This is a genomic window from Campylobacter helveticus, assembly GCF_002080395.1.
Lineage (GTDB): Bacteria > Campylobacterota > Campylobacteria > Campylobacterales > Campylobacteraceae > Campylobacter_D > Campylobacter_D helveticus.
Genome location: NZ_CP020479.1, coordinates 1 through 54,744, shown reverse-complemented (window position 1 = coordinate 54,744; position 54,744 = coordinate 1). Strand labels below are relative to the sequence as shown.

The 54,744-nt window shown below is 30.3% G+C and carries 68 protein-coding genes (1 of these 68 only partly in view); 9 read left to right on the top strand and 59 right to left on the bottom strand.

Annotated features, from left to right (window positions below; translation table 11 throughout):
• The 25 genes from CHELV3228_RS09600 to CHELV3228_RS09485 all read right to left on the bottom strand — a co-directional run.
• Nucleotides 1-509, bottom strand: the 5' portion of a protein-coding gene (locus CHELV3228_RS09600; RefSeq protein WP_082200851.1) for a hypothetical protein. It extends 439 nt beyond the left edge of the window; the window shows 509 of its 948 coding nt (coding positions 1-509); the start codon lies at nt 507-509; its stop codon lies off the left edge, out of view.
• 72 nt (nt 510-581) lie between these two features.
• Nucleotides 582-1,343, bottom strand: a complete 762-nt coding sequence (locus CHELV3228_RS09595; RefSeq protein WP_082200850.1) for a hypothetical protein — start codon at nt 1,341-1,343, stop codon at nt 582-584.
• Nucleotides 1,344-1,876: 533 nt separating this feature from the next.
• Nucleotides 1,877-4,249 (bottom strand): hypothetical protein, encoded by a 2,373-nt coding sequence (locus tag CHELV3228_RS09585; RefSeq protein WP_131937958.1) that lies wholly within the window; start codon nt 4,247-4,249, stop codon nt 1,877-1,879.
• A 27-nt stretch (nt 4,250-4,276) separates the two neighbouring features.
• A complete protein-coding gene (locus tag CHELV3228_RS09580; protein WP_082200847.1) occupies nt 4,277-4,873 on the bottom strand; it encodes a hypothetical protein in 597 nt (198 codons plus the stop codon).
• 10 nt (nt 4,874-4,883) lie between these two features.
• A complete protein-coding gene (locus CHELV3228_RS09575; protein ID WP_082200846.1) occupies nt 4,884-6,206 on the bottom strand; it encodes a hypothetical protein in 1,323 nt (440 codons plus the stop codon).
• Nucleotide 6,207: 1 nt separating this feature from the next.
• Entirely contained in the window at nt 6,208-8,379 is a 2,172-nt protein-coding gene (locus tag CHELV3228_RS09570; RefSeq protein WP_082200845.1) for a DNA topoisomerase, read from the bottom strand.
• Nucleotides 8,376-9,152 (bottom strand): hypothetical protein, encoded by a 777-nt coding sequence (locus CHELV3228_RS09565; protein ID WP_082200844.1) that lies wholly within the window; start codon nt 9,150-9,152, stop codon nt 8,376-8,378. The genes CHELV3228_RS09570 and CHELV3228_RS09565 overlap by 4 nt, the downstream gene beginning before the upstream one ends.
• A gap of 84 nt (nt 9,153-9,236) precedes the next feature.
• Nucleotides 9,237-9,386, bottom strand: a complete 150-nt coding sequence (locus CHELV3228_RS10160) for a hypothetical protein (RefSeq protein WP_156890201.1) — start codon at nt 9,384-9,386, stop codon at nt 9,237-9,239.
• A gap of 66 nt (nt 9,387-9,452) precedes the next feature.
• Nucleotides 9,453-9,791 (bottom strand): hypothetical protein, encoded by a 339-nt coding sequence (locus tag CHELV3228_RS09560; protein WP_082200843.1) that lies wholly within the window; start codon nt 9,789-9,791, stop codon nt 9,453-9,455.
• Nucleotides 9,788-10,528 carry a hypothetical protein gene (locus CHELV3228_RS09555; protein ID WP_082200842.1) on the bottom strand — a complete coding sequence of 247 codons (741 nt, stop codon included), beginning with the start codon at nt 10,526-10,528 and terminating at the stop codon, nt 9,788-9,790. The genes CHELV3228_RS09560 and CHELV3228_RS09555 overlap by 4 nt, the downstream gene beginning before the upstream one ends.
• A 10-nt stretch (nt 10,529-10,538) precedes the next feature.
• The gene (locus CHELV3228_RS09550) at nt 10,539-11,630 is read right to left on the bottom strand and encodes a hypothetical protein (RefSeq protein WP_082200841.1); all 1,092 of its coding nucleotides are present in this window, start codon (nt 11,628-11,630) and stop codon (nt 10,539-10,541) included.
• A gap of 140 nt (nt 11,631-11,770) precedes the next feature.
• A complete protein-coding gene (locus CHELV3228_RS09545) occupies nt 11,771-11,986 on the bottom strand; it encodes a hypothetical protein (RefSeq protein ID WP_082200840.1) in 216 nt (71 codons plus the stop codon).
• Nucleotides 11,979-12,623, bottom strand: coding sequence for a hypothetical protein (locus tag CHELV3228_RS09540; protein ID WP_082200839.1), 645 nt, complete (start codon nt 12,621-12,623; stop codon nt 11,979-11,981). Before CHELV3228_RS09540 ends, CHELV3228_RS09545 begins: the two co-directional genes overlap by 8 nt.
• Before the next feature lie 140 nt (nt 12,624-12,763).
• Nucleotides 12,764-12,886, bottom strand: a complete 123-nt coding sequence (locus tag CHELV3228_RS10715; RefSeq protein ID WP_256594218.1) for a hypothetical protein — start codon at nt 12,884-12,886, stop codon at nt 12,764-12,766.
• 1 nt (nt 12,887) lies between these two features.
• A complete protein-coding gene (locus tag CHELV3228_RS09530) occupies nt 12,888-13,265 on the bottom strand; it encodes a YopX family protein (RefSeq protein WP_082200838.1) in 378 nt (125 codons plus the stop codon).
• 11 nt (nt 13,266-13,276) lie between these two features.
• Nucleotides 13,277-14,509 carry an AAA family ATPase gene (locus CHELV3228_RS09525; RefSeq protein WP_082200837.1) on the bottom strand — a complete coding sequence of 411 codons (1,233 nt, stop codon included), beginning with the start codon at nt 14,507-14,509 and terminating at the stop codon, nt 13,277-13,279.
• Nucleotides 14,506-14,886, bottom strand: a complete 381-nt coding sequence (locus CHELV3228_RS09520; protein ID WP_082200836.1) for a hypothetical protein — start codon at nt 14,884-14,886, stop codon at nt 14,506-14,508. The genes CHELV3228_RS09525 and CHELV3228_RS09520 overlap by 4 nt, the downstream gene beginning before the upstream one ends.
• 1 nt (nt 14,887) lies before the next feature.
• Complete coding sequence (locus CHELV3228_RS09515; protein WP_082200835.1) at nt 14,888-15,307, bottom strand: hypothetical protein; 420 nt, start codon at nt 15,305-15,307, stop codon at nt 14,888-14,890.
• A 456-nt stretch (nt 15,308-15,763) separates the two neighbouring features.
• Nucleotides 15,764-16,558, bottom strand: a complete 795-nt coding sequence (locus CHELV3228_RS09510; RefSeq protein WP_141081307.1) for a hypothetical protein — start codon at nt 16,556-16,558, stop codon at nt 15,764-15,766.
• 151 nt (nt 16,559-16,709) lie between these two features.
• Nucleotides 16,710-19,046 carry an ATP-binding protein gene (locus CHELV3228_RS09505; protein WP_084112183.1) on the bottom strand — a complete coding sequence of 779 codons (2,337 nt, stop codon included), beginning with the start codon at nt 19,044-19,046 and terminating at the stop codon, nt 16,710-16,712.
• Nucleotides 19,047-19,137: 91 nt separating this feature from the next.
• A complete protein-coding gene (locus CHELV3228_RS09500; protein WP_234981020.1) occupies nt 19,138-19,788 on the bottom strand; it encodes a hypothetical protein in 651 nt (216 codons plus the stop codon).
• Nucleotides 19,788-20,318 (bottom strand): hypothetical protein, encoded by a 531-nt coding sequence (locus CHELV3228_RS09495; RefSeq protein ID WP_082200832.1) that lies wholly within the window; start codon nt 20,316-20,318, stop codon nt 19,788-19,790. Before CHELV3228_RS09495 ends, CHELV3228_RS09500 begins: the two co-directional genes overlap by 1 nt.
• The gene (locus CHELV3228_RS10155; RefSeq protein WP_156890200.1) at nt 20,311-20,466 is read right to left on the bottom strand and encodes a hypothetical protein; all 156 of its coding nucleotides are present in this window, start codon (nt 20,464-20,466) and stop codon (nt 20,311-20,313) included. Before CHELV3228_RS10155 ends, CHELV3228_RS09495 begins: the two co-directional genes overlap by 8 nt.
• Nucleotides 20,466-20,702, bottom strand: a complete 237-nt coding sequence (locus CHELV3228_RS09490) for a hypothetical protein (protein ID WP_084112182.1) — start codon at nt 20,700-20,702, stop codon at nt 20,466-20,468. Before CHELV3228_RS09490 ends, CHELV3228_RS10155 begins: the two co-directional genes overlap by 1 nt.
• 41 nt (nt 20,703-20,743) lie before the next feature.
• Nucleotides 20,744-21,307, bottom strand: a complete 564-nt coding sequence (locus CHELV3228_RS09485) for a transglycosylase SLT domain-containing protein (RefSeq protein WP_082200830.1) — start codon at nt 21,305-21,307, stop codon at nt 20,744-20,746.
• A 42-nt stretch (nt 21,308-21,349) separates the two neighbouring features.
• On the opposite strand from CHELV3228_RS09485, the gene CHELV3228_RS09480 reads away from it, so the two are divergent.
• Entirely contained in the window at nt 21,350-21,568 is a 219-nt protein-coding gene (locus CHELV3228_RS09480; RefSeq protein WP_082200829.1) for a hypothetical protein, read from the top strand.
• Nucleotides 21,569-21,671: 103 nt separating this feature from the next.
• On the opposite strand, the gene CHELV3228_RS09475 is transcribed toward CHELV3228_RS09480, so the two are convergent.
• The 11 genes from CHELV3228_RS09475 to CHELV3228_RS09445 all read right to left on the bottom strand — a co-directional run bounded on the left by CHELV3228_RS09475 (nt 21,672) and on the right by CHELV3228_RS09445 (nt 26,781).
• Nucleotides 21,672-22,340: a hypothetical protein gene (locus tag CHELV3228_RS09475; protein WP_082200828.1), complete on the bottom strand. Its 669-nt coding sequence runs from the start codon at nt 22,338-22,340 to the stop codon at nt 21,672-21,674.
• On the bottom strand, nt 22,333-22,497 hold the full coding sequence (locus CHELV3228_RS10150) for a hypothetical protein (RefSeq protein ID WP_156890199.1): 165 nt from the start codon (nt 22,495-22,497) through the stop codon (nt 22,333-22,335). Before CHELV3228_RS10150 ends, CHELV3228_RS09475 begins: the two co-directional genes overlap by 8 nt.
• Nucleotides 22,497-22,637, bottom strand: coding sequence for a hypothetical protein (locus CHELV3228_RS10145; protein ID WP_156890198.1), 141 nt, complete (start codon nt 22,635-22,637; stop codon nt 22,497-22,499). The genes CHELV3228_RS10150 and CHELV3228_RS10145 overlap by 1 nt, the downstream gene beginning before the upstream one ends.
• Nucleotides 22,637-22,801 carry a hypothetical protein gene (locus CHELV3228_RS10140; RefSeq protein WP_156890197.1) on the bottom strand — a complete coding sequence of 55 codons (165 nt, stop codon included), beginning with the start codon at nt 22,799-22,801 and terminating at the stop codon, nt 22,637-22,639. Before CHELV3228_RS10140 ends, CHELV3228_RS10145 begins: the two co-directional genes overlap by 1 nt.
• Nucleotides 22,801-23,034: a hypothetical protein gene (locus CHELV3228_RS09470; RefSeq protein WP_131937986.1), complete on the bottom strand. Its 234-nt coding sequence runs from the start codon at nt 23,032-23,034 to the stop codon at nt 22,801-22,803. The genes CHELV3228_RS10140 and CHELV3228_RS09470 overlap by 1 nt, the downstream gene beginning before the upstream one ends.
• A 63-nt stretch (nt 23,035-23,097) precedes the next feature.
• Nucleotides 23,098-23,592, bottom strand: a complete 495-nt coding sequence (locus CHELV3228_RS09465) for a hypothetical protein (RefSeq protein WP_082200826.1) — start codon at nt 23,590-23,592, stop codon at nt 23,098-23,100.
• 1 nt (nt 23,593) lies between these two features.
• Complete coding sequence (locus tag CHELV3228_RS09460; RefSeq protein ID WP_082200825.1) at nt 23,594-24,505, bottom strand: hypothetical protein; 912 nt, start codon at nt 24,503-24,505, stop codon at nt 23,594-23,596.
• Between the two features lie 43 nt (nt 24,506-24,548).
• On the bottom strand, nt 24,549-24,707 hold the full coding sequence (locus CHELV3228_RS10135) for a hypothetical protein (protein WP_156890196.1): 159 nt from the start codon (nt 24,705-24,707) through the stop codon (nt 24,549-24,551).
• Nucleotides 24,686-24,991 (bottom strand): hypothetical protein, encoded by a 306-nt coding sequence (locus CHELV3228_RS09455; RefSeq protein WP_082200824.1) that lies wholly within the window; start codon nt 24,989-24,991, stop codon nt 24,686-24,688. Before CHELV3228_RS09455 ends, CHELV3228_RS10135 begins: the two co-directional genes overlap by 22 nt.
• Nucleotides 24,988-25,650, bottom strand: a complete 663-nt coding sequence (locus tag CHELV3228_RS09450) for a hypothetical protein (protein WP_234981019.1) — start codon at nt 25,648-25,650, stop codon at nt 24,988-24,990. The genes CHELV3228_RS09455 and CHELV3228_RS09450 overlap by 4 nt, the downstream gene beginning before the upstream one ends.
• Before the next feature lie 9 nt (nt 25,651-25,659).
• Nucleotides 25,660-26,781: a hypothetical protein gene (locus CHELV3228_RS09445; RefSeq protein ID WP_082200823.1), complete on the bottom strand. Its 1,122-nt coding sequence runs from the start codon at nt 26,779-26,781 to the stop codon at nt 25,660-25,662.
• 53 nt (nt 26,782-26,834) lie between these two features.
• Here CHELV3228_RS09445 and CHELV3228_RS09440 point away from each other — a divergent pair, with 53 nt between their 5' ends.
• Entirely contained in the window at nt 26,835-27,062 is a 228-nt protein-coding gene (locus tag CHELV3228_RS09440) for a hypothetical protein (protein ID WP_082200822.1), read from the top strand.
• A gap of 84 nt (nt 27,063-27,146) precedes the next feature.
• Here the strand turns inward: CHELV3228_RS09440 and CHELV3228_RS09435 are convergent, their stop codons facing one another.
• From CHELV3228_RS09435 to CHELV3228_RS09370, 15 genes are read right to left on the bottom strand one after another with little or no spacing between them, the layout of a single operon-like run.
• The gene (locus tag CHELV3228_RS09435) at nt 27,147-27,407 is read right to left on the bottom strand and encodes a hypothetical protein (protein WP_141081306.1); all 261 of its coding nucleotides are present in this window, start codon (nt 27,405-27,407) and stop codon (nt 27,147-27,149) included.
• Nucleotides 27,404-28,051, bottom strand: coding sequence for a FliH/SctL family protein (locus tag CHELV3228_RS09430; protein ID WP_082200820.1), 648 nt, complete (start codon nt 28,049-28,051; stop codon nt 27,404-27,406). The genes CHELV3228_RS09435 and CHELV3228_RS09430 overlap by 4 nt, the downstream gene beginning before the upstream one ends.
• Before the next feature lie 34 nt (nt 28,052-28,085).
• Entirely contained in the window at nt 28,086-28,256 is a 171-nt protein-coding gene (locus CHELV3228_RS10130) for a hypothetical protein (RefSeq protein WP_156890195.1), read from the bottom strand.
• Nucleotides 28,256-28,489, bottom strand: coding sequence for a hypothetical protein (locus CHELV3228_RS09425; protein ID WP_139018564.1), 234 nt, complete (start codon nt 28,487-28,489; stop codon nt 28,256-28,258). Before CHELV3228_RS09425 ends, CHELV3228_RS10130 begins: the two co-directional genes overlap by 1 nt.
• A gap of 41 nt (nt 28,490-28,530) precedes the next feature.
• On the bottom strand, nt 28,531-29,157 hold the full coding sequence (locus CHELV3228_RS09420) for a hypothetical protein (protein WP_082200818.1): 627 nt from the start codon (nt 29,155-29,157) through the stop codon (nt 28,531-28,533).
• Nucleotides 29,154-30,311, bottom strand: coding sequence for a hypothetical protein (locus CHELV3228_RS09415; protein ID WP_082200817.1), 1,158 nt, complete (start codon nt 30,309-30,311; stop codon nt 29,154-29,156). Before CHELV3228_RS09415 ends, CHELV3228_RS09420 begins: the two co-directional genes overlap by 4 nt.
• Nucleotides 30,308-30,556 (bottom strand): putative periplasmic lipoprotein, encoded by a 249-nt coding sequence (locus tag CHELV3228_RS09410; RefSeq protein ID WP_082200816.1) that lies wholly within the window; start codon nt 30,554-30,556, stop codon nt 30,308-30,310. The genes CHELV3228_RS09415 and CHELV3228_RS09410 overlap by 4 nt, the downstream gene beginning before the upstream one ends.
• The gene (locus CHELV3228_RS09405) at nt 30,553-31,413 is read right to left on the bottom strand and encodes a hypothetical protein (RefSeq protein ID WP_082200815.1); all 861 of its coding nucleotides are present in this window, start codon (nt 31,411-31,413) and stop codon (nt 30,553-30,555) included. The genes CHELV3228_RS09410 and CHELV3228_RS09405 overlap by 4 nt, the downstream gene beginning before the upstream one ends.
• Nucleotides 31,406-31,621: a hypothetical protein gene (locus CHELV3228_RS09400; RefSeq protein ID WP_082200814.1), complete on the bottom strand. Its 216-nt coding sequence runs from the start codon at nt 31,619-31,621 to the stop codon at nt 31,406-31,408. The genes CHELV3228_RS09405 and CHELV3228_RS09400 overlap by 8 nt, the downstream gene beginning before the upstream one ends.
• Nucleotides 31,614-32,270: a hypothetical protein gene (locus tag CHELV3228_RS09395; RefSeq protein WP_082200813.1), complete on the bottom strand. Its 657-nt coding sequence runs from the start codon at nt 32,268-32,270 to the stop codon at nt 31,614-31,616. Before CHELV3228_RS09395 ends, CHELV3228_RS09400 begins: the two co-directional genes overlap by 8 nt.
• A 12-nt stretch (nt 32,271-32,282) precedes the next feature.
• Nucleotides 32,283-32,819, bottom strand: a complete 537-nt coding sequence (locus CHELV3228_RS09390; protein ID WP_082200812.1) for a hypothetical protein — start codon at nt 32,817-32,819, stop codon at nt 32,283-32,285.
• A 10-nt stretch (nt 32,820-32,829) separates the two neighbouring features.
• A complete protein-coding gene (locus CHELV3228_RS09385) occupies nt 32,830-33,774 on the bottom strand; it encodes a hypothetical protein (RefSeq protein WP_082200811.1) in 945 nt (314 codons plus the stop codon).
• On the bottom strand, nt 33,771-34,298 hold the full coding sequence (locus tag CHELV3228_RS09380) for a hypothetical protein (protein ID WP_082200810.1): 528 nt from the start codon (nt 34,296-34,298) through the stop codon (nt 33,771-33,773). Before CHELV3228_RS09380 ends, CHELV3228_RS09385 begins: the two co-directional genes overlap by 4 nt.
• Nucleotides 34,295-34,624 carry a hypothetical protein gene (locus CHELV3228_RS09375; protein ID WP_131938005.1) on the bottom strand — a complete coding sequence of 110 codons (330 nt, stop codon included), beginning with the start codon at nt 34,622-34,624 and terminating at the stop codon, nt 34,295-34,297. Before CHELV3228_RS09375 ends, CHELV3228_RS09380 begins: the two co-directional genes overlap by 4 nt.
• 4 nt (nt 34,625-34,628) lie before the next feature.
• A complete protein-coding gene (locus CHELV3228_RS09370; protein WP_082200808.1) occupies nt 34,629-35,036 on the bottom strand; it encodes a hypothetical protein in 408 nt (135 codons plus the stop codon).
• Between the two features lie 248 nt (nt 35,037-35,284).
• Here CHELV3228_RS09370 and CHELV3228_RS09365 point away from each other — a divergent pair, with 248 nt between their 5' ends.
• From CHELV3228_RS09365 to CHELV3228_RS09335, 7 genes are all read left to right on the top strand, one after another.
• Complete coding sequence (locus CHELV3228_RS09365) at nt 35,285-35,959, top strand: ParA family protein (RefSeq protein WP_082200807.1); 675 nt, start codon at nt 35,285-35,287, stop codon at nt 35,957-35,959.
• Nucleotides 35,960-35,987: 28 nt separating this feature from the next.
• Complete coding sequence (locus tag CHELV3228_RS09360) at nt 35,988-36,236, top strand: hypothetical protein (RefSeq protein WP_082200806.1); 249 nt, start codon at nt 35,988-35,990, stop codon at nt 36,234-36,236.
• Between the two features lie 153 nt (nt 36,237-36,389).
• Nucleotides 36,390-38,300 (top strand): coiled-coil domain-containing protein, encoded by a 1,911-nt coding sequence (locus tag CHELV3228_RS09355; RefSeq protein ID WP_082200805.1) that lies wholly within the window; start codon nt 36,390-36,392, stop codon nt 38,298-38,300.
• Between the two features lie 57 nt (nt 38,301-38,357).
• On the top strand, nt 38,358-38,789 hold the full coding sequence (locus tag CHELV3228_RS09350; protein ID WP_082200804.1) for a YopX family protein: 432 nt from the start codon (nt 38,358-38,360) through the stop codon (nt 38,787-38,789).
• Nucleotides 38,789-39,700 carry a Fic family protein gene (locus CHELV3228_RS09345; protein ID WP_234981018.1) on the top strand — a complete coding sequence of 304 codons (912 nt, stop codon included), beginning with the start codon at nt 38,789-38,791 and terminating at the stop codon, nt 39,698-39,700. The genes CHELV3228_RS09350 and CHELV3228_RS09345 overlap by 1 nt, the downstream gene beginning before the upstream one ends.
• A gap of 31 nt (nt 39,701-39,731) precedes the next feature.
• A complete protein-coding gene (locus CHELV3228_RS09340) occupies nt 39,732-40,070 on the top strand; it encodes a hypothetical protein (protein ID WP_082200802.1) in 339 nt (112 codons plus the stop codon).
• Complete coding sequence (locus tag CHELV3228_RS09335) at nt 40,067-41,428, top strand: 3'-5' exonuclease (RefSeq protein WP_082200801.1); 1,362 nt, start codon at nt 40,067-40,069, stop codon at nt 41,426-41,428. The genes CHELV3228_RS09340 and CHELV3228_RS09335 overlap by 4 nt, the downstream gene beginning before the upstream one ends.
• A gap of 185 nt (nt 41,429-41,613) precedes the next feature.
• Here CHELV3228_RS09335 and CHELV3228_RS09330 read toward each other — a convergent pair whose 3' ends face one another.
• The 8 genes from CHELV3228_RS09330 to CHELV3228_RS09295 form a co-directional block, all read right to left on the bottom strand.
• Nucleotides 41,614-42,261 (bottom strand): NYN domain-containing protein, encoded by a 648-nt coding sequence (locus tag CHELV3228_RS09330; RefSeq protein ID WP_082200800.1) that lies wholly within the window; start codon nt 42,259-42,261, stop codon nt 41,614-41,616.
• Between the two features lie 300 nt (nt 42,262-42,561).
• Nucleotides 42,562-43,329: a hypothetical protein gene (locus CHELV3228_RS10395; protein ID WP_174900353.1), complete on the bottom strand. Its 768-nt coding sequence runs from the start codon at nt 43,327-43,329 to the stop codon at nt 42,562-42,564.
• Between the two features lie 2 nt (nt 43,330-43,331).
• Nucleotides 43,332-43,598 carry a type II toxin-antitoxin system RelE family toxin gene (locus CHELV3228_RS09320; RefSeq protein ID WP_082200799.1) on the bottom strand — a complete coding sequence of 89 codons (267 nt, stop codon included), beginning with the start codon at nt 43,596-43,598 and terminating at the stop codon, nt 43,332-43,334.
• On the bottom strand, nt 43,595-43,867 hold the full coding sequence (locus tag CHELV3228_RS09315; RefSeq protein ID WP_082200798.1) for a type II toxin-antitoxin system RelB/DinJ family antitoxin: 273 nt from the start codon (nt 43,865-43,867) through the stop codon (nt 43,595-43,597). The genes CHELV3228_RS09320 and CHELV3228_RS09315 overlap by 4 nt, the downstream gene beginning before the upstream one ends.
• 172 nt (nt 43,868-44,039) lie before the next feature.
• Complete coding sequence (locus tag CHELV3228_RS09310; RefSeq protein ID WP_082200797.1) at nt 44,040-44,300, bottom strand: hypothetical protein; 261 nt, start codon at nt 44,298-44,300, stop codon at nt 44,040-44,042.
• Nucleotides 44,301-44,415: 115 nt separating this feature from the next.
• Entirely contained in the window at nt 44,416-45,306 is an 891-nt protein-coding gene (locus CHELV3228_RS09305) for a nucleotidyl transferase AbiEii/AbiGii toxin family protein (RefSeq protein ID WP_159445021.1), read from the bottom strand.
• The gene (gene abiEi / locus CHELV3228_RS09300; RefSeq protein WP_139021722.1) at nt 45,296-45,841 is read right to left on the bottom strand and encodes a type IV toxin-antitoxin system AbiEi family antitoxin; all 546 of its coding nucleotides are present in this window, start codon (nt 45,839-45,841) and stop codon (nt 45,296-45,298) included. The genes CHELV3228_RS09305 and abiEi overlap by 11 nt, the downstream gene beginning before the upstream one ends.
• 84 nt (nt 45,842-45,925) lie before the next feature.
• Complete coding sequence (locus CHELV3228_RS09295; protein WP_082200794.1) at nt 45,926-53,821, bottom strand: Eco57I restriction-modification methylase domain-containing protein; 7,896 nt, start codon at nt 53,819-53,821, stop codon at nt 45,926-45,928.
• Nucleotides 53,822-54,744: the final 923 nt, after the last annotated feature.

Genomic DNA, 54,744 nt, shown 5'->3' with positions numbered 1-54,744 from the left:
AAAGTGGAATTGATTTTTTCTTGTATAGAAAGGAATTTGTTTTCTAATTCTTCGGTAAAAGCTTTTTGTGCTTGAAGAAGCTTGATGATAAACTCTTTTTCTAAATCAGGTTTTATCCGTTCTATCCCTAATTCTTTAAATCTTTTTTCAATTTCATTTTTTATTTTAAGGTTATTTTCTAAATCCTCTGTTTTCTCTTTTAGAAAAGGCACACAATCACTGAAATTAACTTGTCCTTGCTTGAATTTTTCAAATTCTTTGTGGTTGATAATCTTATACATTGCGATTGCGAAATTTTTTTCTTCTTCATTTAAATTATTGGCAAAAGCTCCATTTTTTACATCAAAGAAATTTTCACAAAAATCCATTTCAAAATCATCATTTGGTAAAATACTTTTAAATGGATGTAATTCTCTTTTTGCTTTGTGAAGATAATTTTCTATGACAAATTTGTCCTGATTAGACAATTCATCTTCTTCCCAAATTCTATATCGTAAGGCTGGTAACATTGTTTATCCTTTTTAAATTTATAAAAACTTTCCTTAAAAGCTTTGATAAGTTTATAAGAGCCATAAAGGCTCTTAAGCTTTTTTCATCGCTCTTATTCTAGAAACATCTTCTTCATTGACATAATTTGGTTGCGAAGTGGCGTTTTGAGAAGCTCTAGCTTCTGCTTCTGCTTGATTAGCTTTAGTTTGCTCCATTAACTCATCTAATCTTGCTTTATGAGCTAAGGCATCTTCTTCGCTTCCTTCTTTAATGACATTGCCCTCTTTATCTGTTTTATCATAATAAGAATAGTTCCCACTCTCTAAGATTTGTTCCACTTTTTTGCTTTGTGCTTGGTAATAATCCTGCCAAGCTTTAAGCTCTTCTTTAGAGGCTAGAGCATCTTCTGGTTTATCACGCAAAAATGTTGTGAAAGCTTTTTCTAAAGAAGCCAAGCACTTATTTAAAAAGTTCATTTTTGCTTCAACTAAGTCCGCTCCATTATTTTTAGTGATTTCACCTGTTGCAAAATCAGTTTGATTTTTAAAATAGTGGTCGTTATTGATTCTAGAATCAACCATTAATTCATTTTTCTTAGAAGTAATCCAATTCTCAAAACGAGTTGAAAGTATTGCATCTTTAGGAATAGTTCTTTTTATCATCTCATCGTAAGCTTCAGCTACCACAACAGCAAAAGGATTTTTTTCTAATAGCTTATAAGGATTCCAAGCTATAACACTATCTTTGCCGATTTGATTTTTACTATAATGCTGAGTTACAGAATTTAATTTTTCTTGTGCTCTTAGCATTTTTTGTCCAAGCTCGTTTTGAGCTAACTCTTCATATTTAGTCATTTTTTATCCTTTCAAATAAATTTGAAAAGGATTGTAGAGAAAAAGAGAAAGGGGAAAATAAAAGGGGGCTTAAGAATTTTGAATTATTGTAATAAAACTATTTTATAATTAAAATATAATAATAATATTTTAATTATAAAAATAAATCAATTTTAAAATTATTTTGTTATAATAAAAATTAAATTATATGAGGTCGGTGTAATGCTCTCTGAAATTTGTAGAATTAGAGATTTAATTAATATTGCAAGAATCTTGCTTTGGGTGGGCTTTATTATTTTATTTCTCTATAGTGTTTTTATAGTATTTGTAAGAGATAAGTCTCTTTTTTTTGGAAGTATTCTAAAAGAGCCATTTTCTAATTTTGAATCTATATGTATTCCAATATTTTGCATTTTTTTAATAATTGAAATAAAACCTTTTAGTTCTATTTGGAGGTTTATGGTAGCCTTAATCCCGCTCTTGTTCATTGTAGGATATACATTAGTAATCTGCTATGCTATATTTAAACTTAAGGCTTTTTAATAATAAAAGCCTTAAACTATATTTGCTCTTTTATTTAAAGTATTTTCCATACTTTGAGAAATTGCATCGTCTTGTTTTCCATCAATTCCCACTAAAGATAAAGCCCAACTTGGTCCCGAAATAATAAGTTTCCACATTATTATGGCAGACGCTATAAGTCCAAACATTTTTAAAAGTCCTATAATTGAACCAGCAATAAAGTTAGTATGAAAATTATACCAATTTGTTTCTATACCTGTAAATTGCTCCACTGAAGCAAAAATAAAAAATTCATTAATTAGAGTATGAACAAAAAGAGACAAATAAATAAAAATAATAATTAAAGTAGGTTTTAAAAATATTGCCATCCCGCTGATTAAAAATTCTACTATCTTATCCATCCTTTTTGTTGCCAAAGAAAAAGCTACCACAAAAGGTGAAACATAAAAATATTTAATTAAAGAAATTAAATAAGAAACAAAAGCTATCAAAGAAGCTGTTGTGCAAACCAAAAGAGGAATGTTCTCAAAAGTCCATTGAATTATTAATATCGCAGTAGCATATCCTGCGGTAGAGCTGACAGCCCCAATTATAAATCCTCCTATCCCGCCTAATATAGTTCCAACCACAGGAATGACAGTAGAGCCAGCTATAGCACCTATTACAGAAAGAATTTTTTTAAGATTATCCATAACAAAATCTTTAATCTGACTAGCACCAGGTAGCATCATCCACACCAAATTACCCGCAATCCAGCCCAAATTACTATCTGTAATATCATCATCTTCTTCAACCATTTGAACTTTTCCCTTATTAATAGCTTCTCTCATATTTTCTTTATTTTTCTTTGAGGCTTCTTTAATGTCAGTTTTTGAAATTCTATCATCATTAAACATAAGTGTTTCTGCTAAAAGAGAGCTAGAGGGTGTAAAAATAGAATTAATCCAGCCAAGTTGAAGCTCTCTTTTTGCAAAATAAGCATCTAATCCAGCAATTCTATTATTTAGTTCCGCTTCATTGTTAAATTTTTTAATGCCTTCTAATTTTTCGTTAATAACTTGAATTCTATTATTTGCCCTTAAAATTTCAACTTCCAAAGTAATACAAGCCTCCAGAGATATATCTTTTTTTGTTCCTGAAATATTATTTATATCAAAAGACATTTTCTCTTTAATTTCTTTTTTATCTTCTTCGCTTAAAGAAGATAAAAATCCTTCTCTCATAGAAGATAGTGCTTCAGTATATCTTTTAGAACAAGTATTTTTATAAATTTCATTTCCATTATTTACAATATACTCTTTTTCTTTCTTATCTAAAAGAAGTTGCGTAAGTCCAATCTCGCTTATCCCCCCAACACTCTTATAAATCTTATTCATATATGTTTTTCCACCTATGGCACTAGCCATATCTGCTATTTCAGTGGATTTCATCGCAAAATATCTTATAGTGTTTTGCATTATGGTTGAGTGAGCTAAACCATTTGCTTCAGGGATGGGCATAAAGAAAGTTCCTACCATTATGATAGGGATATAAAATTTATGCAAGTAGGGTTGTTTTCCTGCACTTTCACCTCGATTTTCTAAATATGCTTGAATTTTCTCAGCCCCTATCTTAGAAACAAAAAAGCCTCCTACTAAAATGAAAATGAGAATTTGTAAATGCTGATAAATTTTTTCATTAGCTAAAAATAAGTCTGAAAAATAAGCCATATTGTTTTTGTTGAAGCCATCCGCGGCGGTTGTTTCTTGTAGGCTAATACCTGATGTGCTAAAAGGTTTTTTTTCCGCTTGATATAATCCTCCTGTGATATATTCCGCAAAGTTTTTTGAATAATATTCTGCGTTATTAACTCTTTTAATATTAGATATACTAAAATTCTCAATTCCATCTTTTAGCGTTAATTCGCCCTGTTGATTTGTCTTTTCTCTATCTATAATTTGTGGATTTAAAGTTGCTAAAGCTACTAAAAATTTCGCAAAGGTGATTTTGCTATTATCGGGGTTGCGAGTTATAGAGCTTTGTGTTGATATATTTGGTTTTAAATTACCATATTTTGCAATCTCATCTTTTAATCCTGCTTTTACATTTTTTGAACATTCTAAATTTGTTCTACTTGCGTCAAATTTTAAATCCAACTCCAATTCTTCTTTTTTATATACTCTACAATATGTTGTTCCGTTTTTAAAATCAAATCCTATAATTTGAGTCGCATAACCACTTTTGACATCTCTACACTCCCAAGTGCATTTGCCATTACTTATAACATCATCGTTTAAACTAACAAAAATTTTTTTCTGCTCATCAATAGTTGTGCTTCCAGCAGGATTAGGACTTGTGTTTGCTCCAGTCCCATTAGCAAATACCATTGAATTTAAACACAACAATAAAATTAGTAGTTTTTTCATTTTATTTCTCACTTATTTTAGTTTTATTTACACTTTCATTATGACTTTTCTAACTATATTAACACCCTCAGCTATTGCTTTTTGTGTGTTTTTGTCTTTCATCACATTACTAGCTTTGGCACTTAGGCTTTGTATATCTTTAGCCTTAATGCTTAAATCTTGTTTTTGTAAAGTTTCCGTTATTTGTTTAGCTTCTTTGCCTTTTTCTTTAAGAGTTTCAGCAAATTTGTTAAGCTTTTCAAATTTATTATTTAAAAGCTCACTTGTAAATTCCATAAAATTATCATTATCCAAAAGCTTATTAGCCTTATCATAGTCTAAATTTTCCAAGCCCTTTGCCTTTAAAATATCTTTATCTAGTTTCATATATTCTCTAAGCTGGTCTTTGAGAATAACTTGGAACTTTTCTTTCGTTAGGGCTTCGTTTTCTTGCACTTCTCTTATTAAAATATTTTTTAAATTAGCCTCTTGGTCGTTTCTTAATAAGTCAGCCAAAAATGCAAATATTGTTTTATCCGCATAAGAATCATTTTCATTTATGTCAATTTTATTTTGATTAAGATTAAATCTGGCTCTTTCACATTTTTCCAAAAAGTTTTTATAAAACGATTTAATATTATTCATCTCTCACTCCTTATTGTCCTAGCTTTTTTATCATTTTATTCTTATAATTCATTGCTTTATATTCCTCTCCACTTAAAAATTTCTGTTTTAAATTTTCTTGCATTTCTTTAATGCTTTGCTCCACTTTTACGATTTCCTCACTTTCTTTTTTAACTTCATTTGTTTTACTTAGTAAAGTCCTATAAAGTTCCTCTTTAGTATCTTCGCTTAAATCCACACTCGTATCCGTGCCAATCGCCAACATATAATCATCTAGCATTTTTTGTTTTTGCTCTTGCGTAAGAGTGTCTTTTTGCTTTCGATATTTTTCTTCTATCTTAGAAAAGCTATCTTTAGTTCTAAATTTTTGTGAAAAATTTGCATAGATATTTTTGATTTTGTGGAAATGTTCTAATTCTTTTTGTGATTTAGTTGCAAGGTAGAGTTTTAGTAGAGCCTGCTCATATTCTTTAACAAGCTCTGCGTATTTTAAAAGCTTTTGCGAATTTTTAGCAAAGTCTTCATTAGTTTCTAGGCTGTTTCTTGCAAGAGTTTCGCAAGTTCTTTGATACGCTCTTTCTCTCTCTCTAGCTCTTGCTTCATTTGGTAGCCTATAATCCTTGCTTCTATCAAGGCTAGTTTGCGTTGGTCTTCGCTCATCTCTTCTTGCTTCATCTTCTCTAAATCCATCTCTTGATTTTGTTCCTTTAGTCTCATTATGCAAAGGCTCTGTAAGGCTTCTAGCATCAATGGACTCATCAAGTCCCACTGATATGGGCTTAGATTTAGAAGGTCGTTGTAAGTTCTCTCCACTGCTGTTCTTGTTTGTGGTCTTAATGTCGTTAAGTCTATCATCGTTTTCTCCTTTAAGGTAGTTTTGTAGTTTTAATTGTAAATCTTTTAATTTAATGTTTAAATCATCTTTGTCAATTTTAACACTTTTTAGCTCTTCGCTTGTGCAGTATTCTTGCTTATCTTTTCTTTCATATAAGATATGAAAGTCGTCAAAGCTCTTAATTATATCAATATTATTTTTCTTATCACAAAGAGCGAGTTTAATGCCAAAGTTTTCATCTGTTTTTACGCTTTGCTCTCGTGGATCAAAAAAGAAATCTCCGTGATTTAGGCTTAATTCTAAATCCTTATCTAAATCATAAAATATATGCGAACACGATAAAAATATACTTTTCACACAAGAAGAGACAGGGAAATTTGTATCAAATTCCTCTACCTTTTCTTTGATTTGAGAAAGAAGATTATCGTTTAGCTTTTCTTCTAACTTTTGTGGTTCATCTTGGATAAGATTAGCATTGTTTTTAAGTGCTAAATCATCAAATAAGCTTAATTGTTGCATCTTACCCTACCTTTTCAATTTTAGGCTTACCATTTTCCTCAGGGCAAAGAAAGCGACAGCCGTTTTTAAATTCAGAGCACCCATAAAAAAAGCTTCCCTTTTGATTTTTGCTTTCTCTTCTTACTAAAAAGCCTTTTTGACATTGAGGGCAGCTATACTCACTTGGTTTAATTTTTTGTTTAGGACTTAAATCAGGTTTGCCATTTACGCTTTTAGCTTTAAAATCACAGCCCTCTTTATAAGCAGAGCAAGAGAAAAATTTCCCAAATTTGCCATCAAGCTCTCTTAAATATCCCTCTTTGCATTTAGGACAAGAAATTTTATTATCATTAGTTTGATTAAATTGCATTTTACTTCCTTTGTTTTCATTAATGAGTTCTAGTATAAAACTATCTATTTCTTTTAAAAATTCTTCCTTGCTTAAAGCTCCATTTAATATTTCTTTTTGTTTTTCAAACCATAAAGCCGTCATATCAGGCTGAGTAAGTAAAGGCGGAAGAGCTTTGATTAAGTTAATACCTTTCTCAGTCGCTTTAATCTTTTGTGCTTTATCCTTACTTACTTCGATATATTCTCTATCAATTAAAGTCTTAATATGATTTGACCTTGTTGCAGGTGTGCCTATGCCTCCACTCTCACCCTTTTTATCCTTATCCTTTTCAATTAAAAGCTTTTTAATTCTTTCATCTTTGACATATTTAGAGACCTGATTTAAATCTTTCAGTAAGGTTGTCATTGTATATAAAGGCTTAGGCTTGGTTTGTTCTTTTTTAAGCTCAATACTTTTACAAAGAGCAAAATTTAAAGCAAGTAAGCTTTCATAGTCTTTATGCTCTTTTGTTTCATTATTAGCAAAAAACTCTTTAAAGCCTAGCTTGGTATCTACTCTTTTACTTGTTTCAAATACATAAGTCTCCAAGCTAAAAGTGAAAGTAAAGCTTTCATACTCGCAAGGATTATAAAACTGCATTAAAAAGCGTTTAGAAATGAGTGTATAAACCTTTAGCTCATCAGCACTAAGCTTATTTAAATCAAGCCTCGTTTGAAGTGGCACTATGGCATAATGAGCTGAGAGCTTACTATCATCAAAGGCTTTACTTTTAATACTAGTGTTTGCACTATTTTGCCCTATGTCTTCATTAAAATTTGCTTTTAAAGTTTCTATTAAAGCAGGGGCTTCTTCAAATAAATTCTCAGGCAAATACTGACAATCACTTCTATTATATGAAATTGCTTTATGTGTTTCTCTTAGATTTTGCGTAAGTTTTAGGGTCTTATCAGGACTAAAGCCGTAAAGCTTAGAAGTTTCAGCTTGTAATTCTAAAAGATTAAAAGGTAGAGGCGGATATTCTTTTTTACTTTCCTTAGTGATATGTGCTTTAAATTCTTTATTCTCACAAAGAGTTTTAATTGCTAAAGCTTTATCTTCTTCGGTGATTTTTTCATCTTTATTTAGCTTTAGTGGAGCATTAATAATAATATTATTTAAAGCGAAATTTCCACTTACTGCGTAATAATGTAAAGCCTTATGGCTTTTAAAATCAAGCTCTCTATGAACTATAAGACCAAGTATAGGCGTTTGCACTCTACCCACTGAGATAACGCCATTTCCTCCATTATTTTGATTTAAGAGGGTGTAAAGTCTTGTAAAATTAAGCCCGACTAAAAAATCAGCTTCATTTCTTGCAAAGCCACTTGCACTTAGATTTTTAAATTCATTGTTTGATTTTTTCTCTTTAATCGCTTTAGCAATGGCTTTGGGAGTAAGGTCATTAATGAGACAACGCATTACAGGCTTGGTGTTTTTAGAAAAATCAAGTATCTCATCAATTAAGATTTGTCCCTCTTCATCTGCATCCCCACAATGCACTATCTCTTTAACCCTTGCATCATTAATAAAATTCACAATCACGCTAAGTTGATTTTTTGCTTCAGCTTTTGCTATTCTTTTTAAAGGGCGAGGCAAATTTAAGGGTAAATCATTTAAGTTCCATTTCTCATAAGCTTTATTATAAAGTTCAGGCTTTTTAAGCTCTAAAATATGTCCAAAAGCGTGAGTGATAATGTTTTCACCTTTTATAATATGGCTTCTTTGTTTTTCTTTGATTTCTCCACTAAGTCCTTCAGCAATAGCACGAGCAAGTTCAGGTTTTTCAGCGATAAAGAGGGTCATTGTTTAAGCCTTTTGTTAATGTTTTTCGAGGTATTTGTCATTTCACTTTGTAAAATTTGGGAATTGTCTTTTAAATCCTCTTTATTAAATTCCACATCTTGCATAAGAATATCCTTAGCTCTTATCGTATGGTTTAAATCTTTTCTTGCATTGATAATTGCATCAATTAAAGTATTTGTTTTTGTTTCACATTCCTTGTTTTTGATTTCATCTTCTTGTGGTATAATTTCATTATGGACAGAGCCACGAAAATCGGGGTCATTAAAATAGGTAGCAGAGCTGACCCTGTCTGCTTGCCTCTGTCCCCTTTCTGTCTTTTCTATCTTTCTTTGACCTTTTTCAGTTTCAGAGTTTGTATCTTTTTTATTAACTCCATACTCTTTATTTTGTGTTATAATATTGTCAGCAGAGTTGTGAAAATTGAGGTCGTAAATCTGTCGGTGAGGCTGACCTCGCTCACCCCTCTCTGTTCTTGAATGTGCCGTTAGTAATCTATGTCCCTTTCCATAATCTCTTTCTCCATAGTTTAAAATACTTCCATCATTTGCCTTTACTCTCCAATTGTAACCTTGATATTCTGCATTAAATTCTGCTTTCACACCCTTAGCCACCTTAGGAAAAGAAAGCATTTCTTTAGTGGTAACCATACCTCTTAAGCTTGGATTATCAAGGTGTTTGGTGATTTCTTTTTGACGCAATTCTTCTAATTCTTTAAAATCTTGCTCCAAATCAGTAATTTTTTCTTGCAATTGTAATTTTTCTAAATCACTCATCTTCTTTTTATCCTACGATTTCTTTGCTCTTGATTGATTGTATTAGAATAATCTACTTCTTGTTCTAAATAGATATCTAGCTTTTCAAAAAAGGGCTTTATGTTTTGCTATGAGTTCATTTTTTAAAGGATTATCACTTTCTTTAACTTCCTCTATAAATTTCTCTTTTTCAAATTCTTCTAAGGAAAAATAAAGACCATTAGGTTCAGCCCTAAACTCCACTTCATTTAACACTAAATTAGCTCCATTAATTCTTTTTCATCTATCATTTTTTATCCTTTTTGTTTGATTTTTTTAAGCTCATCTTCTATATGCTTTCTTTGTTTGACAATTTCTATTCTTGTCATCTTCAGCTTTCATATCTTTTATGATTTTAATAAGGAAATTTGGGTCTTCATTCATATAATGTTCAAATAACGCCGACCCCCTCATATCTACCGAAAGTTCTCCTCTATCTGCTAAGGCATCTAAACGATGATTGATAGCTTTTATGATAAAACTTGAAGCTTGTTTTAAATCATTAGCTAAGGCATTGTTTATGATATAGTCAAGTCCTTGTTTTAATATTTGCTCATCAATTTCACAATGACAAGCAAATTTAATCTCGGCTTTTATGCCAATTAATGTTTCTTCATTCATTTAAATCTTCCTCGTTTTCTAAGTTTTGCTTCCATAATCTCATCATAACTTTTTATTTCGATGTTTTGTTTTGAGGGTTTAAGCTCTTCATCACTAAAAAGATTAGGCTCTTTAACTTCGTTTTTAAGATGGGGAAGATACTCAAAACTTATGGCTGAGAGAGGATATTTTGTTAGTATAAAATCAAGCTCTTTTTCGTTTTGAATTTTAAAGAGAGGTAAGGTTTTTTCTAGCTCTTTAATCTTGTCTTCAAAGGAAACAAAAAGCTTTTTATGAAGAGTGTGAAATTTAGCCTCTATTATTAAATCAATATCATTGTGAGAAAAAAGTTCTTTTTCAAACAAAGCCTTATTATATTTATAGAGTCCTTCATAAAAAGAATTAGGTGGATATTCTATATGCATTAAGGCTTTTTCTTTCGTTTTTTCATCTTCTTTAAGTGTATTAAAATTTAAAAAGTCTTTGAAATTAAATGCGTCATAGACATCAAGTAAAAACTTCTTTTCTGCTTCGCTAAAGTTTGCAAAAGCACCATCACTTCTATAATCATCATCAAACCACTCTTGCAATTCTCTTTCAAAATTTTCTCGATATTCTAAGTCGTAAAAAGGCATACAAAAATCAATTTCATTATTTTCATAAAGCCTTGTTCTAAATTCATCAAGCTCTTTGGTCAATTCTTGTGTTTTTTCAAACACAAAATCAGGAAGTGAGCCTAAAAACATATGTCTAATCATCATTTATCCTTCATCTTCTATTTGCCCTACCTACTCTTTGCAAGGTATTTACCTCTTGGGAGTAGTTGCAATCTTCTTCTAATATTCCATAACGAGCAGGGAGGTTATCAGTGCTTTTTTCTCTATCGAATTCATATTTTCCACTCTTTAAGATATGATTAAAAGCCCCTTCTAAATAATCCATACGATTTGCATAAGCAAAGATATATTCATCAAATTCTCCATATCTATTTTCGCTTTTTACCACTTTAAAGACAGCAACTTCATAATTTAAGCTTTCAAGCAATTCCTTAGCCTTATCAATGAAAGGCTCAGTGCAAGGATTATCAAAAATCATACTTTTATCATCATAAGGTTCTTGACTGCCATAAGGAATATGAATACTGCCAAAGACTTCATCTTGTAAAAGATTGTGCATTTCTTCTTTTTTATCTGCCAAATCAATATGATTTTTTGCTAAAGTTTTAGATAAATCCATAGTGTCATAGCTAAAGTGCTGTGTTAAGAAATAAAGTTCATCTAAATTATCAGGCACAAAAAGAGGAAGCTTTTCATTAAGCTCAACAACTTTAGCTTCGAATTTAGTGTAGATTTCATTGTGAAGTTTAAAAAAGAGTTCTTCTACTTTAGTATCAACTTCATTATATTTTAAATCTCTCATTCCTACCATATCAAAGAGATATTGATGATTTTCATATAAATCTTTATGAAAACCTTTTGGAATATGTGAAAGATAATTTAAAGCATTGTTATGCTCACCTGCACTTTTTTTATAATTATCAAAAGAGCAAAAATCCCCAAAAGAAGCATAAGAATAAATCTCTAGCATAAATTCTTTTTTAGCTTTATTAATTTTTCGTCTTTGTATATCACCAAATACTTCATCTAAATCGAAATCATAAGCTTCGCCATATTCAGTGTCAAAAAAGTCTTGAAGTTTAGCTTCATAGCGAGAGCGGTATTCATTAATAATTTCATCTTTATCAAAAGTATTATCATCTTTGTCAAAAGGGTCGCTTAGAAAGTTTTTCAAATAATTTGTTTCTTCACAGACAAATTCACTTAAATCAAATGGGTCAAATGTGTCATATGGATTTCGCATTGCTTATCCTTTCTTTTGTTATTTTTGAAAAGGATTATAGAGAAAAAGAGAAAGAGGAAAATAAAAGGGAGCTTAAGAATTTTGAATTATTGTAATGTAATTGTAACAAAACTATTTTATAATTAAAATATTATTATATTTTATAATTTTTTTAAAAAAATATTATTATTTTTTGTTTTAAAGATTATTTCATTTTTGACTACATCTATTTTTGCCAAAATTACCTTTTGATATTTTCCGCTAATTTTCTTATGTCTAATGGGTAAAAAAGTGTTAAATCTTTTAGAATAGTATTGATTTATCTTAATATTAAAAATAGAACAAAACTCGTCAATAGTAATCTCAATTTCAAGCATTAGTAAATTTCCTTTTTATTATATTTTCATATACCTCAAACAACATCCTAAAATCTCTCATCTTATCCTCCATACTAAGCATTTTAATACAAGTCTCCTCATTTATTTCATTATGCATCATTGCGGAAAAAACACTAAAGATATAATCTTTTCCATAAGCATAGATAGCCTTATAATAGCCCTCATTATCACTTACAAAGCTAGAAAGATTAAGCCTAAATGCCTCATCATAAAAAATAATATTTGTCATATCCTTGATAAAGTCCTTATGGTAAAATCTACTATCGTTTAAATTTTGAAGTTGAAAGCTTTGATTGATTAAAATTCCAAAAGTCGCATAAATGGCTAAATAGTTCTCATATTCATCTATGTTTTCATAAATGCTAGGATACTCTTTTGTCAGCCTTGAGTTAATATGCACATAGTTTGCTCTTTCTCCACTAAAAAAGCTAAGTAGATATTCTTCATTACTTTCATAAAAGGCGTAATTAATCTCATTTATAATCTCTTTTTTGTGTTTTTTAAGAAATCTCACTATGGCAAGTTGCCTGTCTAAAAAAGTAAAGTGCTTTAGATTATGCTCTTTATCTTTTACCATTTCATAAAATTCAAAGCATTGCTTAATTGTTAAACTCATCTTTTATCCTTTTTTTTAGATTAAATCTTTTTTTATTATTTCTTTCATCATCGTTTTTTAATAGAGCTTTTAGAATTTTTATGTCTTAAATAGTTATTAATTTCTCGCATTAAATCTTCTGCCTCATCGTTATCTAAAGTTCAAACAATATTTCTCAACAAATTCTCTCTCTCATCCTGTTGCAATTTCAAATACATATTTAAAATGTCTTCGCTGTCAAACCCTGTTAAATCTCTAGCATTTATTTCAATATTTGCAAACATTTCACTCCCCTAACAAATCCGCATTTTCGTGTATATTACCAATGACACTCATATTTTTATTTGAAACAAGCATTTTTAACAATTCGATACCAGCAGATTCTTTTTCCCTATAAAGGTTATTACTACAATCTTTATCATAGATGATTATTTCAACCAATTTATAAGTATCATTTCTTGTAATATAATAAATTTCATCAAGAGGTTCTTTTTTCAAAATATCATTTTCATAGATTTTATTTCCGTTTTTATCAAAATAACCAGTCCATAGCTCAATTTCGCAAACATCTTCATCTAATCCATTTGCATAGCCTTTAAAATCATTTTGTTTAGTAAATTTATTCCCAGTCCAAATTCTAAAATCAAAATCTTTTATTTTCATTGTTGTTCCTTTCAAATTTCTATAAAAAGTTCTTTTTGAGCCGACATTTTCTCTATACCCTTTCTTGCTGATTTACCTAAGGGGATAATGAGTTCTACACACTCTAAGATATGCTCTTTTCTAAAGTTTTCTTCTGCCTTATTGACAAAGTCTAATCTTTTACAAAAGTTTTCTATTTCAGCAGGGGTATAAGGGAAGCGGTCGCTTATAGGATTATCCCTTTGATAAAGGTGTTCTATTTCTGCAAAGATTTCATCTAAGCTCATTAGCTCTAATACAAAGTCTAGTTTGTATTTTTTAAAATAGATTTCAAACATTTCAGTTGCATATTCGTGAGTAGGTAAAGATATAAAGAAAAGCTCATCCCACCTACCTCTTCTTAAAAACTCAGGATTATTCTCTAAGATAGAACCTAAATCATTAGCTGTTGCAAAAAAGATAGCATTAAAATTATATTCACAAGCGGGAGTGTTTATATCATTAAGGATAGTTAAAAGACGACCAAGCATTTGCTTTTCTTTAGGCGAGGCATTACCTATCATCTTTTCTATCTCATCAATTAAGATGACAAATTTTTCATCAGGGAAATCTATCTTTCTTTGGTGTAAATACTCAAAGATGTGGTTAAGCTTAGTGATAGGCTCATCGCTTTCCATTATTTGAGAAAGATTTAAGGCAATGAGTTTTCTATTTAGCTCTCCTGCAAAGCACTTAGGGAAAAAAGTCTTACCAGTTCCTGGGATTCCTACTAAAAATATGCCTTTAGCCTTATATCCTTTTTCTTCTGCTTTTATAAGTTGTGCGGTATAAGTTTTTAAAGGCTTTGCTCCGCCTATGTCTTTAAGGGTGAAAGGCGAATTTATCACGCTTAATCCTAATTCATATTCTAAAGCCATCTCTTCTGTAATGCCTTGTGCTTTTTGAGTAGAGCTTAAAAGATTGTATAGATTTGGAAGTTTTTTAATGATAAAAAAGCTTTCATACTCTTTTAAGGGAGGCATACTTGCGATGATAATAAGAGCCTTTTCTTCATCTAAGTTACAAAGCTTATGCTTGATTTCATCTTGGCCTGGAAAGAGAAGCAAGATATAGTTTTTAGAGTTTGAAGCATTGTTTAAATGGGTGCTTGGCATTGAATATTCTTTTAAAGTCTCATTGATTTTTTCCTCTAAAAGCTTTTTGTGTGAAAGATAATAAGGCTCTTTAATGATGAAATATAAGTTAAATAAATTATCATTTATCATTGTGATAGTCCTTTTTGTGTATTTAACGAAGTATTGGTGGTGTTTTCATCTCTTTGCCTTTTATACTCTTGATATTCTTTTTCATATTCTTCGTTTTCCTTATTTCGTTGCTCTCGTCTTTGTTCTCTTTCATAGCGTTCTTGAAATGCTTCGTATTTATTTTTTTCTATTTCCTCTGCACTTAGGGGCTGTAAAGGAATGATTACAAAAAAATAATAAGTTAAAGTTATGATTAAAGCACCGATGATATGAAGTGTCGCAATACCTGTTATTTTTCTCTTTTTTATACTTAGTATTATGGCAATAAGTATAAAATAAAACATTCCTGCCCCATAAATAAAACTAGCAAGATATGTTGCAAATAATTTAACTTCCATACTATTCCTTTCCTAGTAGTTTCTCTTCATAATGATTCAGTAATAATTCTTCTAAATGATAAAACTCTTTATTACTTGTAAATCGCTCATTTTTACCTTTTGCGTCAAGGATTTTATCTTTAAGCTCATAGGTCATTAAAAGAGTTTCAAGCTTTTCTAAAACCTTGTCTTTGTTTTCATCTTTTAGTAGAGCTTTGATTTTAAAATAATCTTTATTGATATTGATTTCATCGCCATAAAAATTATAATCCGCACCTAGTAAAAGCTCAGTGAATAAAAAGCCTACTTTCTTTTCATCTTCTTCATCTTCACACGCAAAGACAATATTAGATTTATGATTAAGCTTTACAAGTGCATCTAAAATGAGCATATCCTTTTTAGGCAATTTAATTACATAATCGATTAAGTTTTTATCATTCATTGTTGTTCCTTTTGAATTTCGTTTTTAAAAGCTATGGGGTTTTGTTTGTTATGCTCTTGGGAAATTTCGTTTTTTGAGGAATTGTTTTTAAAATGATTTAGTTCTTTGCAATTAAAAAGCTTAGAACAATTAGCTTTTTCTTCTTGGGCATTAGAGTTTTCTTGTTTAAATGAGAAGTTAGAATTTTTTATTTGATTGTGTTTATGCTTTAATTTAAAGGATTTGTTTTCATTTTTAAAATCAGTTTGGCAAGAATTATTTTTTGTATTAAGATAATCTACTTTGCGTTGGCAATGTTTGCAAAGTTTTAAGTGGGGGTTATTCCCCCCCCCCCCCCCCCCGCACTGAAGTACGGAGCTGATGAGGAAAATATTTTTAATATATTGACAACTTTAAGTTTTTCTTGCATAAGGTTTATTGTTATTGAGGTTTTACTGTAAAAAATCTTTTTTGTTTTCATTCAGATTCGCTTTTCTTTAAAGATAATTCTTCTAGTTTTAATTTAATCTCAAGCTCTTTAATACTAAGTTCCTTTTCTCTATTTTTTGCCTCAAGCTCTTTAATACTAAGTTCCTTTTCTCTATTTTTTGCCTCAAGCTCTTTAATACTAAGTTCCTTTTCTCTATCATTAGAAGAAATTAAAGATTCATCACTTATGTCAACTTCTATATCTTCTATGTTGGCTTCAATAGTTTCATCCTTTGTGCCTTTTGTATCTATAAATACATTGTGCTGTTCTACACCCTTTTCATCAGTATATTGTTCTCTTTTTATGATTTGGATATTTTCTTTATCGGGAATTCCTTCATAGGCTGTTACTGTTTTTATTTCTTTTTCGGCAGTATAATTGATAAAATCATAGTCTATTGTAAATTGTTGTCTTTGTTTTTCTATCGTATTCCACTCGCCCTGTCCAAACAGGTAAGGATTGAGAAAAAAAAGATAGCCTCCCGTTCTTTTTTCTCTTTTTAAAATTTTCTTTTGCACTAACTCGGCTATGCAATTTGCAATAACTTGCCTAGTAGAACCAATTTGTTCTGCCAACTCTGCCCTAAATACGCTATCTAAAACAGCTTCATTTGTTCCAAAAGTAACTTTTTTGGTTAGTATGCGTGCTAAAACTTCTTGACTTCTTTTGGACAAATTAACGATTGCTGCAAAATTTTCAACATACAAAAGCATAAATCTCTCACGCTTTTTTGTGCGAAGCAGAACGCTTTCTTCTTTTTCAATAACCTCACCTGTTTGCATATTAATACTAGAAGTTTTTCGTGTTAAAACCCGAGAATTCCCTATATCCAAAAGAAACCTTTCTATTTAACTTTTAATTATGCTTAATTATAATCTATTTAAATTATAATTAACTTAAATTATAGCAATTCATTTTAAAAATTCACACTTTTCACTCATTCGGATTTGTGCTAAACACTTCCATTTCTTTAGGTGTGATTTCAAATTTCATATGAAAGACACCTTTGCTATACCATACGCACATTTCAAATTGTTCTGTGTTTATAAGACCTATTTCTACATTTTTAGGAATATCTAGTGCCTGTTTGGTTTCTTCTATGGTTTCTAGCTTTTTCTCAGGCGAAAGTAGCATAATTCTTGTATCTAGGTTTTTTAGAGTTGCTTTTGGTATGTCTTCAGCATTTTGAGTGATAAAGCAAAGATGCACATTATATTTTCTAGCTTCTCTTGCTAATTTATCATACATAATTGTAAAATAAGGCACTCTAAAGAAATTCTTTGCTTCTTCTATGGCATAAAATAACTTAGGTCTAACTTTGTTTTCTCTTTTAAGTTTAAGAGCATATTCTCTATCTTTATAATAGGTCTTTTGAAAGATGGATAAAAAGATAGGCACGAAAAGTGAGCTTTCTTTAAAATTATTTAAATCCATAGAGATAAAATCTCTATCCTTTATATCTATCTTATCAAAGTTTGAAAAAAGCTCTAATTTTTCTACTCCGTCTAGTTTTCTAGCTAAAGAAGCGTAGTCTTTTCTATCTTCTTCTTTGATTTGCATATTTTGAGATTCTTTACTTGCCATTTTAACAAGGTCGATGAGTAGGGGAGTTTTTAAGAAATCAAATTCCTCTTCTTTTAAATCCTGCAAAAATGTGCTTTCATTATAGTCTAACAAAAGCTTTTCATAAAGTTCTTTATGTGTATTTTTTAAATCCCTTACCCTGTATCTTTGATATTCTTTACTTTGATAAAGCTTTTTAGTAAGACTTTTAAAAAAGGCTTGTTCGTTTAAATTTAATGCTTCACTATTTTGTGTTTCTAAGATTATAGAAACTAAGTCCATATTAAAGACTAAATCTTCTTCAAAGGTTTGAGGATTAGTTCTATCAAGATTTAAGATATTATAGGAAAAGCTATAAAAATCACTTTCTATATGAGCTATGCTATTGTTTGGATTATTTTTAATAAGCTTTACGAAGTTTTCATCACTAAAGCCTATATCATAGCTTCTTATTCTAAATTGACCTGCTTTTTTACCAAGATTAGAGCATTCGCCATTTTCAAAGTTAAGTCCTATGAGTTGAGCCATAATCTTTTGTTTGCTTACCGACTTACCTGAACCAGATTTAGCAATAATGCAAGAGTGGGGATTAAAGTTTTCATTTGCAAAGCTATAATTAATAAAGCTTCCATTTTTATCCACTCCATAAATATCAGGCTCTTTTGTTGTTTTTTTATGGGTTGTTGCGATGAAATTATGCAAATAATCACTTTTTACTAAGAAATTAAACTCACTATCTTTAAATTTGAGTGGATTTTTTTGCAAGTGTTGGCTCTTAAAAAGTTCTTTGGCGATAAAGCTTGTCTTTAAAGCACTCCCTAAGCTTCCTACGATTTGCTCATCATAATCTTTTAAAAAAGCCGTAATATTAATGAGGGCTAGGTCAAATTCCTTATTTTTATAAGAGTTTTGTAAATCGACAAAAGGCTTTTTATCGCCTACGATTTTAGAATAATTAATGAGCCTTGAAATATGGTTATTAATATGTCTAGTAGAAAGGTCTATGCTTATCCAAATCGAGCCTGTAAAATTGAGTTTAAAAATTCCTGCAATGTTAGCTTCTTTAATGTCTAAGTGTTTAAAGCCTTGAAAGATGCTTATATCTTTATAATTTTTTCTAATTGCCTGTCTAGCAAGTCTTTTAAAACTCATAAAGCAAGGCTCGTCTGTCTTTGTATCTTGCTCTATCTTTAAAGAGGGTTTGATTTGTTTATCTTCTACATAAAAACTATTTTGCAAGTAAAGATTATAAAGCACATTAACAAGCTCCACTCCACTAAGAAGTGAAACTCCATAATTATCCGCTAAGGTTTTAATGATGATAGGATTATGAGAAAAAAGGTATTGCTTTTGAAATTTAGCTTGCTTTAAAAGCACATAGTAAAAAAAGCTATCCTCACTATCTTTATTATCCCTTATGATTTCGCTTAGTTTTTCGCTTCTTAGATAATTTGTAAGATTAGAATTACTACTTAGCTCAATGCCATATAATCTTTCATAAGGTGTATTGCAAATGATACAATCTTCTTCAATACTATCAATTAAAAAGAGTGAGTTGGAGTGATACTCATTAAAAAGCGTATATAAGGGTGTGGCGAGTTTATCAAAGAAACAAGAGCCTATATTCATAGTGGGGTCTTTTTTCTTAAAACCCATATAAGTTCCAGCTAAGGCTAATCCTCCTAAGGTCATTAATGCTAGGTTCATTTTTATTAAATCCTTTCTTTATAAAAATTAAGTATTAAATTAAAACTTACAAATTTAGCTTTAATTTTCATTAAAGCCTTGATTTTTTAATTTAAGACTTAATTTTTGGTTTGTTTTTACTCTCATCTTTTAAATCCTCAAGCTTCATACCAAAGCTTTCTTCTAAATCTTTTTGGAAGTTCTTATTAAAATCTTTAGCTCTTGGCATAGAGCTTATGTTTTCTTGCTCTCGTAACAATTCACTTACTTTTGCTTCTAAATTGTTATTTTTGGCTTGACTTTCTTTAAGGGGCTGTGGTATATTGTTATCAAAGTTTGCTGAATGTGCATTTGCACCAGATAGGTTTTTACCTATTAGCTCCCCTGCCGACTTAGAGCGGTGTGTAGAGGGTGTGGGGGTCTCTACCAGCGAATTTTTTAATTTCTCAAATTCTTTTATTCTCTTTTTATTGACATGAAAAATAATATTTGTCCCATTATCATTTTCTATTACAACATCTCCCATTTTAAGCATATTTTGTAGTCTTTTAGATGCGAGAATTGCTCCCTCTCTTTTAGCTCTCATAATAATTTCAGGATTGCTTACAACTTCTTCAATGGTATTTGACACATCCTCTCTATCTTCAAACATTTCAGGATGATGTTCATAAAGTAACTTTAAATCCGCAATAGCTTCTTTATCTCCTAAAAGCTCGACTAATCTTTCACAAAGTTTAAAGATTTCTAGGACTTTTTCACTCATTATCTTTTCCTTAGTCTGTGAGTTGATTTGTTTTTAGCTTGACTTTCTTTAAGAGGCTGTGGTATATTATTATCAATAGTTGCTGAATGTGCATTTGCACCAGATAATTCTTTATTATCACCGCCCAGCTCGGCAGGTCTCGAGGTGTGAAGGGAGTGGACGGCTTCACCAGCAACTACCACTTCTTTTTTTGCTAACCTTTTAAAATTCCTATTTGCTGAGATATTAGTATGAAAGATAATATTTGTTCCCTCATCGTTTCTTACGCCTATATCGCCTATTTTATCCCTGTCCTTATCTAAATGCTTAATGGCTATATAGTCTTTTTCGCTTTTAGGTCTTGGATTTTTAATAATCATTTCAGGCTCACCGACAACTTCTTCTATCACACTTGCAACCTCTTTTATATCTTTAAACATTTCAGGGTGATTGCTATGTAATTTTTTCAAATCCGCAATAGCTTCTTTATCTCCTAAAAGCTTATGAAGTTCATTGCATAATTCAAAAATTTTTAATTCTTTTTCACCCATTATTTGAATCCTTTTTTGTTTTTTCCAACTCTTTTTTCTTTTGTTTTTTGTCTAAGTAGGTCTCAATCAATGGATAGAATACGATAATGACAAACATAGTAATCATTAAAGAGCTTGACAATATCATCCATAAAGATATGTTTTCCATCACTCATCCTTTCCTGTTTTTTCAAGCTCTTTTAGCTTTTCTTTCATTGATACACCTATGAAGAAAAAGCCAAAAAATAAAAATATTGCTAATACAATTGATGACACAGTCCTTATATTTGGGTCAGGCTCCACATTAATAAAAAAATAAGAAAAAGAACCTATAAATCCTGTTACGCAAAAATTCTGCGTTCGCCTAATATTTGCGATTTCCTCTTTAGCTCTGTCTAGTTTCATTTTTATATCCTTTCTTGTAAAAGGATAAATTCTAGCTAAAATCATCTCACGCCCCCAAAGTCTCTTATAAAATGTCTTGTGAAATTCGCATAATAATCATACCTTACTCCTAAACGATTGCCTTTGTTATAGCACTCTATGCTTTGTTTAAGAGAGTTAAATTTGCTTTTGCAAGTCTTTAAAACCTTAATGGCTTTTTTAATGTTATAGCTTGGATTGAAAAGATAGGGGATTTCTTCTTTGGTAAAATTAATAGAATTAATCTGCATTAAGCCTATATCTATATTAAAGCCTTTATCGAGTAAGTAAAGGGCTATTTTCTCTAAGGTCTTTGCATCACTTCTAATTTGTATGAGAAATTTATCTTTATATTTTAAATGCCTTAGGTCTATGTTATTACCCATAATGTTTATTTTATTTTTGCTAGTAAAGGCTATGATGAGTGGTTCAAAATTGCTCTCTATCTTAGCTAGGGTATAAAGCAATCTTTTATCGATATTTGCATTTAAAGCTTCTTCTTTTAAAGCATTAGCGATGATTTGCTCTTTAGTGGCATTTGCAAAAGAGAAGCTAAAAAGCACTAATATTAAAATAAGAGGCTTCATTGTTTAAACCTTTTTAAGTTATGCTGTGTTAGAATTGTTTGCATGAAGGAAGAAGCAAAAGAAATTTTGGGTTTGCTTAAAAATGCGTTTAACATTGTCGCTACTGCTTTTATGGCTCTTGTAGCGTATTTGTTTGTTAATTTTGAAAGTTTAAGTAAAGTAAAGCTTATCATTGCATATATAGGCATAATCTTTTTGACATTATGTTTTGTCTTTATTTTACTGAGCTTTGCAAAGTATCTTAAACGATTAAGGGAGTAAATATGGCAAGTGTAAGTGCAGGACTTATAGCAACGATTATTGCTATGGCTACCTTTACCATTGTTCTTTGTTGGGGCATTTATAGAATTTCTAAACATTAAAATCATTGTTTTTTAAACCTTACTCTTGATTGATAGGGTTTTTTAGCTTTTTCATTATTTAAACTTTCATCATTATTTGCATTAGAATTTTCATCAAGTTCTTTAATCAAATCATCAACTCTTGGCATTGAGCTTATGCTTTCTTGCATTTTTAGCATTTGTTCCATCATTGCATTTGCTTCTTGACTTTCTTGAGAGGGTTGTGGCATAATAGCATTATCGGGTGTTGAAAGGATTTTTATATCCCTAGATAAATCATTTGATTTGTCAGCGCAATGGTCTGACCATGTGGGTGCTACTTCGGTAGATGGCGTCTCCACCAACACCTGTGCGTCTTTCTTAAATTTGTAAAATCGCGAAATATTCTTTTTGTTTGTATGAAAAACAATATTTGTTCCATTATCATTGCGAATTCCTATATCTACCATTTTTTTATCATCTAAAATCTTAGCAACCATAAAATCCTTGTCGCTTTTAGCTTTTGGATTAATTTTAATCACATCAGGCTCACTCACTACTTTTTCAATAAGTTTTTTAACCTCTTCTTTATTCTCAAACATTTCAGGGTGTCTTTCATAAAGCAGAGTTAAATCTGCTATAGCTTGTTCTTCGCCTAATAATGTTACAAGAGCCTTACAAAGTGTAAAAAGAGCTAATTCTCTATCACTCAATGCCCAAATCCTTTTTAAGTTGTTCTAATCTTTCCTTCTTTTTTCTTCTTTCGTCTAAATAATCAAGCCACAATGGATGAATTCCTACTGCAAAAACGAATAAAAACACAAGAAATAGGCAAAGAAAAAATTGTCCTAAAGTTAAATCTTCTTGCATCACTCGTCCCTTTTCGTCCACTTAGATTTTCTACCAAATGGAAATTCATAATCATCAAATACCATAATCCAAACTACAAACAAAAAAGAAAAAAGAATTACGCCAGCTTGCACAACTGCCCACCAAGTTATATCTTGCATTACTCATCCTTTCCTGTTTTTTCAAGTTCATTTTTCTTTTGCTTTCTATTCCTCAAATATTCCTTTATTCTAGAATGATAATCACCTAGTATGTAGATTATCATCATTATTGTTATTGCAAATATCAAAACTCTTATTAGTTCTCCAAGTTCTGTATCCATCATTATTCGTCCTTTTTGAGTTTTTCTATTTCATCTAACTTTTTCTTCATTTGAGAATTAAATTCTAATAGTGCTATGAATAAAAAAGCAATGAAAAACATTGCTCCAAATCCTATAAGTTCTCCTATACCCTTAACGGTAAGAATATAACCTGCTACAGCTATAAGAATTGTAACAATGATATTCTGCGTTCGCCTAATATTTGCGATTTCTTCCTTTACTCTGTCTAGTTTCATTTTTATATCCTTTCTTGTAAAAGGATAAATTCTAGCTAAAATCATTTTTTAAACCTTTTCCCCCTAAAACAACTGAGAAAAAAGCCTAAATTTCACGCAAATTAGCATTAAAAGAGAAAAACTTGCAAGGCTAAGGGCAAAACTAAATTTGACTAAAAAAGAAGATTTATTTTTAGTTATTTTTGGTTTAGCATTAAATTCTCTTTTTAGTTCTTCTATAACTTCATTTTGTTTTTTGGCAAAGTCTTCAGTGAGTAAGGTATTGATAAAAGCACTATAATTATCTGCATTATTCTTTTCATTTTCTATACCGAGATTTTCTACAAATTCAGTTGTTGCTTTTAAATGTGTATCCATTTCATCATTTAAGGTATTAATGCTTTTCGTATTTAGCTTTTTAAACATATAAAGATGTTGGGCATTAACAAGGGTATCCTCTTTTAAATTCTTTACTTCTTTTTGCAGGGTAAAGACAAGTTTGGAAAGCTCTTCATTGAGCTTAAACATTGTTTTTGCATTTTGTGCTTCTATTTTTTGCTCATTGATTGCTTCACTCATTTTATGCTCCTTGACTAGTTTTTATAATAGGCTCAATCTTAAGGCTTTCTATACGCATACCATAAGGATTAATATCGCTTGATTTAGACAAATCAAAGCTTCCCTTACTTTTAATTTTAAATATGCCCTGTTGGCTGACATATTCATTGCGACTTAGAATATAACTTTGAGCGACAACTTTAATGGATAATTCTATGGTGAATTGATTTGCACTATATTCATATTTATCAACAGAATAATCTTTAATGGCTATGTATTCAGGGAGTTTATCCTGTGCGGTTGCAGCTATTAACCACTGCACATAAGCTCTTAAATCCCCAACAGCGACTTTATTCACCTCTATCTTTTTGCTCTCATCTGCCTTTGAATCCATAAATTCTCTAAGTATCACTCTTAAATTAGGCACATTAGCTAAAAGCTCATCATAGTTTTTAAAATTAACCTTTTGAAAATCATTAGTGAGTTGGCTTCTACTGACGATGAAATTATTGACATAAGTAGAAAGGGCAAATTGCTTAAGATATTCTGCCTTTAAAGGCTCTTTGGTTACCTTAATAGCTCTTCCATCACTTGTGGTTAAAACCACCTTGCCATTGTTTTCCTGCACGATTTGCTCTAAGCTACTCATTCTCTCATTAATGTTTGACATTTCATAAGCCATCACTAAAAGAGCTAAGGCTATAAAAGAAGCGACAAATTTCCAATTTTTTCCAAAGAATTGTTCGCATTTAAAATTTAGACTTTCACTCTTTCTTGGAGAACTTTTCTTTTTCATTTCGCTTGGTTTTGTTTCTTTATTTTCCTTAGTTTCTTTAAGCTCTTGTGTGAGATTTTTTTCTTTAATGCTATCTTCGTTAAGAGTCTTAGATTCTAAATCTTTTTCTTCTAGGTTTTCATTTGTTTCGTTACACATTATCTTTCCTTTCCTTATTTAGTTTTTTTAATTAATTTCGTTCTTATTCAATGCCTAAATCCTTTTTAAGCTGTTCTAATCTTTCTTTCTTTTTGCTTCTTTTATCTAAATAAAGCTCAATAGCAGGAAAAGACACAAAAAGAAGAAAGAAAAAAAGCACAAAAAAATGTGAAAAAAGTTCTAAATAATTATTTTCTTGCATGGTTTATCCTTTTTTGTTGTTGCTTCAAGCTCTTTAAGTTTTTCTTTCATTGCTGAATGCAATATAAGAAACATAAAGCCTAAAATAATAAAAGCTATACAAGCTGACACCGTTCTTATCGTTGGGTCAGGTTGAACCTCAGTAAAGAAATAAGCAAAAACGCTCATAAACGCTACACTGCAAATATTTCGCCATTGTCTGATATTTACAATTTCCTCTTTAACTCTGTCTAGTTTCATTTTTATATCCTTTCTTGCAAAAGGATAAATTCTAGCTAAAATCATTTTCTAAGCCTTAGCTTTGGAGTTTGAAAACTTAAAGACTCATCTTTGTTTAAATTTTTCTCGTTTTGAGTTTGTTTGCTCTCATAATATTCTCTTACTTTAGGATTTTTAAATTCCATTTTTTCGTTAAGATTTCTATCAGAGTAAAAGGTTATAATTTGTTCATCGAGAGGGGAGAGTGGCAGTTGTGGCCCTCCCTCTTGATAAGCTTTAGTGATATTTTCTAGATGCTTATGTCCTATCTTATCCGTGATAGCTCTAAACCTTACACCTTTATCATTTTCCCATTCATAGATTTTAGCATTTTTGTTTTCTTCCATAAAAGGCTCATTAAAAATTTGAAGATAAGTCCTTATAGAATTTCCTAAATTTAATAATTCTTCTAAAGTGATTTGTCCATCACTATTTGGTTCTAAGTGAAGCTTAATGTGTTCTGCACCCAAACCTTTATCTCTATCTGGATTATGATAGCCTTTAACATAATAAAAGCTATAATCTTTAATGTAGTCAATCACAGCATTTTCTATGAATTCTAATTCTGCTTCAATCAATGTTGAGTCTTTCTCATTAAAACTTACATTATAAATGCCTCGTTTTTCCTGTCTATTTTTACGAGCGGTATCTATTTTGTTTTTGAAGCTTTCGAACAAGGGCTTCACTTCTTTCCTTTAAGGCTGACTTGGTTTATTTGAGCCAGAAGCATCGGCAACTATCTTATCTATTTCAGCTTGAGCGGATTTTGAATCAAATTGCTGGGCGAGTATGACTTCTTTATCAGCTAAGAGTTTTGCGATTTCATATTTTTTATTCCATTTTTCTTCTATCCTAGCAATAATGGCAATTTCTTCTGCTTGTTGCTTTCTAATCCCAGCTACTGCTTTAAGTTGCAAATCACTTCTTAGATTTTCCACATATTCTTGAGTGGGGATAGCAAATTTTTTATGTCCTGCAGTTGAAAGTGCTTGTCCTAGCTCTGCACTTTTTGCCAAGTCAAATGCCTTTTTGTTTTCACTGACGATATTTTGAGCGGATTTTGCATCATTATTATTTCCATTTAGCTTACTTCTAACCATTGAACTTATGCTATTTGCACTGGTATCTTTTAAGATTTTTTTATAATTTCTCACGCTTTCATTAATCGCACTTTGATAATTCTCCAAAGTGGCTGGAGCTTTTATATCTTCAACTTTAATGGTCGATGGGTCAGTTTTAGCTCCGCTACTTTTAGCATAATCCATCATTAAAGAAACCACTTCTTGATTACCTTGCAATAAATAAGAACTTGCTAAATTATTAGGACTATTATCTTTAAAAACAGAATTAATATCCCATACCTTAAAATAGCTTTTTAAATCTTGTCCGCTTGGAAGTTTTCCTGCAAACTCACTTGCTTTATTGGCTTCATCAATGTTTAAGGCTTGATATTCTATAAAATCACTGCTTTGTTTGCTAACATAATCTTCAAATTTCTTTGCCTGAGCATTACAAAAACTCTGCACTCCACTAATGCCTACTTGAGTCCCTCCACTTCCACCTATGAGTTTGCACGCATCGAATTTTAAATTATCTAATTTTGAAGCGACTTTACATATATCAAAGTCTGTTTTAATGTCAAAATTTCCATTATAATGACAAGTTTCAATGACAGAAAGAGAAGAAGAAAAAAGATTATTAAATTTCTTGTCTAAACTTCCTATAATATTATCTAAAACATCATCTAAAGAAACAGCATTAGCATTAAGTGCTAAGGCACAGCTTAAAGATAAGGTAAGTAGAGATTTTTTAAACATAATTTATCCTTTGTGTTGAATTGAATTTGTTAAAATGTGGTAGAATACTCTTTATGGAACTTGAGAAAGTAAAAATAAAGATTGAGTTTTTTAAAACTTTTTTATTAGCCTTTTTAACGGCTTTGTTTGGTATGTTTGCATATATTGTTGTTAATTTTAAGCTTTTAGCTCTTTGGCAAATATACTTAACTCTATTTGGCATTGTTACAATACTTTGTATTATTGCCATTTTGCTAAGGCTTTTAAAAAAAGAATTTAAATGCTTAAAGGATTTAAAATGACTTTTACCGCAATTCTTGCAATCATTAGTGCTATTTTGGCGTTGGGCGGAATGCTTTTTAGTATGATTTACCTTGCTAAATCTGCTAGTGAGTAACATTAGCTTCCCCTTCTTCTAACTCATTTAAATACTTTAAAATGAGACGATTAAAGATTTTTTCTTTATCACTTGTGCCGTATTCTTTCTCTAGGCTTGTTGCGTTTGCTTCATTAATGCTTTTTTGAATTGCTACAAAGGCATTAATATGTTCTCTCATTTGATAATAAGCATAAATGCAAAAAATAACAAAAGCGACAAATAAAAATAAAAAGAGTTTTAAAGCTTTTTTAAGTAAATTTTTCATCATTTGCATATCTCAAATTGTGAACAAAAAGCTTCTTTTTCTGCTTTAGTAAAGAAAAGCACATTGTAAAAACTCCCCTCATCACTAAAGACCACATTAGCTTTTTTAAGGATTTCTAAATTCTTTGAGCTTTTGGCTAAAGATAGAGTTTGTTTATTATTTGCCGTATTTGGTTTTTGAGGAAGAGTATTAATGTTTCCATCTCTATATGAAAGAGATACTGAGTTTTTCTCAGCAACACTAAGCTCTAAGTCTTTATTAATTACCGCTTCTCTTGTAGGAATACTTGCAAATTTAGCAAATAACTCATCCACGCTTAATTCTTTTTCTATCTTAGAAGGCAAGACTCTAAGCTTGACTAAGCCACTATCATCAACTTCTTGCCATACTTGAGGGTAGGTAAGGTTTTGATTTTTGATTAGGTATTTGCCTAGCTCATAAGCTTTTAACTCATTTGCATAATTTTTAAGCATAGCTTTTGCTTCTTTAAAAGCTTCTTCTACGCCTTTTTCATAACCTTGAGTATAGCCGTTCTCATAACCTCTTTGATAAAAGAAGTCTTCAGTAGAAGTGGCATCAGATGCAAAGAGAACGCCTTGACTTAACATTAAAGCTAAAATGCTTAGAGTAAGTTTTTGTTTTATCATTGTTTATCCTTTGATTTAAGTTTATTTATACGCATTATTCATCCTTTTTTGTTTTTTCTAGTCCATCTTTCTTCTTATCTTCTTTTCTTTTCTTTAAGTATTCCTTTATTCTAGAATGATAATCGCCCATTATATAGATTATCGCAATCATTACTATGATAGCTATTGAAACTCTTATTAGCTCTCCAAGTTCTGTATCCATCATTACTCATCCTTTTTTAGTTTTTCTATTTCATCTAGCTTTTTCTCCATTTGAGAATTAAATTCTAATAGTGCTATAAATAAAAAAGCGATGAAAAACATCGCACCAAATGCTCTAATTTCTCCTATGCCTTTAGCTGTAAGAAGATAACCTGTTACAGCTATAAGAACTGTAAGAATAATATTTTGCATACGCCTAATATTTGCGATTTCCTCTTTAACTCTGTCTAGTTTCATTTTTATATCCTTTCTTGTAAAAGGATAAATTCTAGCTAAAATCATTTTTTAAGCCTTAGCTTTGGAGTTTGAAAACTTAAAGACTCGTCTTTGTTTAAATTTTTCTCGTTTTGAGTTTGTTTGCTCTCGTAATATTCTTTTACCTTAGGATTTTTAAATTCCATTTTTTCATTAAGATTTCTATCAGAGTAAAAGGTTATAATTATCTCATCAGAGGGGGATAGTGGCGTTTTCGGGAGACCCTCCCCTTTGATTTTATCAGTTGCAATTCTAAAACGCACACCTTCATCATTTTCCCACTCAAAAAGTTTTGCGGTTTTATTGCCCTCTATATCCACAAAGGGTTCTTTGAATAGTTTTAAATATTCTCTTATAGAATTTCCTAGATTTAAAAGTTCTTCTAAGCTAATTTCTCCCTCACTGCCTTTTTCTAAGTGGAGTTTAATATGCTCTGCACCCAAGCCTTTATCTCTTCTTTCGTTGTGCCAACCTTTTATATAATGCACGACATAATCTATAATGATATTTTCAATGGCTTCAAGTTCAGCATTAATAGGCGTTGAGTTTTTTTCATTAAAACTTACATTGTAAATATTTCTTATCTCTTTAAGCCTAGTTCTGCTTTGATTTGTTTTATCTTTAAAGCTTTGATAAAAAAGGGGCTTCATTTGACATATTCCCCTTGTTTATTTACTTTTAAATCTATCCATATCTTTGTTTTAGGCACGATTTGATAAAGATAAGGTAAATCTTCTTTTGCAAGGTCTGCAAAACTTTTTACAGCTGAAGCAGTTACATTGATTGCCCCTTTGACTAAATAATCTAACGGGTCAGGTGTCTCAGTATTAGTGTTTTGCACAGCTTGAGGATACATATTGCCATTTCCATCAGGGACATTAACATAAGCAGTTTCTTGCTTTTTCTTACTTTCTTCTAAGGCTCTTAAGTATTCATTACTCGCATTTTTTACTTCATCGCTTCCCGCACTTAAAGCTCCATATCCTACCTTAGCTATCATTCTATCATTGACATAGGTAGCAATGTTATAGCTTGTTTTTTCTTCATTTGTTACAATAGAGCTTTTAACCTCAAATCTCACTCCATTTTTTTCTATGTATTTAGGGTCGACTATCAAAGAAGCCTTTTCATTAAGATTGACAAGATTGCCAAACATTGTAATAGAGCCTACATTTGTGCTACATTCTAGTCTTAAAGCACTTGGTTGTTTGCCAACATTAACTTCATCTCTTATAAAACAATAGCCTTTAACCACTACAAGTTCTTCTGCTGTGCTTGTATTAGTATCCTTACTTGTATTATTTTCTATGAGATTTTTTACAAAAAGATTTTCACTTGTTTTTGCTATGGTTTCAGTGCCTCTTGGATTTTCCTTTTGCAAAGCATAATGCCAATTAAGAATTGTTTCACTATAAAAAAGCTTTTCTTTGTCCTTGTTAATATCAATGGGAGCTAAGGCTTTTTCTTCTATAACCTTTCTACCCTCACTCGCACTATCAATGATATTATTAGCTTCTTTGTTGGCGTGAGCTAGAGTAAAGCCTGAAAGTAGGGCTAAGAGTATAAATTTAACCGAGACACCTTGCTTAAAAAGAGGTTTAGGAAAAATGGAGTTCAATTTTAGTGGGGTTAGCCACAGGGCGGGAACCCTGTTGCTAAAACTCACCCCAGAAATGAGGTGATGAATATGCTTCGTTTTACGGTTATAATTATACTTCTTTGTATAATTGTTGTCAAGGCTTACTAAGCTTTCCCCTCTTTTGAGGGGGTAAAACACCCCTGTGGTAAATTTTAAAACTTTCATTTAAAATACTCCATACCTGTTTTCCAAAGATTTTTCTCATCTTCTATTTTTTCTCTTGGAGCAAAAAACTCTTGCAAGCTTAAAGAGAATTTTTCTTTTTCCATTTCGTCCATTTTTGGCTCTTTATAGCTTGAGCTTAAAGGCAAATTGTATTTTTTATCATTAGGGATTTTATTTGTTTGCACTTTGGAGCTACAAGCATTAAAAAATAAAGCAAGAGTTAGCATAAAAATAAGTTTTTTCATTTGCATAACCTTACACAAGGTTGAGTGGGACTTTGATTTGCGGTGGTGTTGCTGGAATTAGAATTAAGCATTATAATATCTTCTTCTAAGAAGTAAAGATTTTGCCCTGCTACCTTTACAAAGCTTTCATTTTTATTTGTTTTTATCTTTTTTTCAAAGATGAAGTCTTTTTTACCTACTAAACCTTTTTCCTCGTAGTTTTTACTATCACTCTCAATGCCTCCTAAACTTGCATAAGACATAGCCTTAGCATTTTTAAGACTAAAGCTTGTTGTGGGATTTGCTTTTTTAGGAAGTGGTTTTTTAGCTACGATGGGATTTTTTATAAGAGGCTTGGTTAAAACCTTAGTCTCTATGATAATGCCCTCTTCTTTTGCCTTTTGTAAAAGACTTTCATAAAAACCTTTATAAAGATAAGGATAAGTAATGATTTCTTTGATATTTTTATGCACTTTTAAATCTTTAGCATTCAATTTAAATTTGGCGACTAAGCTTTTAATTCTATCCTTAGCATCCACTTCCCTTTCAAAGCTTCCAAGATATAAAAACTCTTCACTTAAATGCGATTCAATCCCCTCTCTTGATGCTAAAACCTGCAAGAATAACACCTCGCTTAAAGGCATTTCTTTAATATCTAAAAGTAAGACAAAGGGTTTGGTAATGCTAATGCTTTTACTCGTAAAACCCTCATTTTTAGCTTGAAATTCCACAGCTTTAAGACCTGCTTCAAAGCCATCTTTAAAACTTTTATCGTTTGGCTCATAGTAAGCATTTAAAACATTAAGGTTTAATCCTAAAAGTAAAGCAGATAAGGCAATGAATTTAATTTTTTGTTTTTGCAAATTATTTTTAAGCATTGATTTTCCTTTTAAAGTTTAAAGTGTTATCTAAAAGCTCTAAGCATTGATTGCTCCTTGCTAGGGATAAAAAATCATTTCTTAGTCCGTTCTCATCAATGAAGTGATTAATTTCACTAATTTGTGCTTGGAGGCTTTTCACTCTTCTTAAAGCAGAATTTAGCTCTAGGGCTAAATTTGTAAGTAGTATAGCGGTGTCATTATTCATTATTCTCTCCTATAAATCTTAGGTTATAACTATAGTCTTCATCTTTAAAACGAATAGAGTTTTCCCCTATATCTTCAATTTCATAAAAGTCTAGGAATTTGTCCCCTCTTTCGTATTCTTTATAATCATATTTAAAGCTATGCTTTTTAAGTTCTATCTTGTCTTTAATTTCATTTAAAAACTCCACCATATCTTTAGGCTTTTGTTTTTTAGCGATTTCTTTAATAGCATCAGCTTGAGTGCTTTGTGCGAAACTATTTTGAGATAAATCAGGGATATTTGGCTCGTCTTTTTCTAAGATAATAGCTTCACTCTTATCTGTTACATTATTATTTGTTTGTGGGGGAGGCATAGTCGTATTGTTTTGCTCTATTTTGCTAGGCTCTTGATTTAAAGGCGGAGGGGTTTGCTCTTTGTTTTGATTTGAGAAGGGATTTTGCATTTTAAATTCATCTTCTTGGCTAGTGGCATTTGTTTCAATTTGTGTTTCAAAGCCATCGCTTAAATCTTTATTATTTGCAAAGAAAAGATAACTTGCTAGAATAAGCATTATGATTAAGACCCCACCTAATATAAGCATAGTCTTATTTTTTTCACAAAAAGCTTTTATTTGATTTGCATCCAATATTTGTTTGATGTCTAGTTTCATAAATATCCTTTTTTAGTCATCATTGAGTGTGAATGATGTTTTGAAATTTTTATTATCCATATTTGAATCTAAGTCTTGTAATTCACTTTTTAAATGGGACTTAGAAAGGGAGAAAAAACCGCTTTTCTTATTTTCTAATTTTTCAATATGGGAAGCTAGAATTTCTAATTTTTTATTATAAAATTCCCTTAGCTTTTCATCTTCCAAGTTTTTAAGTTCTAATTCTTTGACAAATTCTAAAGTGCTTTCAAGATGATGATTGAAATCTATGTCAATCAAACTTATGCTCTCATTTAGCACCTTCATTTCTTTATGAAGCATATTGATGTATTGAGCATTGACAAGGGTATCCTCTTTTAAGCTTTTTACCTCTTTTTGAAAGGTAAAGACAAGTTTGGAAAGCTCTTCATTGAGTTTAAACATTGTTTTCATCATCTCACTCATATGAGGCTCTTTTAAATTTGTTGGCTCTTTTGAAACGATTGCCTCTTTTTTTATTCTTGGTGTTTTAGAACCTACATTTTCTTTTTTAGTGCTTGTTTTTGTCATTTTTATCCCTTTATTTGTAGATAGTATTATTATCCACTCTATACTTCTTACCTTTTATAAATACCTTGCCATACTCTTCATCTTCGACAATGCGGTAAGTAATGTCGTTAATTTGTATATAAGAGTATTTTTGTTTTGGCATTGCTTTATTCTCTTTAATGTAAGCTTGTATGACTTCTAAATCATCTAACTTCTCTAAATTTGAATAAGAATAAACAAGATTAAGCTTATCAAGCTCATTATTCTTTTCATAAAAGGTCGCTAAGATATTTAAAATATGATTGCTATCTTTAAGCTTGTAAAGTATGGTGAGATTTGCCACTTTAAAGTCTGCATTTGGGCGAATTAACACAGCATTATTTTCAAACTTAAGCACTGCCATAGGACTTGAGCTATCAATATGATTAATCACGCTTCCTTGAGGCAGTAAAAGCGTAAAGGTAAAATAAGGGTGTAAGCTTATGCTATCCATACTAGCAATAGGACGAATGACAGGCTTATAATTAATCTCTTTTTGAGAAAAGCGGTCAAATGCCTTTCTTATCTCATCGTCCTTTTTTTGTATGCTATCGATTTCTTTAGGATTTAAATTTAAATAAAACTCATTTGTTTTTAAATCCTGTAAATTTTCAGTATTTCCTTGCTGTTGTTGTAATTCTTGCAAAGAGGGAGCAGAAAAGTTTTTAGGCTCTAAGGGGTTAGCTTGAGCAAGGGTAAAGCTAAATGCTAAGGATAAAAGAGTAAGTTTTGTAAAATAAGATAACTTAGTTATAATTCTTTGGGGTGTCTGCCACAGGTTCGCACCCTGTAGCAGAAATTTAGCTCCATAAAGGAGGCGATGAGTATGCTCACCAAACTCATTGTGATAATTATAGTGCTTTGCATTGTGATTGTCAAGGCTTATTAGCCTTTCCTCTCCTTTTGGGAGAGGGTGATGGGTTTTTCCTGTGGTCATACAATCTCCCTTAAAACAGCTTTACTCATTAAAAAATGTGTGATGACTTTGCCTTTTTCATCATAGATTGCAAAACATTTTTGTCTTAAATCTAATGCAAAGAGTAAGAGTATGCTTAGAAGAATAAAGTATTTTAAAACATAAGGCAGTAAAAAAATATCTTCTATCACAAATCCTATGATTAAGGCACATACAAGTAAGCTAATGCTTATGATTTGTCTTAAAAGATTTTCTAAAAAATTCACGCTTAAAGCGACTAAAAAAGCTAAAGTGTAAGCGATGATATTTCTTTCATTAAGATAAAAATCATATCTTGTAAAACAAATGAAAAGCATTAATAATATGGGTAGATATTTTAAGCCCAAAAAAGCATAAGTATTAAAAGCTTTAAAAGAATAGTTTTTTGCGTTCTCTAATTCTAAATTCAAATAGTTTTGTTTTTTAAAATCAAGTTCGCAAAGATAAGCCTTATTAAAACTCCAAAAGACATAAGGGAATTTTGTTGTTCTTATGTTAATGTTCATTGATTTGCCTCTTGATTAATATTTTTTTCTTCAAGGTTAATGCCTTTATGTAGTAAAAAAAGTATTTCTTTATTATTAAGAGCCTTTTGTTTGTAAAGAGCTATTTTTATATCTAGCTCTTTGTTGCCATCTTGTAAGGTTTTAAGATAGCTTTCGTAGTTTTGCTTTACGAGTTTTAGCTCTTCTTTAACCTTAGCAAAGTCTTTTTCTAAAGAGGCTTGAGTGCTAGCCTTGCCACTTTCAACTTGAGCATTACAAGGCACATAATAACACTTTGCAAAGCTTAGACTAGGTAAAAGTATCATAAAGAAGAGCAAGACTTTCATATCTTTATACGCCTCTCCAAAACTGATGAATAATGTCAAATACCATTTTGCTGTCGCCAAATAAAGCAGAGGATAAAAGCATACCAATAATACAAAATACAAAAAAGCCGATTAAACCAGCCATAGCTGTAATTGCATAGATTTTAAAACTTGCTTGTTCTTGCTCGGCTTTTTTCTTTGCTTGAGTGTAGCCTAAGTATCCAGCACTTACCATACAAACGATAGGAAGAAAAACTGCAAAAGTCCATCTCATACCCTCGCCTAAAACACCTTTACCTGTGTTAGAAGCACCTGTTACGGTATTAAGAGCATCTCCAAACTCATCAGCGTGAAGTCCTATACTGAATAAAAAAGCATAGGCAAATAAAAGTAACAAACCTTTATTTGGAAGCTTTATGTTTTTTAAATTCATATTTATCCTTTAAAAATTGAATTAATGAGAGGATTTTAAAGGATAAAAGAGAGTGAAAAATAAAAGTTTGCTGAAAAATTTGCAAAATATTAAAATAATAATATAACTATAATATTATTATTACAATTATATTATATAATTTTATTATTTTTAAATTATTATATATTTAAAATACTATGAATATATTTTAATATTATTTTAAAGTAATAATGGTAAAATTACGAATATTAAACAAATTAGGGGCAAAAATGATATTTGTTGTAGCAAATGAAAAGGGTGGTAGTGGAAAAACAACTTTATCTATAAATCTTGCAAATTATTTAGCAAGAGAAAATAAAATAACATTAATAGATGCAGACCCCCAAAAAAGCACAGAAGTTTTTTCAAATAATAGAAGCGATTCTGAGTTAGCACCTTTGTTTTCTAATATATTTAAAACAGGCTCTGCTTTAAAAGATGAGATTGATATACAGAAAAAACAAAATGATCATCTTGTTATAGATACAGGTGGAAGAGATAGTAAAGAAATGAGAATAGCCATGATAAAGGCAGATTATTTAATAATCCCAACCATACCATCTCAACTCGATGTTGCTGTTTTGGAAAAAATGTTAGAGATTTTTGAACTTGCAAAAGAAAGCAATACTGAACTTAAAGCTCTTATAGTTTTAAATAAAATATCTCCAAATCCTTTTCTTTCAAAAGATATTGACGAGTTGAGAAATTTTATTAATGATATTATAAAAGAAAACAACTTACAAGATGTTTTTATATTAAATTCCATGATTTATGAAAGAAGAGCTTTTAAAAAATCTTTTGAAAGTGGGCAAACTCTTGAAGAATTTTGCCAAAGTAAAAATGATAAAGCAATTTTAGATTTTGATAACTTATTTAAAGAAATTATATCAATAATTAAACAATAATAATATTTAAATTATGAAAGGATAATGAATGGCTTACAAAAGAAATAAAAGTTTAAATAAAATAAACGAAGAAAAGGCAATAGCCTTTATACAGGGAGCTAGCGGAGAAACTAACACTAGTGCAGAGAAAAAGAAAAAGAGTTTTGTTCTTTTTATGGATATAGATTTGCATAAAAGGCTTAAAGATTACATAACAAGCGAAGCAAAGAGGATAGAAACACAAAATTATATAGCTAATATTGCTATTGATGAATGGCTTAAAAAAAGAGGTTTTTAAATTATAATGTTTATGTTACAATTATCTAATAATTTTTAAAAAATTTTAAACTCCCTTTTATATTAAGTTTTAAATTTTATGCTTAAATTGAAAAATTTTGAAACAAATATTATAATTAAAAAATGAACATAAACCACCACAAAGGAACACCCTATGATACCCCTTACTCTAGCTAAGGTAAATTTTGATGAGCTAAATATTAACAATCTTTCAAAGAGGGCTTTGTTAGATAGTCTTAAAATCTTTTACAAAAGAGATGATATGGCTTATTTTGAATTTTTAGAGAGTAAGGGTATTAATTATTACAAGAACTTCAAAAACATTTTTGAGTTAAATAATGAACTCAACACTGAAATAAAAATCTTTAATGATTTAGCCTCCAAAGAGGAATTAATCGGCTTTGATTTTAAAGCTTCTGCTCTCTTAAAAAGAAATTTAAAAACTCTCACTGACAATGATTATTACAAACTCAATCTGGATTTAAGAGAATTAAATGACAATGCTAACCTTACAAAAATCAAAGATATATTTTTAAATCTTAATTCTGTTTCTTTAGTGGATTTTAAAGAAATCAGCGAACAAAGATTAAGTTTAGTTTATAATAAAAGAGGGGCAAGTCTTTATCACAATGAATTAATCTTAGCTAATGCAAGGGATAATATCAATCTCTTAGAAAATTTCAAAGAAGCTAAAGATAACAATTTTATTGTGGCAAGATTTATCTTAGAATTAGCCCTTAAGCTTAAAGAAGCTGGAATTGATGAAAGTTTCTCTTATAAATTTAGCTCTAATGGTAATGAAATGATAAAAAGCCTCGATGAGATTATTTATTGGGGTTCTTTAAATAAGGAAGAAAAAGAAGAGCAAAAAGCAAAAACCAAAGAACAAAACGAGCTTAATGAAAAGGCTACGCAAATAGCAAAAAAAGAAATCAAAGAGGAAATCAATGCAAGTAGAGCCTCTTTAGCAAAAGATAGCACAAATGAAAGCCTAGAAACACAAAAAGCTCCCGTAAGACTAGCTAATATAAAAACACTGGGTGATGAGCTTCCTCACACTCAAAGCAAAGACCAAGACCTAAGCTCACAAGAAAGAATAGAAAAAATCATTAATGAAAGCTTTGAGCTTTATCATCAAAAAGAATTAGAAAAAACACAAATTAGACTTGAGAAAGCTAAGAAAGATAGTTTTAATGCTTATGATGATTTAAAACTGAGCTTAAATAATGGCTTAAGTATTATAGAGGCATTAAAGGTTATACAGCAAAAATATAGAAATGAAGATACAATCAATTTTGCTTCGCTACTCTTTAGTAAAGATATACTCAACATTAAAGAAAAAGATAGTGAGCTTAAAGCTTTAAAAGCAGAACTTAAAAGCTCCTATGAAACTCAAGAGCTTTTAAATGATGAAATCACAAAACGAGAAGAAACTATTTCAAAACTTAAAGGCACAGTGCAGGTAAAGGTTAATGAAATGACTGCGTTAAAGCTTGAATTTGAAGAAGAAATAGAAAGTCTTAAAGAAGCAGAATTTAAATTTAAAGAGCTTGAAAAACATACGAAAGAACAAGATGAAATCATCAATGAGCTTGACACAGAAAATCAAAGCTTAAGCGATACAAATAAAGCTTTAAATGAGGAAAAGATAAAACTAGAAGCAGATAATCACTTTTTACAAAATACACTTAAGGACTATAAAGAAAAAGAAAATCTATATAAACAAGAGCTTTTAAACTATAAAGAGCTAGAGAAAAAGATGATGGGCTTTGAACTTGAAAACCAGAGCTTAAAAGCAAAAGAGCAAAGCTATAAAGAAGAACTTCATACTTTAAGCTTAAAGGTAAAAGAAAATTATAAACAAGAATTTGAACTTGAAAAGCTAAACCTAGAAAACGAGCATTTAAAAACTTCTCTTAAAGCACAAAGAGACAAAGAACAAGAATATAAAGAAAAAATTGCAAAGCTAGAAAGCAAATTAGATAGCTTTATGAGCCAAGCACTAAAAGCACAAGATGAGCCAAAAAAAGAACTAAGAAGTAGGGATATTTTAGGGGGAGTATAAGAACAATATGCGTTAGATGAGAATAGGAAAAGACCAAAAGAAGACAAAAGGGAAACAATGAGACTAATAGACCTTAAATTTAGAATTTGGGACAATGATAATGAACTATTTGTTTATGGTAATATGGCAGAAAATGAGCTTTTAAAAAACTACGATAGATTAACACAAATAGAATTACACACAGGCTTTGATGACAAAAATCGTAAAAGCATTTATGAGGGCGATATTATTAAATATTGCGAGGCTAATTATTGCGTTAAATATTATTGTAATTCTTGGCAATTAGTGAAAATAGAAAATGATTTTATAGTAGAGAATATGCTCGATTTTTATTTTCATCAATGTTACTTAGATAATAGAGACTATTGTGAGGGATATGAAAGGCTTGAGGCTTTAGAAATTATCGGTAATATCCACGAAAATGAAAAACTATTAAATGCGGAGCAAGATGCTACAAATACTTACGCTAGTAGAATTAGGAAAAGATGATGAATTCATATGAACAATTTCAACAACAAATACAAAAAACAAGACAAGCTTTAAAGAATAATAAAATGGAATTAGAATATGATGAATACAAGCTTAATAAAGCAATCAATCAAAATAATATTGAAATAGGAATAGGTCTCAATGAAGTTGATAATTTAAAGCCATCAAAATATTTTTATGAAGCAGTAAAAGAAAGTGAGAGTTACGCAGAATTAGAAGAAAAAATAACAAAGCATTACGAGGATAAAAATGAGGAAACAAAAAGGGAGAAAGAGTGCGATTTAGTCTCTACTCATATTGCCTTAATGATTGAAGAAGAGGGTTTTTCTTTATCTCCTATACACTTAAAAACAATACATAAAAAATTATTTAATGGCGTATTTCCACAAGAAATGGAAAAATTTGTAGGTAATTTTAGAAAGGTTAATATTTCAAAAGATGAAGACATTTTTAATAATAAAGCTTCCGTAATCTATGGCGATTATAGTGAGCTTGATGAGCTTTTAAGCTATGATTTTATGCAAGAAAAGAAAAAGCAATATGCGAGTTTAAGCGATGAAGAAAAGGCTTTAAATATAGCAAGATTTATCTCAAATATTTGGCAAATTCATCCTTTTAGAGAGGGTAATACCAGAACTATAGCTGTTTTTACCATAAAATACTTAAATACTATGGGATTTAATATTAACAATGATTTATTTAAACAACATTCAAAATATTTTAGAAATGCTTTAGTTTTAGCTAATTATTCTAATATTCAAAAAGGTATTGATGAGGATTTTTCTTATTTGGAAAGTTTTTTTAAGAAATTACTTAATCAAAGTGAAGAATTAAAACCTATGCCTAAATGCTTACCTTGTTTCTTAAATAAACAAGATGATGTAATTGTCAATAAATTAAAGAAAAAATGACAAATCTAAATTTAAACAAAAGGACACCACAATGAAAAAAGCGATTCTAATTCTAACTATCCTATCCACTCTCACTCTAAGCCAAGCCCTAGCTTGTGGAGGGTGTCGCGATGCTTCTCTTGGCTCACAAGAAGCAAACAATGGGAAAAATAATTATGATAATGGCGAAACTAAGATTGAAAACAGCATTGAAAAGCTAAATGCTTTAATTAAAAATGAAACCATAAAAAGCGAAGAAAACGCCCTTAAAGAAAACAATATCTTAGTCGCTCTTAAAAAAGATGAAGCCCTCAATCTAAAACAAAACTCTTTTCTGCTTCAAAAGCAAAGTGAATTGCTAAGCATTATTGCTAATATTGAGGCTCAGTGAAACTAAGCAAAGAGCAAGAGCTTATCCTTGAAAAAGCAAGTGGTTTAAAGCAAAAGGAAATTCTTAAAATCAATGCTTGTGCGGGCAGTGGAAAAACCACTATGCTAAGACACATTGCTCTAGCAAATCCCACAAGCTCTTTTTTATATCTAGCCTTTAATAAAGCCATAGCACAAAAGAGTGCAAAAGTTTTTCCTAAAAATGTAGAGGTAAAAACCCTACACGCTCTAGCTTATGCTTTTGCTAAAAAGCATTTAGGCTCTTTTAAACTCATTTCAAATTTAAAAATCTTTGATATAGCCCATCTTTTTAAAGATAATAGGGCTGAGTATTTAAATGCCGTGCTAAAAGAATATAAAAACTTTTTAAAAAGTGATAAAAACGGCACTCCCTATAAAGAAGTCGCTACTCTTTATGAAGCTATGCTAAATAATGAAATGCCTATCACTCACGATTTTTATTTAAAGCATTATTCTTTAGCAAATCAAAAAGATGAGCTTAATCAGTATGATTATATACTACTTGATGAAGCACAAGATAGCAACAGCGTAATGCTTTCTATCTTTTTAAATAATACTTGCAAAAAAATCTTAGTCGGCGATACCTTTCAAAACATCTATGGCTTTAATCAAACCATCAATGCTTTGGAAAAAGTAAAAGCAGACTTTAGCTTAAATTTAAGCACAAATTATAGAAGCACACAAGAGATATTAGATTATGCAGATAGCTTTTTAGATGCTTATTCTACTAAAGAAAGAGTAAAAATGCACTCACATCTTAATGAAGAAGCTAAGATAGAAAGCACAGCCTTTATTACTAGAACTAATGCAGGATTAATTGAGCTTATAAATATGCTTTTGGAAGAAAAAGAAGATTTAGAAAGCTTTGCTCTTTTAAAAGAACCTGATAGTATTTTTAGATTGCTTTTTGATATATTTTCTTTTAGGGCAAATCGCTTTGAGTTTATCTCTAAAGAAAATGCTTTTTTAAAAAACTTTGATTCAATGTTTGAATTAAGAAGCTATGCAAGTTACGATGCAGAACTTAGTTTAGCTTTAAATTTGAGTGAGAAAAATTATGATTTTAAAGCTTTAAAAAAACTCGCTTTAAAGCTTTATAAAAACGATAAGGCGAATATTTTTTTAATTAATACTCATCTTTCTAAAGGGCTTGAGTGGGATAAAGTGATACTTTATAATGACTTTGTAAAGCTAAGGGATTTAAAGGCTAAAATAAAAGAAGAAAAAGATAGGGAAGAAAGGGCAAAAAAAGAATTCGAGCTAGAGCAAGAACTTAATCTTTTTTATGTGGCTATCACTAGGGCTAGATTTTATTTAGAAGATGGAAGTGGGAATTAAGTAGTAAAATATTTTAAAAAATTATATTAATATTTTTATGATAGAATCTTGGCATCATTAGCACATAGAGGGGTCTTTTTAGCATCATATTTTTAAATTGACGGCTCTTTGTGTTTTCAAATTTGAAATTTTCAAGTCATTTAAAAGAGCTTCCTAAGGTGAGAAGAATATGAAACATTGAAAAATTAAATTGCTTGTTTTTTCAAAATACTCTCTACACTTTTTATTCTTATTTTATCACTATGGACTTTAAGTTTTTCAGTAATTTTAAAACCATTTTGAATATGTGCTATGAAAACATTTAAACCATTAATTCTAGCACATTTAAGTGCAGGAAGCATATCACTATCTTTACAAAAAACTAAAATGCTATCAACAAGCTTATTGTAGGCGATATGTGAAATATCAAGTCCTAAGAGCATATCAACTTGTTTTTGATTAATAATCAATCTATTGCTATCATCTTTTCCTTGAAGTTTTAATTCTCCTAATCTTAACGCAAAATATTCTTCAAAAGATATATCTTTAATAAACTTTTGGATAGTATCTGTAATCTTACTCATTTTTTCACATTGCTCTTTATTGATTTGCATATATTCTTCCAACCATTTCAAGTTGTTATCTTTTTGCCTAATTGTTAAATCAAGAGGTCGAGCCGTATAAAAGAAAATTCTATATAATTTTTCATCTTCCTCTACAAAAGATTTAATGAGGTTAGCAACTTGTTTTGCATTATTGTAATCAAATTTTTCTTTAAATTCTTCGTGTTTTCTTTGAATGTTTTCAATATCTTTTCGTAGATTTTCCCAGTCAACAAAGACCGCAATTTTCAATTTGTATCCTTATTAAGCATAAAAAAAGGCTGTTTTAATCCCCTAACCATATCGGATTAAATATATGGTATTTTGGGGGGGATTAAAACAACCCTTAGCTGTTTCGTAATTATATTGCTATAACATAAAAATTACCTTAATATGTGTAATAATGAGAGAATTTTTAAAATTCTTTTCTACAATTTTGATAATATTGATAAATGATAGACAATGTAAAATGTGAAAACATAACAAAAAACAAATCTTACACGCTTTAACTCTTACTAAAAAAGAGCAGAAAAACTTGCATCACAAACCTTATTACCTTCTCTTTATCTTTCTTCTCAATCTTTTATAGTGATGATTTTTATGACGCAAATGGCTTTTATATTCACTCAGCCTTACTTGCAAGTTTTGCATCTCTTTACTTAGTTTTATTCTTTTGTTTTGAAAGGTTTCAAGCATTTTTCTTAATTCTTTGCTTGCTTGTTCTAGTGTATCTAAAAGTGTGTCTTCATAAGGCGTAATTTTACTTTTTCTTTTTCTTTCATAATAATCAAGTGCCGTGTTTAAATCCTGCGTTCTTGCTTTTGGATTTTCTTTATAGTAAGGCATAAAGTCTTTTTTGCTTAAAGCACTCTCAACACTACTTTCATAAGAAAATTCTACTAAGGTATGAGCGATAATGCTTTCAGCCCTAGCACACTCTAAACCTACAAATTGAAAATGAGGCGAGTTTATCTCTCTATCTTGCAAGTGAAGCTCTAAAATGCCCTCAATGTTATTTTGCTTCAGTCTAGTTTGTAAAAGTGCTAAGAGTTTATCAAGCTCTTCTCTATCCATAGGCACAGCTCTAGCCCATACATTAGCTGTTTGAATATGCCCTTTTTCTTTGAGATAAGATAAAAGCTCACTCTTTAAAGCCTTTTCGCCCGTAAGGATAATGGAGCTATCTTTTCTTTTATAAAAGACTTCTCTCATTTTTTGTAAAAAATAGTTTTTATCTTTCTCATTATCTATTAAAACAAGAGCATCTTCAAGCTCTCTTAGAAAACTTTTAGAGTTTGAACTTCTTGCAGTTTGGAGCATAGTTAGGCTTTGTAAATATCGCCTCTAGAATCAGCTCTATAAACATAAATGATTAAAAGTCTATTTTCCATAAGCTCGTATAAAATACGATATTTGCCAAGTCTTAATCTATAATGCTTATCTTTACCCTGAAGCTTTTTAATGTCAAAGGCGTTTTCATAAGGGTTTTGAGCTAGAATTTCTAAAGTATTTAGGATTTTAGGAGCTAAATTATTATGTTTAGCTAAAAATTTATCAAATTCTTTGCTTGTTCGCACTTCATATTTCACAAATACTTCCTTTTAAGCTCATCTAAACTTACACTTTCACCATTTTCTAAATCCTTTAAAGCTCTTTTGTAGGCTTTTTCGTCTTCTTTTGTCCATAAGGTGTCAGGGTCTATATTTGAGCTTATTTCAAAAGGAATTTTACCTGTTTTAAGCACCTTTTGAGCGAAGATTCTAAAAGCTGTTCCTAAATCAAGCCCCATATCTTTAAGCAAGGACTCTAATACTTCTTTATCTTCGCTTTCCATTCTAAATTGAATAAGTGAAGTCATTTTTATTCCTTTTGTATGTATTTGTATGATTATATCATAAATTTAAATGTTTTATATCTTGTTTGAACTAGAATTCTAACAAAGAGATACTATATTTAAATTCTTGATAAAATTCATACAAATCTTAGGATTTCTTAATCTTGGGCGATGCTGTGTTTGATGTAGGAATTCATCATCTTTTCCTAATTCTACTAGCGTAAGCATTCGCAGACTCCTGCTCGGCATTCTTCTCTAGCTTTTCTTTATATTCAAGGTTTTCATTCATCTCATCGAGTTTCAATTTTATTTCTTCAAATGCCTCATTTAAAACATAAAGAATTCTTTGCTCTATTTCATCTTTGTTTTTATCATCTAGGATATAATCATTTATATCAACATAACTTCTTGCATAATGCTCTAATTTTTCCAAATAAGCTTTTGTGTCAAATTTCATTGTTTTTCCTTTATATGATAATATATTATAACTTAGCTACCTCAATATATCCTCTAGTTCTCTATTTAAATGGTTTTTTATTTGAAATAGAACAATTAATTGTTAATAATCTTCATCATCTTTTCCTTAGTTTGTGAGTGCGAGTATTTGTAGTTTGCAAATTTAGATTTTCATCATTAAAATCTTGTTGTAAAAGCTCATCACAAATTTGTAAAATTATTTTTTTGATACTATTAAAAAAATGAAAATTCTTAATTTGATGAAACACCTCAGGGTTTAAAAATCGGCTCATCTCTACTAAAAAATCATTTTCTAGCATAGGATTATTTAATTCTTCTTTTCTTTTTTCTAAAGCTTCTTTAAAATTATTGCAAGAATAATCTTTTATTTTTAATTTAACAAGTTCATTATTGATTTTAATGCCTTGATTAATAAGCCATTCTATATCCCACAAATCTCTAAATTTCAAATAAGGTCTTTGAGAAAGAGCAATGATTTTATCCGCTAAAATCTCTTCTTTACTCTCTACTTGGACAAAAATCCTTTTGCTTATCAAAGCTTCATAATTATTTGCTATTGCTTCAAAGCTATTATCATGGCTTGGTATATTAGCGATTTCTATATTAATTTTTGATTTTTTATGTCTATTAGGTAGATAAACTCTCGCACTCCATCTTTGCACTCTTTTCTCTTCTTCTTTAGGCTCATAAATTTCTGCTTCTAATTCATATTTTTTAAGAATTTTCTCACTAAAAATAGCTTTGAAATAGTCCATAAATTCCCTATGAAACACTTCATCTTTATGCACAACAAAGTCTAAATCCTCGCTATATCTATTGTTTTTATAGCAAAGCCTTAAAGCAGTTCCACCTTGAAAAACTAAGGTTTTTTGTATATCGCTAATATTAAAAAGGCTTTCTAAAATTTCATAGTGCATTAGCTCTTTAAAAATCGTATCTTTTAAATTTCTAGGGTAATTTTGTTCTATAAATTTTTCAATATTCACCTCTATCCTTTCTAAGCTGTTCCTCATATAAATCTACACTTCTATTATGCCTATAAATATCACTAATCGCTCTTTGAGTCTTTGCCACATAAACGCCTCTTTCTTTATCATAATAACACTCATCAAGCAAAGTGCTTAAAGGCATTTTCGTATAAACAAATTCTATCAAACCATAAGGTGTGTTAAAAAGCTGGGTTCTATTTTTAGAGATAAAGGTTAAGCGATTAGGAATTTGAGAAATTAAACCCTCCTCACTTAAGAGACTTTCTAAACTTAAATAAAAACTTGTCTTATCTCTTAACTGTGAAGCAATATGCTCTAGGGCAAAATAGGGTTTATTTTTCGCTCTTTTATTTGCATATAAACCTCTAGCTAATCTTTCAATCAGTCCTTTTTGGGTAAATTTGCTTAAAGCTATTTTTACATTTTGTGTATGGAAAGTTCTAAAATAAGCACAAACGAAATTTATATCAAAGCTCCAAGTCTCTTTTGAATCTAAAAAATCTAGCATTTTAATCATTTGCATTTGTGTCATCGTAAAAACTCTACATAAAATATATTTATAAGTATATTTTATGTTAAACAATATTAATATAACCTTAATAATAGCCTTTCACTCTCACCTCAATATATCCTTAGCCCTATTTGCTTTAGTGATATTTTCTTGATTAGCTAAAAGAGTTGTAACCTTAGTGTTTAAACTATCTTCTTTATTAAACTCTTTAAATTTGATTTCTACATTTTCTGAAGAAAAGATATGCTCTTTAAGCTCGTCTGCTTTTTGCTCTGTGCTTTTATTCTCACAAAGCCTGTTTTCTTTTGGCTCTGCTTCCTTGTTAATTAACAACTCGGCATCAAATTTACCCTTTTCATTTAAGAGCTTAGGATATTGTGGTAAGAGCTGAGAGATTTCTTTACTATCCATATCTATCTTAATGCCTTGTTTTCTTAATTTATTTCTTATGCTAAAAATCTCATTGATATTTTTTTCATCTTTTTTAAGAGTCTCAAGCAATATCTTTCTTGGATAATGATTAATAGTATTTTTACTAAGATATTCCTCTTTAATTTTAAGTTCAGCCTCAGTATTTTTTAAAAAGGTGCTTGTTTTATTTAGATTTTCATTTGCCTTTTTAAAATTGTTTTTAATCCTTTCTAATAAACCATCAATTTCAGGAAAACTATGAAATAAAAAGCTTTGTGTTGCTTTAAAGATTAAATTGCTTGGCTTTAAGCTTTGCCCTGTATCAAATCTTAATTCTCCCTCATAAATAAATTTATTATCCAAGCCAAAGTATCCTTTTAAGATAAGGCTAACTCCATTAGCTTTTAAGATAGCGAATTCCTTTTGGGCTTCAGGTTTTAAAAAGATTTCTTTAATCTTTGTGTTGATTTGTTCTTTTTGAATTTGATGCGCCTTTTTAAGAGCTTCGTTTTTGTCTTTTTTAGCTTCTGCTTTTTTATTTATTTTCATATCAAAAGCTTCTATAATGTAATTTTCCTTTTCGAAGTCTTTGTTATGCACCATTTCTCTTAAAGCCTCTTGTTCTCTTGTAAGATAAGTTTTTCTTTCAATGAGTTCTTCTTTAGCTCTTTCATTTGAAAGTATGCTCTTTTTATAACTTTCATAATATCTTTGTTCGCTTTTTAGCATAGTTGTAATTTTATGTTTTTCTAAGATGAAGGGATTACCCGTAGCATAAGCTTTCATTTCAGTCACACTAGCGATTTCACTATCGATTGAGTCAAATTCTCTTATGCCTTTTGAAAAATCACATTTTTTAAGTTGAGCTAAAGGCTTTAATTTTTGCTCATTGATTTGAAACATACGACTATCATAGGTTTGCTCCGTAGCATAACGGTAATGTGCCACGCAAAAGTTTTTATCTTTTTCAAAAAATTCATTACCCTGCCTTATTACTCTTCCTTGCCTTTGTTCTAAATCGCAAGGTCGCCACGGACAATCAAGCTCGTGTAAAGCTACAACTTTCTTTTGCACATTAGTTCCTGCTCCCATTTTAGCAGTAGAACCTATTAATACTCTAATAGTTCCTGCATTGACCTTATCAAACAAATCTTGTTTTTGCTTATCTGTGGAAGCATCACCTATAAAAGCGATTTCTTCTTGCTTAATGCCAAGTCTAACAAGCTTTTTAAGGATATCCGCATATACATCAAAGCTATTTCCACTTAGCTCAAGCAATTCTTCTATATCGTATCTTTTAATCAGCTTTGGTTTTTTAAGCTTATTGCCATCTTCATCTTCGTATTGATACTGTGCGTAGTAATTTTCTTCTTTGTCTTCATCGTATTCTAAGATTAAATTTAATTCTTCTTTTAATTGCTCTAAGCTTTTAAAGCTTGATTTTTCTTCTTTGTTTAAGTCTATCTTGCTAGAATGAAGTTTGCTTACTCCCATATCGCAAAAGATGAGTTGGGTATTATTTTTATAATTTGTATCTTTATAGTGGTGAAGCACAAGCTCACACATTTTATTAACTTTACTATCCTCATAATCCTGCGCTAAATGATTAATTAATCTAAAATCAAGTGCCGCTTTTCTAGCATCAGAGGTGCATTTAAGCATATTGTTATTTCTTACATCTTCTCTTAAATTATCCATCCTATAAATTATACTTCCCTTATTATATTCACCCTTTTCGTTTTCTATGCCAATATATGAAGCAATATCCTCACTTCTTGGAGCAATGACATTAATCACCTTGCCGTCTTTTAAATTTGGTGTTAATTTTCCTGTATATTTTTCTACATCTTCAATGCTCACTACATCAGCATTTTGCATATAGGTTGCCATCAATTCAGGTGCATTGACAAATTTGCTAAGACGAGAAACGATTTTATAATTTATCCCACTACTATCAAGCTCTTCACTCTCTACAATTTCCGTAAAGGTTTTTTGCCAATTATCAAAGTGGCTTAATCCTAAGCTTTCTAGCACCTCAGGCTGAAGATATTTTTGCATTACAAAAAACTCAGCTATGGAGTTTGAAACAGGTGTGCCTGTTAAAAAATAAAGCTTATGATTGTTCTCATGCAAGAATTTACTCACGCAATACATCTTCATCGCTTTAGCTGAGTCTGTGGTGCTAAGTCCTTTAATGCCGTCTTGATTCGTGCTAATGAGTAGATTTTTAAAATGGTGAGCCTCATCAACCATCACTAAGTCAAAGCCTAAATCCTCAAAAGCTAATTCATCATCATATTTTTTGCCATTTGCTTTGCGTTCTAGCTTTTTTTCTAATTTGTTAATCTTTCTTTCTATGGCTTCTTCGAGTTTTTTATTTAGCTTTTTAAGTTCTTTAGCACTTAAATCTTGTCCTTTAATGTTTTCTTCGTGGAGCTTTCTTAAAGAATCTCTTAAATCATCGATATAATCATAATACACCCCTCTTTCATAGCTTTGTAAGACATTTAAATTCTCAAAGGTGCTATGCTTCATTATAACGGCTTCATAGTCTCCATACTTAATGCGGTGTAAAAATTCCTTTCTAGCTTTTTTATTATTAATCTTATCACCCACTAAAATCTTAGCATTAGGATAAGCCTCTTTAAGCTCTGCTTCCCATTGATTAGTAAGATGATTAGGCACTAAGATAAGGGCTTTTTTAACCAAGTTCATTCTAAGTTGTTCCATCACTATGCAAGTTCCAGCTAAGGTTTTACCCGCTCCTACTTGATGGTCTAGTAAAAGAGTGTTTTGCAATATGCCTTTAAAGGCGACACTTTTTTGATGTTCTCTTAAGCTTTTATTCGTTGAAAGAGTAGGGGAATTAAAAAACTTTGCATAAGAGTTTTTATTTAAGTTATACACATTGATTTTTTCATTATAATCTTTTTCAATCTTGTCTCTATGAATTTTGTGATTTAGCAAATAGCTTTCAAAAAGATTAAGAAGCTCTTCTTTTTTCTCTAGAGCTATTTTTGTGGGGATACTCTCACTCACTTTAATTTTTCTAATCTTACCATTGCTATCTAGTGTGCCATTTGGGTCATCTTCGTGGTGAAAGACTTCAAGGCTTTTATTATTTAGCACTCTTTGTAAAAATTCTTTTGGAGTGAAGTAAATTTCATTAAACTCATCATAGATGGTGAAATTAGAGGCGATTTCACTTAAATCACTAAGCTGTGCTTCTTTAAAATCTACTACGATTTCTCCTTTATCATTTAAATCCTCGTTTTGGGCTAAAAAGTCCTTGATATAATAAGCTCCGTCTATTAAAGCAAATCTTACATAGGCATCTTTATCAAAGAAATTTTCTTCAATAAAGTTCTCATAAATTTCAAGCGCGATGAAATTTGAGCCGAAATTAATATGTATATCTTCATAATTAACATAAGCTGGAAAAACCTTTTCAAGCTCATTTAAAACTTCATTTAAAGGCAGGGATAAGCCCGTGAAGCTTTGATTATTTTGTATCATAGTTTCAATGGTTTTATATTTTTGCTTGACATTGCCACTTAAAAAGGTTTCGGCTAGTTCATACTTGCCTTGATATGTTTTTTCAAATTCAATTTTTAATCCTTGCTTTTCTAAGCTATGAAAGATAAGTCTTTTTTCTAAAAGCGTGTAAAGGATTTGCTCTAGGTCTTTACTTGGTAAATAGCTTTGTAGCGTATTTAAATCAATTTTGCCTGTCTCACTTAAAGTTTTCATCAAGGCTTCTTCTTCATTACTTGCTAAGGTTCTTACTAAAGGCTTATTAATTCTTTGATAAAAAAGCGAAACGGGTTCGTAGTTTTTGTTTTCTTTGATTTCTAAGGCTAAAAGCTCATAAGAGCTAAGTTTATCCAAGAAAAGTATGTCTTTAAAGCTATGCTTTAAAACCTTGCCATTTTTATCTTTAACCTTATTGTTTGATTGATTAAGGCTTTTAATTTTTGCAAGTTTTAAAATTTCATTTCTCAAATTTAATAATTCTCGCTTTTGATTGCTTAGTATTTCATTGCTTTCTTTGCCATCATCTAATTCTTGCTCTGCTTTTAAATGAATTTTTAATTTGTCTCTAAACTCACAAAGTAAGCTTGCAATTTTTAATTCTTCTTCATTTAAATAGCTTTTATAGGTGAAATTCTTTTTTCCCTCACTTAAAATTAAACTAGGTTCAATAAGATATTTTTTCTCAAGGGGTAAGCTATCCTCAAAAAAGGCTTCGTAGTGAAAATTATCTTCTAATTTAATGTAAAGCTTATCATTTCTTAAAAAGGTATTACCATTTTTAATCCTATGAAAATTATCATCCTGCTCTTCCACTAAGCTTAAGCTTGTATCCTCATAGGCAGGATTATCTTTAAAGGCATTAATTTCAGCACTTCTTACAATAGCTTCTTTTAAGTCTTGCTCGATTTCTTTATTTTTCACACTTAAACAAACTCCGTGTTGATTCGTTCCAAGCTCTAAACTTCCTAAAACATTTTGCACACCTTGCTCAAAATAGACCCTACTATAATGAGGGCTATCTTGCACAGTATAATCATAAGGCTTGGGAGCTTGTGTGAAATTTTCTTTTATTCTTTGTGCTTTATAATTAAGCTCATTATCCTTAAAATCTCTTTTTGCATAAAAAATTAAATCGCTTATGACTTCAGTATGTTTAAAGGCTTCGCTACTTAAGCGGTAACTATCCACTAAAGTCCCCATACTGCTTAAAATTTGTCTGTGTTTATCCTCTTTATTATCTAAAAAGTGAGAACTTATCACAAAGCTTAAAAGTCCGTTTTCTTTAAGAAGTTCGGCGGATTTAATTGCAAAATAATTATGCAAACTTTGATTGTGTCCTGCACTACTTACATCCCAAACGCTTTCATTAGCATAAGGGGGATTACCCACGACTAAGTCAAATTCTTTTTTAAAACTCACTTCTTCTAAGCCCTTATTGTGTATAACAACGCTTGGGTGTAAAAACTTAGCTATCATTGCACTCAAAGTATCTTTTTCCACAGCTTCAAATTCAAAATTAGCAGGGGCAAGAGACATAAAGCGACCTGTGCCACAGCTTGGCTCTAAAACCTTAATCTTTTCATTTTTACTCACGCCTAATTTAAATAATCTTTCATACATCGCTTTAATAATAAAGCTTGGTGTATAAAAAGCAGTGGAGCAAGAAGACCTTAATTCTTTAAAATGTGTGCTTCCTACTAGTTTTAATAAAGCTTCTTTGTCCTCTTTGTATTTTTCATCATAGAACAAATCTTTTAATCCACCATAGCCACTAAATTTAGCTAAAGTCTCTTGCTCTTTTTTAGTAGCAATGAATCTATTATCATTAAGGATAGTTTGAGTTAGAGACAAAGCTTCATAATTAGCTTTAATTCTTTCTTTTTTGCCTAAGTTAAAATCAATCTGCCCTTTATAATCCTCTGCTTCAAGCTTTTTTAAAAGCTGATATTTTTCAAAAGTTTTAAAACTTGTTTCTTCAAATTCTACGATAAGCTCATCGTTTTTAGGCTCTGTTTCGCTTTGTTGTGCAAGTTCTTTAGTTTCATTTTCAGTAGTGATAAAAGTATCATCATTTACATTATGCTCTCTACTTTGCTCTTGTGATGAAGCTTCATTAGAAACACTTTCTTGTTCTAATCTTTCATCATCTTCCCCAAATACTCTTGCAAGTTCATTTTTAAAAGCCTTTGCAAAGGAAGTTAAAGAATTTTTATCAAGTCCCTCATCTTTTGGAGTGATGATTTCTATTTTATCAGTGATTTTTTCTTCTAAGAAACTTCCTTGTAAAGACTCGTTATTTGAGTTTGCAGACTCTCTTCGCTCATTTGCATTAAGAGAGGGTTTTGAAAGTTCTCGTAATTCAGTCTTACTTTGTGAAAGGTTTTGATTTGGGGTGTTTTCTTTAGAAGTAAGGCTAGTTGATACTCCATCATCATTAGATGAAAGAAGCTGTTCATCTTCTTTTCTAGTCCCACTTTCTTCTGTTCTAAGGCTTGATTGTGTAGCGATAGAATTTGCTTCATCATTAAACTTGCTAAACTCTCGTTCTTTATCTTCTCTATCAAATTCTGCTCTTTCGTTGAAAGTTTGATAAGGCTCATTAGATGAAGTTGAAAACTCTTTGGAAATAGGGCTTTGAAGTCCTGCAAGTTTTTGAGAGCTTTGCTGTGTTTGAGTGGGAGTTTCATTACTTTGAAATTCCTCTTTACTTCCCACTCCAAATATTCCCTCAACTCCTCCATTACTTTCGTTATCGTTGCTTCTTGGTGATTTATCATTTCCTCTTCCAAGCTTTCTATTAAATCGCTCAAGTTCTCCAACTTGGAATTCATTTCCTCCATTAATTCCTCTTGCTTCTCCAGCAATATCTCTTCTTCCTCGCTCTCCTCCTGCGTTTCTTGAAGCTCTTGTTCTAAAATCTGCATCCTCGCTTCCTTGTCCTCTTCTATCATTTCTAAGGCTTTGTTTAATTGCGTGAGAATTTGACTTGGCATTTGAAGTTTTAAAGTTCTTTCCAAATAATTCAAGGCTTTTTCGTATATCTCGCTCAACAAGGACTTTTGTAAGTGAGGACTGAAATAAAGCATCAATTCTAGTTCTAAGTCTTTGAGTGCTGTATCTTTTAAAATGAGTCTTAGATTGTAAGCTTGTTCTGTGAGAAAATTCGCCAAATTTGTTCTCTTGTTTAGACTCTTGAGTGTCTCTAGAATTTGCGTTTTTTCTTTCTTGGCTAGTTCTGTCATTTTCTCTAGTTTTTCTTGCGGGTATTGATGATAGTTGATAGCTAAGTCCATTTGGGAGTTTAGATTGTCCAGCTTGATTTCTAAATCTTGTATCAATATCTTGTTCTTGGGAGTGATTTGCTTGTAGAAATTCTGCATTTGTTTTAGGCTCATTTGTGGAACTTTGTAAAGCAGAATGTTTTTCATCTTGTCTAGTTTCATTTGAATGTGATTTGCTTGTTGAGATAGAGTTTGAGCTATGAGTAGATTCCTCACTTCTATCATTTGGTCGTATTGAAACTCGCTCATTTCCTCTATCCTCTTTGCTTCTAGGGAATTGATAAGCCCTGTCTTCATTAAGGCTTGTAACATTGCTTTCTCCTTGTGTTTTTAAATTAATTTTATCATTTAAAGATGTCTCTTTTGTAATAGAGTTTTGCTCTTTGATAAATTCTAAAAGGTTTTTAAAATCATTAAAGCCGTATTCTTTAATGAAATCTTCGTAATCATAAGTGATAAAATCATCATTATTTTTATCTTTGATACAAAAACTAATTCGGTTAAGTTCATTAGTGATGAAAATTAAAGGTGGCTTGGTGCTTTGAATTAAAGAATCAAACTCAGGGTGTTCGCCTATATCAGTGTGGTAATCATTTGTAAGGATTAAAGAGAGGATATGAGCTTTAAGGGGATTAGTTTGATTTGATGATTTGGTAGAATCTTGGATATTTTTAGCTTTAGTTTCTAAAACACTTAACAAGTCATTACTGATTTCAGTGATAGTGGCTATGTGGGATAGTTTTTTAGAATTAGATAGTATCAACAAAGTTTGCATTTTTATTCTCTTTAATGATTTTATTTTTTAAGAGCAATTGTAGAGAAAAAGAGGTGGGAAAAAATAAAAGGGGGCTTAAGAATTTTGAATTATTATAATGTAATTGTAATATTACAATAATATACTAACAAGAACAAATAGAGCAATACAAACAAGTGGAAAGCATAATGAAATAATTGTAGAATATTTACTCAGTGAGCTATTATTTAAAACAACATATAAAAAAAATATCGGAGCAAACAAAAATCCAACGAAAAAATAAAGCATAATAAAAATAAATCTAACCAAACAAAAACTCCACTTTTAAACTCTAATTCCCAAATTCTACTAAAACAAAAATTAAAAAAATATAAAATATAACCTATTTTAGTTATATTAAGAATACAACAAACCTTAAACTATAAACTTAAAGATAATAAATTTTTATGAAAATTAGATAAAAGAACGATTTTTCCATACTCTAAAAGCATTTATTAAATATATAACTAAAAATTATTATAAATAAGTTAAAATTAAGCGTTAATCATAATATTTTTTAATTATATATAAGTTTCAAATCCTTATTACATAGTATTTTAAAGATAATCATATGAAAACTTAAATAAAAAATTAAAATTTGCTTAATTTTTCTTAAAAATAGCTAAACAATAATCCCTGTCGTTATAAATTTTCATCGCTATCATTATAATTCTTAATCATACTTGTTAAGTTTAAGAAACAGTAAAACTATGTAATAATAGGACTTTAAAAGAAATTTTGCGCAATACTTTTCCCTTTAATGTTATTCATACACATTTTTATTCAAAATTCAATTTTTAAACAAAATAAATTTAAAACTTAAAAGTAAGATAAAAGTATAAAATTTCTTGAGAAGATAAATTAATTAGAAACATTAATTATAACTGCACTAACTCATAAAATAA

Coding starts and splice junctions, on each gene's coding strand:
- CHELV3228_RS09595 (WP_082200850.1), bottom strand. CDS start 1,343: ATGACTAAATATGAAGAGTTAGCTCAAAACGAGCTTGGACAAAAAATG.
- CHELV3228_RS09585 (WP_131937958.1), bottom strand. CDS start 4,249: ATGAAAAAACTACTAATTTTATTGTTGTGTTTAAATTCAATGGTATTT.
- CHELV3228_RS09580 (WP_082200847.1), bottom strand. CDS start 4,873: ATGAATAATATTAAATCGTTTTATAAAAACTTTTTGGAAAAATGTGAA.
- CHELV3228_RS09575 (WP_082200846.1), bottom strand. CDS start 6,206: ATGCAACAATTAAGCTTATTTGATGATTTAGCACTTAAAAACAATGCT.
- CHELV3228_RS09570 (WP_082200845.1), bottom strand. CDS start 8,379: ATGACCCTCTTTATCGCTGAAAAACCTGAACTTGCTCGTGCTATTGCT.
- CHELV3228_RS09565 (WP_082200844.1), bottom strand. CDS start 9,152: ATGAGTGATTTAGAAAAATTACAATTGCAAGAAAAAATTACTGATTTG.
- CHELV3228_RS09560 (WP_082200843.1), bottom strand. CDS start 9,791: ATGAATGAAGAAACATTAATTGGCATAAAAGCCGAGATTAAATTTGCT.
- CHELV3228_RS09555 (WP_082200842.1), bottom strand. CDS start 10,528: ATGATTAGACATATGTTTTTAGGCTCACTTCCTGATTTTGTGTTTGAA.
- CHELV3228_RS09550 (WP_082200841.1), bottom strand. CDS start 11,630: ATGCGAAATCCATATGACACATTTGACCCATTTGATTTAAGTGAATTT.
- CHELV3228_RS09545 (WP_082200840.1), bottom strand. CDS start 11,986: ATGCTTGAAATTGAGATTACTATTGACGAGTTTTGTTCTATTTTTAAT.
- CHELV3228_RS09540 (WP_082200839.1), bottom strand. CDS start 12,623: ATGAGTTTAACAATTAAGCAATGCTTTGAATTTTATGAAATGGTAAAA.
- CHELV3228_RS10715 (WP_256594218.1), bottom strand. CDS start 12,886: ATGTTTGCAAATATTGAAATAAATGCTAGAGATTTAACAGGGTTTGAC.
- CHELV3228_RS09530 (WP_082200838.1), bottom strand. CDS start 13,265: ATGAAAATAAAAGATTTTGATTTTAGAATTTGGACTGGGAATAAATTT.
- CHELV3228_RS09525 (WP_082200837.1), bottom strand. CDS start 14,509: ATGATAAATGATAATTTATTTAACTTATATTTCATCATTAAAGAGCCT.
- CHELV3228_RS09520 (WP_082200836.1), bottom strand. CDS start 14,886: ATGGAAGTTAAATTATTTGCAACATATCTTGCTAGTTTTATTTATGGG.
- CHELV3228_RS09515 (WP_082200835.1), bottom strand. CDS start 15,307: ATGAATGATAAAAACTTAATCGATTATGTAATTAAATTGCCTAAAAAG.
- CHELV3228_RS09510 (WP_141081307.1), bottom strand. CDS start 16,558: ATGCAAACAGGTGAGGTTATTGAAAAAGAAGAAAGCGTTCTGCTTCGC.
- CHELV3228_RS09505 (WP_084112183.1), bottom strand. CDS start 19,046: ATGAACCTAGCATTAATGACCTTAGGAGGATTAGCCTTAGCTGGAACT.
- CHELV3228_RS09500 (WP_234981020.1), bottom strand. CDS start 19,788: ATGAGTGAAAAAGTCCTAGAAATCTTTAAACTTTGTGAAAGATTAGTC.
- CHELV3228_RS09495 (WP_082200832.1), bottom strand. CDS start 20,318: ATGGGTGAAAAAGAATTAAAAATTTTTGAATTATGCAATGAACTTCAT.
- CHELV3228_RS10155 (WP_156890200.1), bottom strand. CDS start 20,466: ATGGAAAACATATCTTTATGGATGATATTGTCAAGCTCTTTAATGATT.
- CHELV3228_RS09490 (WP_084112182.1), bottom strand. CDS start 20,702: ATGAAACTAGACAGAGCTAAAGAGGAAATCGCAAATATTAGGCGAACG.
- CHELV3228_RS09485 (WP_082200830.1), bottom strand. CDS start 21,307: ATGAAGCCTCTTATTTTAATATTAGTGCTTTTTAGCTTCTCTTTTGCA.
- CHELV3228_RS09480 (WP_082200829.1), top strand. CDS start 21,350: ATGAAGGAAGAAGCAAAAGAAATTTTGGGTTTGCTTAAAAATGCGTTT.
- CHELV3228_RS10150 (WP_156890199.1), bottom strand. CDS start 22,497: ATGCAAGAAGATTTAACTTTAGGACAATTTTTTCTTTGCCTATTTCTT.
- CHELV3228_RS10145 (WP_156890198.1), bottom strand. CDS start 22,637: ATGCAAGATATAACTTGGTGGGCAGTTGTGCAAGCTGGCGTAATTCTT.
- CHELV3228_RS10140 (WP_156890197.1), bottom strand. CDS start 22,801: ATGATGGATACAGAACTTGGAGAACTAATAAGAGTTTTGATATTTGCA.
- CHELV3228_RS09470 (WP_131937986.1), bottom strand. CDS start 23,034: ATGAAACTAGACAGAGTAAAGGAAGAAATCGCAAATATTAGGCGAACG.
- CHELV3228_RS09465 (WP_082200826.1), bottom strand. CDS start 23,592: ATGAGTGAAGCAATCAATGAGCAAAAAATAGAAGCACAAAATGCAAAA.
- CHELV3228_RS09460 (WP_082200825.1), bottom strand. CDS start 24,505: ATGTGTAACGAAACAAATGAAAACCTAGAAGAAAAAGATTTAGAATCT.
- CHELV3228_RS10135 (WP_156890196.1), bottom strand. CDS start 24,707: ATGCAAGAAAATAATTATTTAGAACTTTTTTCACATTTTTTTGTGCTT.
- CHELV3228_RS09455 (WP_082200824.1), bottom strand. CDS start 24,991: ATGATTTTAGCTAGAATTTATCCTTTTGCAAGAAAGGATATAAAAATG.
- CHELV3228_RS09445 (WP_082200823.1), bottom strand. CDS start 26,781: ATGTTTAAAAAATCTCTACTTACCTTATCTTTAAGCTGTGCCTTAGCA.
- CHELV3228_RS09440 (WP_082200822.1), top strand. CDS start 26,835: ATGGAACTTGAGAAAGTAAAAATAAAGATTGAGTTTTTTAAAACTTTT.
- CHELV3228_RS09435 (WP_141081306.1), bottom strand. CDS start 27,407: ATGATGAAAAATTTACTTAAAAAAGCTTTAAAACTCTTTTTATTTTTA.
- CHELV3228_RS09430 (WP_082200820.1), bottom strand. CDS start 28,051: ATGATAAAACAAAAACTTACTCTAAGCATTTTAGCTTTAATGTTAAGT.
- CHELV3228_RS10130 (WP_156890195.1), bottom strand. CDS start 28,256: ATGATGGATACAGAACTTGGAGAGCTAATAAGAGTTTCAATAGCTATC.
- CHELV3228_RS09425 (WP_139018564.1), bottom strand. CDS start 28,489: ATGAAACTAGACAGAGTTAAAGAGGAAATCGCAAATATTAGGCGTATG.
- CHELV3228_RS09420 (WP_082200818.1), bottom strand. CDS start 29,157: ATGAAGCCCCTTTTTTATCAAAGCTTTAAAGATAAAACAAATCAAAGC.
- CHELV3228_RS09415 (WP_082200817.1), bottom strand. CDS start 30,311: ATGAAAGTTTTAAAATTTACCACAGGGGTGTTTTACCCCCTCAAAAGA.
- CHELV3228_RS09410 (WP_082200816.1), bottom strand. CDS start 30,556: ATGAAAAAACTTATTTTTATGCTAACTCTTGCTTTATTTTTTAATGCT.
- CHELV3228_RS09405 (WP_082200815.1), bottom strand. CDS start 31,413: ATGCTTAAAAATAATTTGCAAAAACAAAAAATTAAATTCATTGCCTTA.
- CHELV3228_RS09400 (WP_082200814.1), bottom strand. CDS start 31,621: ATGAATAATGACACCGCTATACTACTTACAAATTTAGCCCTAGAGCTA.
- CHELV3228_RS09395 (WP_082200813.1), bottom strand. CDS start 32,270: ATGAAACTAGACATCAAACAAATATTGGATGCAAATCAAATAAAAGCT.
- CHELV3228_RS09390 (WP_082200812.1), bottom strand. CDS start 32,819: ATGACAAAAACAAGCACTAAAAAAGAAAATGTAGGTTCTAAAACACCA.
- CHELV3228_RS09385 (WP_082200811.1), bottom strand. CDS start 33,774: ATGACCACAGGAAAAACCCATCACCCTCTCCCAAAAGGAGAGGAAAGG.
- CHELV3228_RS09380 (WP_082200810.1), bottom strand. CDS start 34,298: ATGAACATTAACATAAGAACAACAAAATTCCCTTATGTCTTTTGGAGT.
- CHELV3228_RS09375 (WP_131938005.1), bottom strand. CDS start 34,624: ATGAAAGTCTTGCTCTTCTTTATGATACTTTTACCTAGTCTAAGCTTT.
- CHELV3228_RS09370 (WP_082200808.1), bottom strand. CDS start 35,036: ATGAATTTAAAAAACATAAAGCTTCCAAATAAAGGTTTGTTACTTTTA.
- CHELV3228_RS09365 (WP_082200807.1), top strand. CDS start 35,285: ATGATATTTGTTGTAGCAAATGAAAAGGGTGGTAGTGGAAAAACAACT.
- CHELV3228_RS09360 (WP_082200806.1), top strand. CDS start 35,988: ATGGCTTACAAAAGAAATAAAAGTTTAAATAAAATAAACGAAGAAAAG.
- CHELV3228_RS09355 (WP_082200805.1), top strand. CDS start 36,390: ATGATACCCCTTACTCTAGCTAAGGTAAATTTTGATGAGCTAAATATT.
- CHELV3228_RS09350 (WP_082200804.1), top strand. CDS start 38,358: ATGAGACTAATAGACCTTAAATTTAGAATTTGGGACAATGATAATGAA.
- CHELV3228_RS09345 (WP_234981018.1), top strand. CDS start 38,789: ATGAATTCATATGAACAATTTCAACAACAAATACAAAAAACAAGACAA.
- CHELV3228_RS09340 (WP_082200802.1), top strand. CDS start 39,732: ATGAAAAAAGCGATTCTAATTCTAACTATCCTATCCACTCTCACTCTA.
- CHELV3228_RS10395 (WP_174900353.1), bottom strand. CDS start 43,329: ATGCTCCAAACTGCAAGAAGTTCAAACTCTAAAAGTTTTCTAAGAGAG.
- CHELV3228_RS09315 (WP_082200798.1), bottom strand. CDS start 43,867: ATGACTTCACTTATTCAATTTAGAATGGAAAGCGAAGATAAAGAAGTA.
- CHELV3228_RS09310 (WP_082200797.1), bottom strand. CDS start 44,300: ATGAAATTTGACACAAAAGCTTATTTGGAAAAATTAGAGCATTATGCA.
- abiEi (WP_139021722.1), bottom strand. CDS start 45,841: ATGACACAAATGCAAATGATTAAAATGCTAGATTTTTTAGATTCAAAA.
- CHELV3228_RS09295 (WP_082200794.1), bottom strand. CDS start 53,821: ATGCAAACTTTGTTGATACTATCTAATTCTAAAAAACTATCCCACATA.